At 66.7% G+C, this 50940-nt stretch carries 43 protein-coding genes and 1 pseudogene; 35 read left to right on the forward strand and 9 right to left on the reverse strand.

What is annotated here, in order from left to right:
* Together NA3_RS32950 and NA3_RS32955 are read left to right on the forward strand one after the other, a co-directional pair.
* A partial coding sequence (locus NA3_RS32950) for a type IV secretory system conjugative DNA transfer family protein (protein WP_062968452.1) occupies nucleotides 1-1522 on the forward strand: 1522 nt, incomplete at its 5' end.
* Nucleotides 1519-2370 carry a DUF4913 domain-containing protein gene (locus NA3_RS32955; RefSeq protein ID WP_082976971.1) on the forward strand — a complete coding sequence of 284 codons (852 nt, stop codon included), beginning with the start codon at nucleotides 1519-1521 and terminating at the stop codon, nucleotides 2368-2370. The genes NA3_RS32950 and NA3_RS32955, both read left to right, overlap by 4 nt.
* A gap of 618 nt (nucleotides 2371-2988) precedes the next feature.
* On the opposite strand, the gene NA3_RS32960 is transcribed toward NA3_RS32955, so the two are convergent.
* Nucleotides 2989-3903, reverse strand: a complete 915-nt coding sequence (locus NA3_RS32960) for an aminoglycoside phosphotransferase family protein (protein ID WP_062968456.1) — start codon at nucleotides 3901-3903, stop codon at nucleotides 2989-2991.
* Nucleotides 3900-5306: an NsdA family TPR-like regulatory protein gene (locus tag NA3_RS32965; protein WP_157126617.1), complete on the reverse strand. Its 1407-nt coding sequence runs from the start codon at nucleotides 5304-5306 to the stop codon at nucleotides 3900-3902. Before NA3_RS32965 ends, NA3_RS32960 begins: the two co-directional genes overlap by 4 nt.
* Nucleotides 5307-5723: 417 nt before the next feature.
* Here NA3_RS32965 and NA3_RS32970 point away from each other — a divergent pair, with 417 nt between their 5' ends.
* The 10 genes from NA3_RS32970 (at nucleotide 5724) to NA3_RS33015 (ending at nucleotide 16106) form a co-directional block, all read left to right on the forward strand.
* Nucleotides 5724-6974 carry a nucleotide sugar dehydrogenase gene (locus NA3_RS32970; RefSeq protein ID WP_062968459.1) on the forward strand — a complete coding sequence of 417 codons (1251 nt, stop codon included), beginning with the start codon at nucleotides 5724-5726 and terminating at the stop codon, nucleotides 6972-6974.
* Complete coding sequence (locus tag NA3_RS32975; protein WP_227994935.1) at nucleotides 6971-7942, forward strand: NAD-dependent epimerase/dehydratase family protein; 972 nt, start codon at nucleotides 6971-6973, stop codon at nucleotides 7940-7942. Before NA3_RS32970 ends, NA3_RS32975 begins: the two co-directional genes overlap by 4 nt.
* Nucleotides 7930-8679 (forward strand): polysaccharide deacetylase family protein, encoded by a 750-nt coding sequence (locus NA3_RS32980; RefSeq protein WP_082976970.1) that lies wholly within the window; start codon nucleotides 7930-7932, stop codon nucleotides 8677-8679. The genes NA3_RS32975 and NA3_RS32980 overlap by 13 nt, the downstream gene beginning before the upstream one ends.
* On the forward strand, nucleotides 8676-9902 hold the full coding sequence (locus tag NA3_RS32985) for a glycosyltransferase family protein (RefSeq protein ID WP_062968463.1): 1227 nt from the start codon (nucleotides 8676-8678) through the stop codon (nucleotides 9900-9902). Before NA3_RS32980 ends, NA3_RS32985 begins: the two co-directional genes overlap by 4 nt.
* Nucleotides 9899-11086 (forward strand): N-acetylglucosamine-6-phosphate deacetylase, encoded by a 1188-nt coding sequence (locus NA3_RS32990; RefSeq protein WP_062968465.1) that lies wholly within the window; start codon nucleotides 9899-9901, stop codon nucleotides 11084-11086. Before NA3_RS32985 ends, NA3_RS32990 begins: the two co-directional genes overlap by 4 nt.
* Nucleotides 11083-12180: a Gfo/Idh/MocA family protein gene (locus NA3_RS32995; RefSeq protein ID WP_062968467.1), complete on the forward strand. Its 1098-nt coding sequence runs from the start codon at nucleotides 11083-11085 to the stop codon at nucleotides 12178-12180. The genes NA3_RS32990 and NA3_RS32995 overlap by 4 nt, the downstream gene beginning before the upstream one ends.
* Nucleotides 12177-12929, forward strand: a complete 753-nt coding sequence (locus NA3_RS33000) for a 5-deoxy-glucuronate isomerase (protein WP_062968469.1) — start codon at nucleotides 12177-12179, stop codon at nucleotides 12927-12929. Before NA3_RS32995 ends, NA3_RS33000 begins: the two co-directional genes overlap by 4 nt.
* Before the next feature lie 69 nt (nucleotides 12930-12998).
* On the forward strand, nucleotides 12999-13766 hold the full coding sequence (locus tag NA3_RS33005) for an SDR family oxidoreductase (protein WP_062968470.1): 768 nt from the start codon (nucleotides 12999-13001) through the stop codon (nucleotides 13764-13766).
* A gap of 58 nt (nucleotides 13767-13824) precedes the next feature.
* The gene (locus NA3_RS33010; protein WP_062968472.1) at nucleotides 13825-14949 is read left to right on the forward strand and encodes a glycosyltransferase; all 1125 of its coding nucleotides are present in this window, start codon (nucleotides 13825-13827) and stop codon (nucleotides 14947-14949) included.
* A 113-nt stretch (nucleotides 14950-15062) separates the two neighbouring features.
* Nucleotides 15063-16106 carry a phosphotransferase enzyme family protein gene (locus NA3_RS33015; RefSeq protein WP_062968474.1) on the forward strand — a complete coding sequence of 348 codons (1044 nt, stop codon included), beginning with the start codon at nucleotides 15063-15065 and terminating at the stop codon, nucleotides 16104-16106.
* A gap of 769 nt (nucleotides 16107-16875) precedes the next feature.
* Here NA3_RS33015 and NA3_RS33020 read toward each other — a convergent pair.
* From NA3_RS33020 to NA3_RS33030, 3 genes are all read right to left on the reverse strand, one after another.
* Nucleotides 16876-17283, reverse strand: a complete 408-nt coding sequence (locus NA3_RS33020) for a hypothetical protein (protein WP_062968476.1) — start codon at nucleotides 17281-17283, stop codon at nucleotides 16876-16878.
* 63 nt (nucleotides 17284-17346) lie between these two features.
* Complete coding sequence (locus NA3_RS33025; protein ID WP_062968478.1) at nucleotides 17347-18174, reverse strand: SAM-dependent methyltransferase; 828 nt, start codon at nucleotides 18172-18174, stop codon at nucleotides 17347-17349.
* 22 nt (nucleotides 18175-18196) lie between these two features.
* Nucleotides 18197-19030: a helix-turn-helix domain-containing protein gene (locus tag NA3_RS33030; RefSeq protein WP_231983095.1), complete on the reverse strand. Its 834-nt coding sequence runs from the start codon at nucleotides 19028-19030 to the stop codon at nucleotides 18197-18199.
* Nucleotides 19031-19207: 177 nt separating this feature from the next.
* Here NA3_RS33030 and NA3_RS33035 point away from each other — a divergent pair, with 177 nt between their 5' ends.
* Nucleotides 19208-20305, forward strand: a complete 1098-nt coding sequence (locus NA3_RS33035; RefSeq protein ID WP_156769662.1) for a helix-turn-helix domain-containing protein — start codon at nucleotides 19208-19210, stop codon at nucleotides 20303-20305.
* Here the strand turns inward: NA3_RS33035 and NA3_RS36420 are convergent.
* From NA3_RS36420 to NA3_RS33045, 3 genes are all read right to left on the reverse strand, one after another.
* Complete coding sequence (locus NA3_RS36420; RefSeq protein ID WP_082976734.1) at nucleotides 20237-21070, reverse strand: NUDIX hydrolase; 834 nt, start codon at nucleotides 21068-21070, stop codon at nucleotides 20237-20239. The two genes, NA3_RS33035 and NA3_RS36420, sit on opposite strands and share 69 nt — an antisense overlap.
* Before the next feature lie 702 nt (nucleotides 21071-21772).
* On the reverse strand, nucleotides 21773-22690 hold the full coding sequence (locus tag NA3_RS33040; protein ID WP_063917851.1) for an SUMF1/EgtB/PvdO family nonheme iron enzyme: 918 nt from the start codon (nucleotides 22688-22690) through the stop codon (nucleotides 21773-21775).
* A gap of 66 nt (nucleotides 22691-22756) precedes the next feature.
* Nucleotides 22757-23542 carry an aminotransferase class IV family protein gene (locus NA3_RS33045; protein WP_167355073.1) on the reverse strand — a complete coding sequence of 262 codons (786 nt, stop codon included), beginning with the start codon at nucleotides 23540-23542 and terminating at the stop codon, nucleotides 22757-22759.
* Between the two features lie 433 nt (nucleotides 23543-23975).
* On the opposite strand from NA3_RS33045, the pseudogene NA3_RS38915 reads away from it, so the two are divergent.
* From NA3_RS38915 to NA3_RS33150, 22 genes and pseudogenes are all read left to right on the forward strand, one after another.
* Nucleotides 23976-24167, forward strand: a pseudogene (locus tag NA3_RS38915) (cold-shock protein); the annotation flags it as partial.
* A 213-nt stretch (nucleotides 24168-24380) separates the two neighbouring features.
* Nucleotides 24381-24875 carry a hypothetical protein gene (locus tag NA3_RS37305; RefSeq protein ID WP_156769663.1) on the forward strand — a complete coding sequence of 165 codons (495 nt, stop codon included), beginning with the start codon at nucleotides 24381-24383 and terminating at the stop codon, nucleotides 24873-24875.
* Between the two features lie 4 nt (nucleotides 24876-24879).
* Complete coding sequence (locus NA3_RS33060) at nucleotides 24880-26712, forward strand: SAM-dependent methyltransferase (protein ID WP_156769664.1); 1833 nt, start codon at nucleotides 24880-24882, stop codon at nucleotides 26710-26712.
* Entirely contained in the window at nucleotides 26709-27995 is a 1287-nt protein-coding gene (locus NA3_RS33065) for an NAD(P)-dependent oxidoreductase (protein WP_062968493.1), read from the forward strand. Before NA3_RS33060 ends, NA3_RS33065 begins: the two co-directional genes overlap by 4 nt.
* 8 nt (nucleotides 27996-28003) lie before the next feature.
* Entirely contained in the window at nucleotides 28004-29254 is a 1251-nt protein-coding gene (locus tag NA3_RS33070) for a helix-turn-helix domain-containing protein (RefSeq protein WP_227995434.1), read from the forward strand.
* The gene (locus NA3_RS33075; RefSeq protein ID WP_062968497.1) at nucleotides 29248-30147 is read left to right on the forward strand and encodes a phosphotransferase enzyme family protein; all 900 of its coding nucleotides are present in this window, start codon (nucleotides 29248-29250) and stop codon (nucleotides 30145-30147) included. The genes NA3_RS33070 and NA3_RS33075 overlap by 7 nt, the downstream gene beginning before the upstream one ends.
* Before the next feature lie 335 nt (nucleotides 30148-30482).
* Entirely contained in the window at nucleotides 30483-30620 is a 138-nt protein-coding gene (locus NA3_RS37310) for a hypothetical protein (RefSeq protein ID WP_157126618.1), read from the forward strand.
* Nucleotides 30621-30789: 169 nt separating this feature from the next.
* The gene (locus NA3_RS33080) at nucleotides 30790-31251 is read left to right on the forward strand and encodes a hypothetical protein (RefSeq protein ID WP_156769665.1); all 462 of its coding nucleotides are present in this window, start codon (nucleotides 30790-30792) and stop codon (nucleotides 31249-31251) included.
* A 142-nt stretch (nucleotides 31252-31393) separates the two neighbouring features.
* Entirely contained in the window at nucleotides 31394-32644 is a 1251-nt protein-coding gene (locus NA3_RS33085) for a cytochrome P450 family protein (RefSeq protein ID WP_063917852.1), read from the forward strand.
* Nucleotides 32563-33957 carry a cytochrome P450 family protein gene (locus NA3_RS33090; RefSeq protein ID WP_227994936.1) on the forward strand — a complete coding sequence of 465 codons (1395 nt, stop codon included), beginning with the start codon at nucleotides 32563-32565 and terminating at the stop codon, nucleotides 33955-33957. The genes NA3_RS33085 and NA3_RS33090 overlap by 82 nt, the downstream gene beginning before the upstream one ends.
* Before the next feature lie 10 nt (nucleotides 33958-33967).
* On the forward strand, nucleotides 33968-34348 hold the full coding sequence (locus tag NA3_RS37870; RefSeq protein ID WP_062968504.1) for a hypothetical protein: 381 nt from the start codon (nucleotides 33968-33970) through the stop codon (nucleotides 34346-34348).
* Between the two features lie 143 nt (nucleotides 34349-34491).
* Nucleotides 34492-36375 (forward strand): acyl-CoA dehydrogenase family protein, encoded by a 1884-nt coding sequence (locus NA3_RS33100; RefSeq protein WP_062968506.1) that lies wholly within the window; start codon nucleotides 34492-34494, stop codon nucleotides 36373-36375.
* A 15-nt stretch (nucleotides 36376-36390) separates the two neighbouring features.
* On the forward strand, nucleotides 36391-37395 hold the full coding sequence (locus tag NA3_RS33105; RefSeq protein WP_167355075.1) for a nucleoside hydrolase: 1005 nt from the start codon (nucleotides 36391-36393) through the stop codon (nucleotides 37393-37395).
* A gap of 375 nt (nucleotides 37396-37770) precedes the next feature.
* Nucleotides 37771-38307, forward strand: coding sequence for a DUF8020 domain-containing protein (locus NA3_RS38920; RefSeq protein ID WP_062968510.1), 537 nt, complete (start codon nucleotides 37771-37773; stop codon nucleotides 38305-38307).
* Nucleotides 38308-38398: 91 nt separating this feature from the next.
* Nucleotides 38399-38893, forward strand: coding sequence for a hypothetical protein (locus tag NA3_RS37315; RefSeq protein ID WP_157126619.1), 495 nt, complete (start codon nucleotides 38399-38401; stop codon nucleotides 38891-38893).
* Nucleotides 38886-39767 carry a DUF8176 domain-containing protein gene (locus NA3_RS37320; RefSeq protein ID WP_156769667.1) on the forward strand — a complete coding sequence of 294 codons (882 nt, stop codon included), beginning with the start codon at nucleotides 38886-38888 and terminating at the stop codon, nucleotides 39765-39767. The genes NA3_RS37315 and NA3_RS37320 overlap by 8 nt, the downstream gene beginning before the upstream one ends.
* A gap of 130 nt (nucleotides 39768-39897) precedes the next feature.
* Nucleotides 39898-40221: a DUF6968 family protein gene (locus NA3_RS33125; RefSeq protein WP_062968516.1), complete on the forward strand. Its 324-nt coding sequence runs from the start codon at nucleotides 39898-39900 to the stop codon at nucleotides 40219-40221.
* 87 nt (nucleotides 40222-40308) lie between these two features.
* Nucleotides 40309-40998 (forward strand): AAA family ATPase, encoded by a 690-nt coding sequence (locus tag NA3_RS33130; RefSeq protein WP_062968518.1) that lies wholly within the window; start codon nucleotides 40309-40311, stop codon nucleotides 40996-40998.
* 372 nt (nucleotides 40999-41370) lie between these two features.
* The gene (locus NA3_RS33135; RefSeq protein ID WP_062968520.1) at nucleotides 41371-41907 is read left to right on the forward strand and encodes an NUDIX domain-containing protein; all 537 of its coding nucleotides are present in this window, start codon (nucleotides 41371-41373) and stop codon (nucleotides 41905-41907) included.
* A 233-nt stretch (nucleotides 41908-42140) separates the two neighbouring features.
* Entirely contained in the window at nucleotides 42141-42626 is a 486-nt protein-coding gene (locus NA3_RS33140) for a hypothetical protein (protein ID WP_062968522.1), read from the forward strand.
* Between the two features lie 37 nt (nucleotides 42627-42663).
* Nucleotides 42664-43644 carry a hypothetical protein gene (locus NA3_RS33145; protein ID WP_156769668.1) on the forward strand — a complete coding sequence of 327 codons (981 nt, stop codon included), beginning with the start codon at nucleotides 42664-42666 and terminating at the stop codon, nucleotides 43642-43644.
* A gap of 444 nt (nucleotides 43645-44088) precedes the next feature.
* Nucleotides 44089-45069, forward strand: a complete 981-nt coding sequence (locus NA3_RS33150; protein ID WP_157126620.1) for a hypothetical protein — start codon at nucleotides 44089-44091, stop codon at nucleotides 45067-45069.
* Between the two features lie 235 nt (nucleotides 45070-45304).
* Here NA3_RS33150 and mobF read toward each other — a convergent pair whose 3' ends face one another.
* Nucleotides 45305-50860 (reverse strand): MobF family relaxase, encoded by a 5556-nt coding sequence (gene mobF / locus NA3_RS33155; RefSeq protein WP_062968528.1) that lies wholly within the window; start codon nucleotides 50858-50860, stop codon nucleotides 45305-45307.
* Nucleotides 50861-50940 lie beyond the last annotated feature (80 nt).

Consider the following 50940-nt stretch of genomic DNA (forward strand, 5'->3'; position numbering starts at 1 on the left):
GCGACACATTTCTGCTGCGCGACAGCAGGACAACGCGACCGCTGGCGAGCGGCTGCTCAAAGACGCGCCACCGGAGGTGCGGGCGCTGCCGGGGCCGCCGTTGGGCCGCACCGTCGTCGGGGGAGTGGAGTTGTTCGTGCCGGCCGAGATGGGTGTGTTCATCGCGGCCGGGCAACGCACCGGCAAAACAATGGCATGGGCGATCCCGGCGGTGCTGAGTGCGTGGGGTCCGGTGATGGCGACCTCCAACAAGCCCGACCTCTACCGTCACACCGTGTTCGGTCGTGAACAGCGCGGCCGAGTGTGGCTGTGTGATCTCCAGGCGGTGACCGGGCATCCGGTGTGCGGGTTCTGGGTCGACCTGCTCGCCCGAGTGCGCACATTGGCTGCCGCGCGAAAGCTGGCCTCCTTCTTCGTCTCTGGTGCTTCGGGATCGGCGTCGGAGCGAGCGAACGCTCGCGTCGATTCGTATTTCGATGGTGGCGCTCAAGAACTTTTGGCGTTGTATCTTCTGGCGGCCGCGTGTGTCGAGGGTGATTTGCTCCATGTCGCCGAATGGCTGTCCAGCGACCAGGACCAAACCCCCATTCTGATCCTGCGCCACCACAATCATGACAGGGCGGCCCAGCGCATCCTCGACGCGCAGGGTTTATACGCGCGCCAAAGGGACGGTTTGTACGACATGGCGCGCCGGTTCTTGAATGTGCTCTCCGACGAGGGCTATGCCACCATGATCACCCCACCCGCCCGCAAACATGTCACCGTCTACGAGACCGGCGAATCGATCGTCATCGACACCACCCCCGCGGCGGCAACGCACAACTTGCCCGAATTCAAACCCGCCGAGTTCATCACCAGCAACGACACCCTGTACGGGCTGTCGATGACCGGACCCGACTCCGCCGCAGCCCTCACCGCCGCACTCGTCGGTCAAATCCTCGAATCCGCGCTGGCGTCCGCGCGTGCACGCCCCGACGGCCGCCTCGCCGTGCCGCTGCTGGCGGTGCTCGACGAAGCAGCCAACTGCGCACTCATCGACGCCTTGCCCAACTACTACACCTACGCCGCCGGATGCGGGGTGATCCTGCTGACCATCGTGCAAGTCCTCGAACAAGCCGAAGACCTCTGGGGCACAAACGGATTGACCGTCATCCGCGCCCAATCGATCGAAATATACGGCGGCAACATCGCCACCCCCTCCTACCTGGAGCAGTGGACGCGGCTGGTCGACGACCACGACGTCGCCGACCACTCCCGCTCCACCGGGCCGGGCGGCACCAACCGCAGCACCAGCTGGCGCGCCGAACCCATCCTCAACATCGCCAAACTCGCACGCCTTCCGAAAGACCGAGCCCTGGTCCGTCTCCCCGGCCACGAACCGATCCTGATCGAAAAGCGGTTCTGGTGGGACAACCCCGCTCTCGAACCACTCGTCACCCGCTCCCTCGCCCGCTACACCGACCCAGTCACACCACCGATCCAGCCGGACAACACGGGTGGGGCAGCAGGAGTCGAACTATGACCACACCCGCAATACCTGCAGCTTCACGACAGCGGAAGTCCATGGTTCCTGCGTATCCGGACTTCGTCACCTTCGCCGAGCAATGGCTGTTCCCGTTCGTCACCGTCCGCCTCGCCGAAGCCAACCGCGAACACACCTGGACCTGGTGCAATCAATGGTGGCGCCACCGCGCGGTCAGTGTGCGTGTGGCTTACCTGCACCGAGTCTTCGAAGCCATGCGCGCCGACAAGAACGCCGCCGGCCTGTCGACCTTCATACTCCACCACCTCGACCCCCACTTCCGCGTCATCCTCGACGCCGCGAATGGCCCACTGCACCGCTGCACGCGCACCAAGCATGTTGCCCTGCCGTCGCTTTCCTACGAGCACGTGCCGCCCGGATGGTTCAAAGCCCCAACCAAATCGGACACGAAACCTGGCCATACCAAGCCTTATCGGTTCGGGCATTACGCCGATTTCGTGGAGCAATGGCTGCTGCCGGTCACCGCCGTCCGCATCGCAGCCAACCACCGCGAGGACCAGAACACGTGGTGTCGGCGATGGTGGGACCACCGCAGCGTCGCCGTGCGCTTCGCCGCCCTGCACGCGGTATTCGAAGCCGCTCGCATCGCTGAGGATGGCTCTGCCATGTCGACACTGTTCGTCTCCCACATCGACCCGCACTTCCGTTACATCCTCGACGCCGCCAACGGACCCCTGCACCGCTGCACCCCTGACCGCCACACACCCGAAACCGGACTACCCACAGCAGAGGTGCCCGCCAACTGGTTCGCCGCGCTCGGAAACCCCACCCCAACAGAAGAACTCGGATTTGGGCCGGACTTCCGCCGTCATCGACATGCGGAGTAAGAGCGTGGGTGATATCGACATCCGGAGTCAAAGCGTGGCTGATACTGATGGCGCTCGTCGAAAACAGCCAGAGTCGCTAGCCGAAATTGGCCACCGGGCACGCTACAGACTCGTGTTCAGGTGGTCGTCGGCGGCCCACCGAGGTCGGCTACGGTCCGTGACAAGACCTAGACGCGCGGCGAGCTGGCCCAGGACACCGACCGACGGAACGAGCTGATCTGCCGGTGCTGTCGTTGGATGTCGCGGCATGTGGTCGCCGAGCCGGCCAGGGCGGAGCCATTCTCGTTCGCCTATGGTTCGAAGTGTGACCGAAATCCTCACCCACTCAGCGCCTTTCGCCGCCGCGGCGACTGCGATGCGCGAGCCGTTCCTGTTCCTCTACATCACCGAGAAGTGCCCGTTGCCCTGCGTTCACTAGGCAAGTCATCTGCCGGAATTGACTCTGTCGGCATTCCGGGAAGCCCGATTTGCGGCCTCAGTACCGTCGTTAAGCCGGACGACTTCGGGCCAGGCATGAACGTAGCGGTGCGACCGATATGGCGCGACTAGAGCGTGGTGGATCTCGGTCGTACGGGAACCCGAAACTCGGAGCCCGCCGACACGCGCCTCCTCGCGAACCTAGGTGTATGGCGACCAGCGCGTATCGTCTTTGCGCTGGAAGCTGGTGAAACGGTGGCGCCATTGCTCGTACAGCGACGGATTGGCGGACAGCACTGGCAGAACGCTCGTGACCAGTTGAAACTCTCGTAGGCGCCGCAGAATCGGGAACCCGCTCCACGTGGTCACGTCGATCCCGTAGGTGTCGACGACCTGCTGATGGAAGTTGGTGGTGTAGTCCATCCGAAGATGGCCGACGGCGACGGGGGCAAGGTCCCATTCCCGAGGGCCATATGCTGCGCCGTCGAAGTCGCAGATGACCGCGCCGGTTTGGCTCTTAATCAGGTTGCCGGTGAAAGCGTCGCCGTGAATCGGCCCCAGGGGGAGCGTCGGCTCGATGGATGCGAGGTCCTCGGAGAGCTCCTCGATGGTGTCGAGCAGAAACTGATGGTCGGCTGGGCCGAGGACTTGCTCCTCCCGGACGCGCTGAGTTATCGCCTGCAGAGGGTTCCACAAGGGCAGGGGGTCGGCGGGCGGTGGGAGCCCGTGAAGATGGCGCAGGATCTCGCCGAGGTCGACGCCGTTGGGCGGAGATGCTGGCGCCGCGGCGAGGGTGACGGTGTGCCAGAAGGTGATGGCGTGCTCGCCCATGTGAAGCGGTTGTGGGAGGTCGTCGACGAGCCGTACAGCCGGGGCCTCGTGTCGGGCTAGCCAGCGAGCGACGGTGATGACCTTGCCTACCCGTTGCCGGATGGCGGTCGAGCCAGATATCCGGACGGTGATCGGACTCGTGGCGAGGTTGTACACCGCGTTGTTGGTGAATTTCGCCAGCGCTGCGCCGCTGGCGTCGAGGCCGACTTCCGCGCACGCCGACTCCAAGACCGTGCGGGTCCAGTCCGCTGTTTCGCCGGCCTGTCGCGCGGGCGGAGGCGTCATACCGACTCCTGCAACGTGCGGATGGACCGTGCCAGATCGTGCAGACCCGGTTCCGGGGCGGCGTCGAGGGCGAGGTCGTATAGCGGCTTGAGTCGGTGGATGGTGCGCACGGACCGCACTGTAGATGCCGCAGCGACGGCTTGTCGTCCTGCCTGCAATCCGAGTTCGGTTGCCCCGACACGCAGGTACGCGCATCCCAGGGCTGTGGATTCGAAGCATCGGCTGCGGGTCATCTCGGGCCCGCGCATGCTGATGGCGCGCGTGAGGTGGTCGATGCCTGCCTGTATGTCCGCGTTCGTTGGCGAGGGTTGAGCGGTCAGAGCGACGCCGAACGAGGCGTTGAGGTCGGCCTCGCCGAAGAACTGGATCCAGGCTTGGGCGTTGTCGGGGGTCGAGCGGGTGAATTCGTCCTCGGCGCGGCCGAGGGACCGTTGCATCTGTGCGCGGTCGTCGAGCAGTGCGTAGGCCCAGGCCTCGTTGGCGCACAGCATAGCCACGGTGAGTGGGCAACCGGCGTTCTGCGCCTCCAACTGGCCGAGCTGGAAGAACTTCAGCGCCACTCGATACATCTCGGAATCGGGCTTGTTGCGGTGGCTCGCCTCCCCGCCGCGGTGCAGGTGCAGGCGGCCGGCACGGTAGAGCACGTTGGCCGCCAGGGAGTGGTCGCCGACCTTGTGAGCGATCGTGTGGGCACGTTGGAAGTGTTTGCGGGCCGATCGGTAGAGCCCGAGGTCGAAGCTGGTCCACGCCGCGAGGTTGTGCATATCGGCTAGGGCCGAACGCAGCTGCAGGTGGGTGCGTTCGCTGCCGTCGGAATTGAGTAGTTGCTGTGACCAACGCACCTGGGCTGCGATGGCGTCGCGACAGGCGCCTCCGCCGAACTGATAGTCCAGGGTGCGCATGGCCGCCGTGAGCGAGGTCATGCGGTCGATGTCGGTTTGCCCGATGCTGCCAGGCGCGGGCGCAGGTTCGGCGTCCGCGTCGAGGGGTTGCCACCAGGTGGCGGCGGTGTCGTCGTCGGTGCCCATCGTGACGTTGGCTGCGTGGGACAGCAGTTGTTTGATCTGTTCGCGCTCGGTGGGGTCGGCGGTGCAGGCCGCAGCCGCCTGGTCGAGGCTGTGGGCCAGCGGATCGTCGAACGCCAGGCCCATGTAGCCGCGCGGTATGCCCATCCCGTCGGCAACGCGCACGAGGACGTCCCAGGCTTGGATTCGACGGCCCTTGCGGATCACCTCGTAGACCTCGGACTGGTGCAGCCCAGTCATCCGCGCGATCTGGCGTTGGCCGATTCCCCCGCGCTGCAGCAGGTCGAACACGAGCTTGAGATCGCGAGCGGCCAGCGCCCGCCGCATCTGCGGTGACTCCCAGATCTCCGGCGCGACTTCATTTCGCTGTGGACTCACGCGACAGCTCCATCCCATTCGGTGGCCATCTGTTGTCGACCACATTCCCAGGTCCTCGGCCAGATCACTGGGAAACGGCTGGCGCCAACGAAATTGACTAGCGCTACCAGTCATCGAAGTGACGAGCCGAGCCGACCACCGTCGCTGCTTACCTGCGCCGGGCCAGCAGGTGAATCCTCGATGAACTAGCGAAAGCCACGGCTGGTCAGAACGTTTCGCAGAGCACCCGGTGCGAGCCATGTGCCTGCGGAGACGACACGGCCACCCGCGTCGGGAAGGCGGCAATCCATGGTTCAGATCGTCTCGTGCACCCAACCAGTTACTCACGAAGTCGAGCCCGATCACGGAAGTCCCACTGCGGCCGACCAGGGCCTGATCGGCGGTCGAGGAGCATCCTCACGAGTCGGTGTGCGTCCCATGCAGGTCGCGGTGGTAGGGCAGGGCTACGTGGGGCTCCCGCTGGCCCTGCATGCGGCAGCGGCCGGCCACCATGTCATCGGGTTCGACACCGACCGCGCCAAGGTCGATGGCCTGAAGTCCGGCCGCTCGCCGATCGAGGATGTCGCCGACAACGCACTGCAGTCGGCCCTGAGCGGCGGCAGGTACAGGCCGTCGTCGCGGCCGCGCGATCTGGTCGGGTTCGACATCGCGGTGATCGCCGTGCCCACGCCGCTGGCAGACGGAGAACCTGATCTGGCGTTCATCCGGGCAGCGGGACGGTTGGTGGGTGTCCACCTGCGCGCGGGCGCCCTCGTGGTGCTCGAGTCCACGAGCTACCCGGGCACCACCCAGATCCTGGGCGACGTGCTCGAATCAGCATCGGGGTTGAAGCGCGGCGCCGATTTCGGGCTCGGTTTCAGCCCCGAGCGCATCGACCCGGGCAACCAGCAGTGGACCGTCGCGACGACACCCAAGGTCGTCTCTGGGATCGACACGGTGTCCCTGGCCCGGGTCGCGGAGTTCTACGCCGGCCTGGTCGATCGGGTCGTACTGGTGGACCGGTGCGAAGAAGCCGAGCTGGCCAAACTGTTGGAGAACACCTTCCGGGCGGTCAACATCGCCGTGGTCAACGAGCTGGCCGAGATCGCTCGCCGTGCTGGCGTCGACTTCCGTCGGGCGCTGGCCGCGGCGGCGTCCAAGCCGTTCGGGTTCATGGCGTTCGACCCCGGGCCCGGCGTCGGCGGGCACTGCCTGCCGGTCGACCCGATCTACCTGTCCTGGTGGGCCGAACAGCACGCCGGAGGGCGATCCGCGCTGATCGACCTGGCCGCCCAGATCAACAATAGTCGCCCGGCCCAGGTCGTCGAACGGCTCGCCCTCTCCCTATGCGCGCGCGGCCGTGACCTCGCCGGCGCGCAGATCCTGCTGTTGGGGCTGTCCTACAAACCGGGCAGCGGCGATATCCGTGAGTCTCCCGCTGTCGAGGTCGCCCAGTTGCTCACCGCGCGCGGCGCCCGCGTCGTGGCGTGTGACCCGTTCGTGCCCGCGTCTGCGGCCACGGGGATCGTCCTGATCGAGGACCTGTCTCTCGAGGTGGCCGCCGCCGACGCGGTCGTGGTGCTGACTGATCACGATTGCTTCGACTATGACCGGATCGCCGCCGAGGCCGCGTTCGTCTTTGACTGCCGCGGCCGCGTGGCCGCGAGCTCGACCGTGGAGCAGCTGTGAAGGCGGGCGTGCGGGTCACGGTGACCGGCGGCGCCGGATTCATAGGTTCGAATCTGGTCCACCAGCTCCTGCGGAACCCGGCGATCGGCGCGGTCACCGTCATCGACGATTGCTCGACCGGCACGGTGGAGCGCTTGGCAGCCGACCGATCGGCGATCGACTTCCGTCTCGCCAGCATCCTGGACCCTGACGCGGTCACCGATGCGGTCGCCGGTGCCGATGCGGTCGTCCACCTCGCCGCGCTCGGGTCGGTGCCACGCTCGATCCAACACCCGCTGGCCAGCCACCACGCCAACGCCACGGGCACACTGCAGGTCTTGGAGGCCTGCCGCCGAGCCGACGGCCCGCTGCTGATCGCGGCGTCCTCGTCGTCGGTGTACGGGGCCAACCCTCGGCTGCCACGCGCGGAGGACTCCGTGACGATGCCGGTGAGCCCGTACGCGGTGACCAAGCTGGCGACCGAGGCCTACCTGGGCGCCTACCACGCCAGCTTCGGGCTCCCAGTCCTGCCGCTGCGGTTGTTCAACGTCTTCGGGCCCGGCCAGCGCGCCGGACATCCCTACGCCGCGGTCATTCCGCGGTTCATCACCGCCATGCTGGCCGGAGAACCGATCCAGGTTCACGGTGACGGCACCCAGACCCGGGACTGGACCTTCGTCGACACAGTGTGCCAGGTGATCGGTGCCGCGATCGTCGACCGGGTGACCAGCCCGTGGCCGGTGAATCTAGCCTTCGGCACCCAGCACTCGGTCCTCGAGGTCGCCACCGAGATCGCCGATCTCCTGGGCCGCGAACTCACCGTCGAGCACACCGCGCCGCGTCCCGGCGACGTCGCCCACTCCCACGCCGATCCGGCGCGATTGCGTGCGCTGTTTCCCGCCGTCACCACCTGCGGGTTGCGCGAAGGCCTGGCGCGCACCATCGCCTGGCATCACGAACTGGGCGAGGTGAGTCGATGCACATCCTGATGTATCACCTCGTCGACGACGCGGTCACCGACCCGATGTCGGTGCCCCTGAACCGGTTCCGCGCCCAGATGCAGCTGCTCGCCGAGCACTACACGGTGCTGACCGAGACCGACCTGCACCGGATGATCACCGCCGGCGCGCGCCTGCCATCCCGGTCGGTGCTGCTCACCTTCGACGACGGCTACACCAACACGATCACCACGGTCCTGCCGATCCTCGAGCAGCATGGGCTGCCCGCCGTCATGGCCGTGTGCGGCGGCTACCTCACCCCCGACCGGCCGCTGTCCACACCCCATGTCGTCGATCAGATGGCGGGTCTGGCCGGTGTGCGCCGATGGCTCGCGAGCGGGCGCAGCGTCGCCGCACACGGTTACACCCACCAACGCCTCACCACCGCAACGGATCTCGGCCTCGCGTGGCAGGTCCTGGGGGAACGGGAAACGCTCGCCGATCTGCTCGGTGGCCCACCGGCGACGTTCGTCTACCCCTACGGCGCCTACGACCTGCGCGTGCAGCGTGTGGTGGCGCGCGTCTACCCGCTGGCGATGGCGACCGACGAGCACCACCGGGTCGACATCGGCCATCCGTACAGCCTGCCGCGCATCCAGGTCGACCCGAGCTGGAGCCTGGCCGCGTTCCAGGCCGCGCTCGACAGCGACACCGACCCGGCGACCGCCCAGCACAACGCCCGACGAGTCGACACCGCCGCCGGCCGATCCTCAGGAGTATCCCGATGACCCTCCACCCGCGCACCGTCGCGCTGTACTGGCACAACGGCAGGTCCCTGGGCCACACCTCCGGAGCGGCGAAGGTCGCACAGCACCTGCTGCGCTCGCCGCAGATGTACTCGATCGCCGGGATCACCGGCGCCTACCGCGGCCTGGACCTGCTGCCAGACCAGGTCGACCTCATCAAGATCCCCTCGTTCGCCAACTTCGACGACCCGAGCGGATGGAACCTGCGCCCGCGCCTGGCCATCAGCGAAGCGACCTTGCACCAGGCCCGCGCCGACCTGATCACCACGTTCCTGCGGCACTACCGACCCGATGTCTTGATCAGCGACCACATCCCGCGCGGCACCGACGACGAGCTGGTGCCCGCGCTGGAAGCCCGTTACCCCACCCACGCGGTGCTGAGCCTGCGCGGGGTGTTGTTCGACCGAGACAAGACCATGCGCAAGTACTTCGGTCCCCAGCACCGGGGCCCGTGGGTGCTCGATCATTACTGCCAGTTCAACGTCCATATCCACCCCGAGGTCTTCGACCTCGCCGAGTACTACCGGCTCACCGGTGAAGCCGCACAGCGGCTGCACTACACCGGCTACCTGGCCGAACCGGTCCCTTACACCCGCGACCAGGCCCGCACCCGGCTCGGCATCGCCGCCGAGGAGCGGTTGGTGGTCGCGGCCATGGGCGGAGGCCAGGGCGCGGGCGAGCTGTGGCAAGCGCTCTCGCGGGCACTGACCACCCGCCGTCACGCGTTCGATCGGGCACTGCTGGTCACCGGCCCCTACCTGGAACCGGCGGATCTACGTGCACTGCACCAGTATTGGGCCGACGACAACACGGTCGAGGTCCGCGCCTACGAGCCGGATCTGAAGCCGTGGATGCGGGCCGCGGACCTGTTCATCGGCGCCGCGGGCGCGAACATGCTCGGCGAAGTACTCGCCACGGCCGCCAACACGATCGCGATCCCGCGCCAGATCCGGGAGGTCGAACAGCAGGTCCACTCCCAGCGGCTGCACCAGCTCGGCATCCTGCGCAAAGTCGGTCTCGCCGAGGCGCTGGCGGGGGCGCTCGACACCGAAGTCGCACGCGCCCTGCACGATCCGCTCATCGCCGACGGCACCCGCTACCTGTGGGACGGCGGCTCCTACGACCGTCACCTGCCCGGCACCGAGACCGGGACGCGATGCGCCTGCGTGAGCTCGCTTCGGCACGCGCCCATGGTGCAGGCATGAAGCCGCCCGAGTGCCTGATCGTGCGGTCGACCAACCTGATGCTGGCCGACCCCACGCACGCCGCCCACGGACAGATCGCGATCTGCGAAGGGACCATCGCGGCCGACCCGACCGGGTGCGGCCACCGCCCGCGCGTGCTCGAGGCCGACGACGACCTGGTCGGGCCCGGACTGGTCGACCTGCACCTGCACGGCGCCCGCGGGCACGACTTCACCGAATCCGACCCTGCCGCCTGGCGCCACATCCTCACCGCTCATCTGCGCGCCGGAACGACCACCGCGCTGGCCACCCTGGCCAGCACGACCGCAACGGCCACCGCCGCAGCGCTGGCCACAGCGGCCGATCTGCTCACCGCCGAGAGAGCACCGACCCTGGCCGGTGTGCACCTGGAAGGCCCCTGCCTGGCCACCGCCCAGCGCGGAGCCCACGATCTCGCTCATCTGCGGACTCCTGGCGAGCTGCTCGCCGAGCTGACGCCGCTACCGCCGGTCCTGCAGATGGTGACCCTCGCACCCGAGCTGCCCGGCGCCGACACGCTGATCTCCTACCTCGTCGACCACGATGTGCGGGTCTCGGTCGGTCACAGCCAGGCCACCCCGGCTCAGCTGCAGACCGCCCGGAACCGGGGCGCGACGCACCTCGCGCACCTGTGGAGCGGGCAATCCGCGCTCACACGGCCCGGCGTGCACCGGATCCCCGGTCTGCTCGAGGCGTCGCTGGCCTCCGATGAGTTCACCGCCGAACTCATCGCCGACGGCCACCACCTACCCGCCGAGCTGCTGACCATCGCCCTGCGCTGTCTCGGCCCGGACCGGCTGTGCCTGGTTTCGGACGCGACCGCCGGGATGGGCCTGCGGCCGGGGCATACCTTCCGCACCGGTGCCGCGACCGGCCGGGTGCAAGACGGCTACGCGACCACAACCACGGCGAAAAGCCTGTGCGGCAGCGTCGTCGCGCTGTCGAGCACATTGCCGCGGATGCGGGCGCTGACCGGTGCCTCGGTCGGTGAGGTCATCACGATGGCCACCGCGACACCGGCCAGGGTCCTGGGCCGCTACCCACGGATCGGGACACTGCTGCCGGGTGCCCGCGCGAACCTCACCGTCTGGAGCGCCGGCCTGACCTTGGCCTCGGTGGTGCTCGACGGCCGGCTCGTCCTCGACGAAGCGGACTGCCCGCGGTGAGCGCGCTGATGCGGGTCGTGTTGATCGGCGCCGGAGCTCGCGCCCGAAAGCTGTACTTGCCGTGGATCAACGGGGACTTCGGGCCGCGGGTCGCCGAGGCGGAACTGGTCGCCGTGATCGACCGGGATCGGCATGCGCTCGACCATGACGGTCACCGATTCGCGGGCAGTATCGCCGCGCCCGGCGATGTCGACCGGGTCCTCGGCGACACCGAACCCGACCTGGTGGTCATCTCGACACCGGATGCCGAGCACCGCCACGTCGCCGAGCGAGCCCTCGCCGCACGGTGCGCGGTGCTGGTGGAGAAGCCGTTGGCGACCACCGTCGACGACGCCTTCGCCCTCGTATACGCCGCCCAGCAGGCCCGGACGGCTCTGCTCGTCGCGCACAATCTGCGCTTCACCAACGTCCACACCCAGGTCCACCAGATGCTCGGCGACGGTCTGATCGGCACGGTGGCCGACGCCGAATTCCACTACCGGCTCAACGTTTCCCATTCGGCCAGCTACTTCCAGCGCTGGCACCGCCGTCGCGCAGCCTCGGGTGGCCTCGAGGTTACCAAGGCCTGCCATCACCTCGATCTGATCGCCTGGTGGCTGCACGCGCACCCGTGCACCGTCACCGCGACCCTGCAACACCGGCACTACCAGCCAGGCGGCTCAATGTGGCTGCCCGGTACCGACATCCACGACTCGATCGGCGCCGACGTCGCCTACGACACCGGTGTGCACGCCCGCTACACGCTCACCACCAACGCCGACGACGAGGGCTACACCTGCCACCTGTTCGGCACGACGGGCACCCTCACGATCCACTATGACGCCCACACCGGCCCCCACCTGGTCGACCTGCACCCGCACAACGGCCCCAGCACCCGCTACCAGATCGCGCGCGAGCCAGGCACCCACGCCGGCGCCGACACCGCGATGCTGGCCGCCCTGCCCGTCGCCCTGGCCGATCAGCACAGCACACCCTTTGCCACCGCGACCGACGCGGCGCGGGCGGTCGCCACCGGCGCCACCATGCACCCCGCCAGCCTCGCCCACCGCGCCCTGCCCATTCCAGATCCCACGACGTTCGGAGTATCGAGATGACCACCGCGCTGGCTCGCACACCCAACGGCCTGACACTGACCCGCCATCTGCTCACCGAGGGTGAGCACCTCACCGTCGAGGCCCGCCTCGACCAGGAGACCGCGCTGATCCTGATCGCCGGCCACCTCACCACCCACACCGGCGACGACACCCACACCGCCGAGCGGGCCGACCCCTTCACCGCGCCCGCCACCGGCTGGTACCTCCCCGCCGATACCGCGGCAACGATCACCGCCGGACCAGACGGCGCCGACCTGGTCCAGGTCCATGCCCCACTCGGCGGCAACCGTACCACCGGGCCGGCCGCTTCCCTCGTCACCGCGGTGGCACCGGAGACGCGCGGGCACCGCAGCTGGGAACGCGAGGTCACCACGCTGCTGGCGCCGCCCCGAACTGCCGGATTGCTGCTCGGCGAGACCATCGCCCGCGACGGCCGCTGGTCGACCTACCCGCCGCATCGCCACTCGATCAGCGACCCGCCCCGCGAAACAGCGCTGCAGGAAGCCTTCGCGTTCCGGGTCCGCCCCGCCACCGGCTTCGGTGTGGTGCTCACCTACGACGACACCGTCGCCGACGCATGCTCCACCGTCGTCACCGACACCAGCATCACCACGGTTACCCACGGCTACCACGCCATCGCCGCTGCCGGCGGCCACGACCTCTACTACCTGTGGGCCGCACACGGGGAGACAGATCACCACTTCGCCCTCCACACCGACCCCGACCACGCCTGGCTGCTCGACACCTGAATGAGCGCCCGCGCGAGGTCACCCGAGAACTCCGATCCGATCACATCCGAACCCTGAGGAAGGCACACCATGACCACCACCGAATCGCGCGGCCTGGCCGTCGTCACCGGCGCGAGCGTCGGCATCGGCGCGGCCACCGCACACGCCCTCCACACCGCCGGCTACACCGTGCTGGCGGCATCACGCCGCCTGAGCACCGAGGCTCCCGCCGCCACCGGCATCACCCACCATCACCTCGACGTCACCGACGCCGACTCCGTCGCCGACCTCGCCCGCACCGTCGCCGAGCACCCCCTCTCGCTGACCTTGCTGGTCAACAACGCCGGAATCCCCACGCCCGCAGCCACCATCGCCGACAGCGACGTCGCCGACTGGCACGCCACCTACGACACCAACGTCGTCGGCAGTCTGCGAACCACCCAGGCCCTGCTCCCGCAGCTCATCGACAACCACGGCCACATCGTGTTCCTCGGCTCCACCGTCGGCCGCGTCGCCTACGAACGCGGCGCCGCCTACGCCGCCAGCAAGCACGCCCTCACCGCGATGGTGGGAACCTTGCGCCTGGAACTCAACGGCGAACCCGTCCGGATCACCGAAGTCGCCCCCGGCATGATGCGCGGCGACGAACGCGGCGGCGAATTCATGCGCGCCCGATTCGACCACGACCAAGCCGCCATCGAAGCCGTCTACCACGGCGTCGAGAACCCACTGGTTCCCGCCGACATCGCCGAGATCATCGTCTGGTGCGCCACCCGGCCCCCGCACGTCGACATCGATCTGCTCGAGGTCCGCCCCCTGGCCCAAGCCGCCCAGCACAAGGTCCACCGCACCGCATGATCACCCGGCTGGGCGCGCCCGCGGCGGCGGGCCCAGCCCCTCATCAAGGAGAATCGCGATGTCCACCACCCGGATCGTCCTGATCCTGCGCCACTTCACCGTCGGCGGCCTGGAACGGGTCCTGCTCTCACACACCCGCGCACTGCTCGATGCCGGATACGAGGTCACCGTCTGCGTGCTCGACCCCGGCCGCGACAACGCCCTCGTTGCTGAACTCCCCGCCGCCGCCGAGCTGGTCGTCGCACCACGAAACCGGCTGCGCCGCAATCTGTTCCTCGCCGAACTGGTCCGTGACAAGGTCGTGGTGCTCGAATTCGGCGACGGTCGGCTCTATCCGGCGATCCGGCCCGCCCTACGCCGAGCGCGCACCGTCATCCGGTTCTGCCACTCCGACTACTCCCACCTGCGCAGCCGCGGCAAGAACCTGCTCGACAGAGCCCTTTCCCTCGGCGAAGACCACATCATCGCGGTCGGAGGACGCTCGACCCGGTTCCTCCTCGACGACGTCGGCATCCCGGCCGCCAAGGTCACCACCTTGACCAACGCGACCGAGCCCCGCACCGCCGCTGTCACGCCGCCGAGCGCGGCCTGGGCGCAGGATCCCTACATCGTTGCCGTGCAGAGCCTCTACCCGCACAAGGGCCACGACAGCCTCCTGCGTGCCTTCGCCCACGCGCTCGCCGACACCACGACCCGTGCCCGCCTGGTCATCATCGGCGACGGCGATCAGACCATCGCGCTGCGCCAGCTCGCCGCGACACTCGACATCGGCGATCGCGTAGTCTGGCTCGGTGCGGTCTGGCAGCGCGACCTCGTCGACAGCGTGCTCGCCGGCGCGGCAGGGTTCGTCTCGATGAGCCGCTTCGAAGGTGTGCCCATCTCAGTCCTCGAGGCCCGCCAGCACGGCCTGCCGCTCATCCTGACCGACATTCCCGGCCACCGTGACGGCGCGGGCGGTCGCGGGCCGGCCGAGTTCGTCCCGGTCGACGACATCGTCGCATGCGCCGCCCGCATCCGTGACTTGCTCACCGCCACCGACTCCGCCATGGCGGCCCATCACCCGGATCTCGACACGCTCGCTCTCGAATGGGCCACCTACCGCGACCAGTTTCTGGGCATCCTCGAACAGGCCACCGGAACGAAAATGCCTGTTCAACCGCCTCAAGGTTCCGTATCGTTGTGACTCTGCCGCTACGCGCGCCTGCGCCATCGAAACCTTGAATCGATCCGCGCCCCCAAGCTGTATTCTGCCCCCGCCCGGCCTGACCATGCCGGAGCCCAACCCGTGAGGAAGCCGTGCCACCAACCACGTTCTCCGAGCTCAGCCACAGCGACCAGCTCCATGTTCTCGACGGTTTGACCCGCGCCGCCCTGCCGCTCCACTACGGCATCCCGGCCACCGCCAAGCTCGAGCTCCAGCAGTACGAGGACAACGCCGTCTGGCGGGTCACCCCCGTCGGGAGCGAGACCTCCTACGTCGCGCGCCTGTCCATCCGCGACGGCCGACCCGCCGACCAGCAGCGTAGCGAAATGGCCTGGCTGGAAAGCCTCGCCGCGTCCGGGGGCGTCGCGGTCCCCGGTCCGGTGACCACGTCCAGCGGCGACCACGTCGTACCGGTCGCGGTTCCCGGCCACGACCAGCCCGCCACGCTCGCGCTGCTGCACTGGGTGCCGGGCACCGCCGAGCCGCCGTATCAGCAGCCCGGCGTCGCCGAGCGGATGGGCGCGGCCACCGCACAGTTGCACCGCAACGCCGCCACCATCGACCTTCCTGAATTCGACCGGCCGACATGGGATTACGAAACCATCCTGCTCAAGGGCGCGGCGCTGACCGACCCCGACGCCACCGTCAATCTCGGAGACCACGGCCGGGAGACCTTGCGTGCCGTCGCCGATCGGGTGACCCAGGCGCTCGCCGCCACCGACCCGGCCGAGCACACACGGATCCACGGCGATCTGCACCGCGAAAACATGATCGCGCTGCCGGACGGCGGTGTCGGGGTCATTGACTTCGACGACTGCGGGTGGGGAAGCCCGATTCTGGACATCGCGACCGTGCTGTCCTCGATCCACCGGATCGCCCACACCATTCCAGGCGCCTACGAGCAGTTCGCACAGGATTTCCTCGACGGCTACGCCGCGGTGTTCCCGCTGCCAGATGACCTCGACGATCTGCTCGAGTCCTACCTGGTGCTGAGGGATACCTTCGTGCTCAACTTCGTCAGTGGGGCGCTGGCCAACGCCTCCGTCGCGGAGTGGGGACACGACCGGATCGCCGGAATCATCGCCAACATGGACGCCTACCTGGCTGGCCAGCCCTATCCCGGCAGGATCGGCTGATTGATCGACGGCGACCTCATGGCCACACCTGGGTCCGAGGCGTCCCTCTGCCAGCCGTGGTGGCAGCCAACCAGTTTCGAAGAGACGCCCAGCTTCTTCCGCTCGCCTCACGGGTCGCTGCCGTGCCGCGGGGCAGATAGTCCTGAACAGGCAAGTAGCTCTCGGGTCCGAGGATCGTGTCTGACCACCCTGCTGCGCTGAAGAGTTCGGCGTCGGTCAGGCCTATGGCTTTGTGCAACGCACCGGGATAGACCGCGTCGTCTGCGGTGGCCGACGCCGGCTCGGTCAGCATCCACTCGGCTGTCATGTGTGTAGGTGTCCAGGCCTCAACGCCGGGTGATGGCTCGACCTGCAACAGCCCCCGATCTGCGCGGTGAAATCACCCGAATCTGAGCGCTCGAACATTGAAATATCCCCCCCCGCATCATATTTCGACTCTGCCGCAGTCGAGTATCCCGCATCGGATCGGTAGAGGCGACGTGAAGGCCGCCGCCGCGGGAGCAGAGCCGGAGCCGGGCGGGCCGACGCAGCGAAACTCGAAGCGGCACTATAGGACAACTTTGCCGATGTCGATCAGCGCCGCGCTCCGATGGATTTGCGCGCAGCGGCTGCGGGCGCTGGAATTCGGATTGGGCCAGGAGCTGCAGCAACGCCGATTGCAGAACGTCCCGCTAGATCCGTCGTGCGGATCGGGCGGGACGTTCAGGCTTCTTCGGCCTCGGTAACAGCGTCGTGTCTGAGTACAGGACAACGACGTTGCTGCTTGTTGTTACGCTGCCGTCGGGAACTGCGCGAGATCGAACTCGCCATTTCGGACACCGCTCATAAACGCGTCGAACTCGTCGCAATCGAAGTGGAGAGCGACACCGGTGTTCCGGGAATGAGGCGCATTGTGGGCAGTGAAGGTGTACCGCCCCGCCAGTGACTGCTGAATGCGTATGCATTGCCCATCAGTGCGTCCAGCGCGGAGCGCTTCCTGAAATGCATCGAACTGCTCGTCCGAGACGACCAGCGTCTGATCCGAGGGAAGCGGCGCGCCTCGATCGGTCTCAGGCGTTGCGAGTTTGTCGTCCCAGACTACGGTCCAGCCATTCTTCCGGCCTATCCGCACGCATGAGTTCCCACCCGCGCTGCGCGCTGCTTTGACGCAGTCGCGGGCGGTGAAGATGGGGAGCATTTCGGTTCCTCTCGTTGTAACTCTGTCCAGCCTGTATAGGCTCAATCGTCGCGATTCGGGCGATTATGGTCGTCGTCCGACTGCGGCGAAGTTGCATGGGCGCGCGGGATCGTCCTTGTCTACAGGGCGGTCTGGCTGCCAGTCCGTGGCGTAGGTGACACCTGGAGGGGATATCACGGTGAAGCCGTCGAAGAATCTGGTGAAGGTGGCACGGTCTCGCAGGTGGACCGGATCCGATGTGGCTTGGTAGAGAGCTGCCGCGGCGGCGACTTGTTTCTTGGTGTGTTCGTCGGCGTCTTCGAGGGAGACGTGGGTGGCGGCGAAGTAGCTTCCGCGTGGGAGTCGGTCTCGGATATCGGCGACCAGCCGGTGAGGGTCGCTGGCGTCGGGAACGAAGGGGAGAACGGAGACGATGAGCAGGCCCAGGGGTTCGTCGGTGTTGAGTAGCCGGCGCGATTCCGGGTGGTCGATGATGCTGGCGGGGTCGCTCAAATCACCTTCGACGATCGCCGTCTTTTCCGGGGAGTTCTCTCGCCGCAGAAGCTGATGTGCACGCCCCACTGCATCAAGGTCTTTGTCGACGTAGACCACGCGAGCGTCTGGAGCGATGGCTCGTGCGACTTCGTGTGTGTTGCCGCCTGTCGGTAAGCCTGAGCCGATGTCGAGGAACTGGCGTACGCCTTTTGCGGCCATGAACCTGACGGCTCGGGCGAGAAAGGCACGGTTGTGCAGTGCCCAGGTGTGCAGGAACGGCAGTTCGTCGTACACCTTGTCGGCGAAGATCTGGTCGTTGCGGTAGACCGGCTCACCGGTGAGGTAGTAGTGGTACAGACGCGCCGATGTCGGTGTGCCTGTGTCGACTTCCCTGGCCCGAAAGTCGTACTCGGCCATGGGTTCCCCTTCGTAGATGGTGTTATGAAGTTCGGAGTTGGACGGTTCGTGCGATGTGGTCGATGAACTCTCGCGAGTCCTCGCTGCTGAGTGCCGCGGCACTGAGTCGGGCGAACAAGGCTTCGCGGGCGCCGACCGGCGGTTTGTCGAGGATGTAGCGGATTTCCCCGAGAGCTTCTACGACCGCGAGTTCGAGGTCGCCGGCCGCGCCGGGTGAGGGGACGCGGATGAGCGTGAAGCGATCCTCCATCCCGCCGCCCTCGACGGGGGTGTTGAACGGCATGATCTGGATAAGGATGTTGGGGCGCTGGGACAGGTCGTTCAGGTGATGGAGCTGGTCGATCATTACGTGCCCCTTGGGGTCGCCGTGGCGGCGCCGCAAGCATGATTCGGAGAGCACAGCGTGGAACTCCGGGGCCTCGGCCTTCACGAGGTTTCGCTGACGCTCGAGCCGTGCCTGCACCCAGTCTTCAACGGTGACGCCGGTGTGGGTGTCCGACATGTTCGCGTGTAGTGCTCGGACGTAGGACTCGCTTTGCAGCAGGCCCGGGATGATCTCGGATTCTGTGATCCGAAGCCGGTTTGCCTGTTCTTCGAGGTCCACGAGGAGTCGAAGCTCCTCCCAGTAGACCCGGCGATGTCCGGTCGTCCAGAAGCCACGTCGATATTTGTCTCGCCGCAGCTCGAGCAGGCTCTGGATGTAGTGCTCGTCGGAGAATCCCAGCTGCTTCGCCAGCAGCTGGAGGTCACCGGCCGAGATGCGACCTGTACCCGCGATCAGGCTGTTGATACGAGATTGGCCGACCTCGATGATCTGTCCCGCCTCGGCTTGGCTCTTGCCGGAGGCGCGAATCATGTAGTTGATCTCGCGTCCGAGTAGAAGTCCCCGGGCGGTCCGCGTTGCCATGGCTACTACCGTAGCCGCAGTTTCGATATCCCCGATTCGGTTCCCGAATTCTGATTATCAGCTTATGGTTATCGGAACAGCGACACCGCCGCCCACGCGGCAACGAGGGCGGACTCGAGGGAGGTGGTGACGATCGACGGCAAGGAGATCAGGGCAGCACGGGCCCGGCGTGGCTGGTCTCAAGCCCAGTTGATCGCCGCCCTGCGCGCCCACGCGAACCAGCAGGGAATCGCTCTCATGTCGTCCCATAGCCTCCGAATCGCGTTGTCGCGCTGGGAAAATGGCCGGCACACGCCGGATACTCTGTATGCCCGCTTGCTGCGGCAAGTGTTCGGCATGCCAAGCGCTACCGTCGACCTCACCCGTGGCGACACTCTGTTCGAGGTCCTGCTGAACCACACCAACAGCCTGCGCATGCTCGATCGACGCTTCGGCGCTCCTGCGGCCCGTCTCCAAACGGCTGCGCACGTCACCGCACTGGATGCGATGTGGCACAGCAGCAAAGGAGCGGATCGATCGGTGATCGCTCGTGCACACGCAGATGCTGCGGCACTGGCTGCGTGGCAGGATTTCGACGTGGGCGACACGGCTGCGGCTGCCGCGCACTACAAAGAAGCTCGCACCGCTGCATTGCGCGCAGAGGATCCAATCCTGTTGGCCCACACGATAGGTGAGGAAGCGGTGATGCTCGCCGAAACGGGACAGGCCGAAAAAGGGCAGGCCGCCGCGGCGCTGGCACAGGTTTCTCAGGCGGAACGCATACCTGGACTGCCTCCGCTGCTCCGCTCGTGGCTGTCGGCCACCGGTGCACAGGTGGCGACCTATTGCCCAGGCCATGCTTCGACAGCGCGGGAGGCACTGGCGACTGCGGAAGCCCTACTGCCGTCCAACGGTTCTTATGACGACGACGAAATGCCGTTCATCGCCCACAACGAAACACATCTATCTCGCTGGGCTGGTCATATTCTGGCTCGGCTCGGTGATCCTGCCGCTGCAACGCTCACTCGCGACTCCATGCAGGTGATTCCCGAGGACTTCGTCAGGGCACGATGTGCCCAGCAGCTTGATCTTGCCCAGGCAGCAATCAACGCCGGCCGACGAGAAGAGGCGGTGTCGCTGCTCTCGGCCACAGCCGACCATATCGGTGACCTGGGGTCAGGACGTCTCCGCCGCCGGCACGACTCGCTCCAGCACCGAACCCGAAAGCTCCTGGCCGCCAGCTAAATTTGCTGCTGCTGCCAGCATCCCGACCGCCGTGCCCGTTCCGAGAAGTTGCCCGGTCGCCAATAACTCGGCGGTTCTACCTAACGGTACCCATACGAGCTGCCCCGCCTCCTCCGCGTCTGCCGGCGCTGCAACTTGTCGTGGCCCGTATCCGAGGAAAATGTAATGTGGTGTCTGTACCAGCCCGGGCATCGGCTCGAGTTCCGCGACGAGGGTCAGTCGCTCGACGGTGAACCCAGTCTCTTCCAGTAGCTCTCGACGCGCACACGATTCGTGTTCCTCACCCGAATCCACGATGCCGCCCGGCGACTCGTAGCCGATCGTATCGACGATCCACCGGTGGCGTTGTAGCAGCAGAGCTCGGCCCTGATCGTCGATGGCGGTGACGATCGCGACAGGATTCAGGCGCACCGCGTGGTGATGCCGATCGACGCCATCAGGCGTCGTGATGTGGTGGCGTTCCACCGACAACCATGGTCGGCCGTCATATACCAGCTTTCCGGAGTGAACCGTGGTGCGCGGGGGGCGATCAGTCATTGCCTCACGGTACCGGCGGGTCGATAGTTTGCTGAACGGCGAATTCGTTTGCTGGTTGCTACGGGTTGCTACGTTCCCAACGCGCAGCATTACCGCCACGCTGGACTTATGTCCTGGTTGAGAAGCAAGCCGGTAGCACGAGGCGCCGCGCTTCGACGGCGCGAGCAACGCAACAGGATTGTCATCGGCCGCGTGGTCGTCTCCGAAATCAACCACGAACCCAGCCATTCAGCAGCATCGGGCGGCGCGGTTCGTGATGAACCTGCACTGAGCCCAGCAGCGGCGCGGGAAGCCGTGAACCAACAGGGGGATGTACCGCCGGAGCTGTGGACACGAGCTGCTGCCCTGTTGTCGGCGGATCTCGACGATGTCTAGCCAGTGTGCCGCTGGAGGCGAGCGGATCCGGGGGCTGAACGGCGTAAAGCAGACGGAGGCCCCCGACAGGCGCACAGTCACTCGCCGCTGGGTGGCGTTGACCGATGCTGCCGGTTTCGAGGTGGTCGCGATCCGGAGGCCGGCATGACCATCGTGCGGGCATACGGGATCGTGCGCAGCGACTTGTCCGGGGATGACACCGAGCTGGATGCCGCGCGGGTTCGAGACCTATCGGGGCGGCATGGATTCGATCTGTGCGCAGTGCGAATTGAGCACGGTGATGTCGATTTCGGGTTGTTGCTGACGACCTTGGCGCCTTCGCAAATCATGGCGCTGATCGTGCCGACGGTCGCGCATTTGACTGGGTGGCTGGATGCGGTGCGGCAGGACGCAAGTGTGTGGATCGTGAGGCCGGCGGGTTGCTGGCCGCGGCTGGACGCGCCGGGGCACGGTCGCGGAGTTCGTTCGAGCGGGGTCGGCATGAGTGCCCTGGTGCGGCGGGGGCAGCCGCTGGAGGATCCGCGGACTGATGGCCAGAAACAGCGGTCGACCGGTTCAGAGTTTGAGCCCGATTGCAGCGCAACGGAATCCGGTGTCGTCGTCGCGCATGAGGTGATGGGCGTCGTTGAATGCCGCTGGTTTGGCGGCTTCGAGGAGGCTGCTGAAGGACGAGCCTTTGAGTTCGAAGCGCCCGGGGCGGGATTCGGTCGACAGCCATTCCCAGACGTTGCCGCAGAGGTCGAACACGCCGTAGGGGCTGACCGAGGACTTGTAGCAGTCGACTGGGGTGGTGGCGCCGGGTTGGTCGAAGACTTTGCAGTTGGTTTTGGCGGGGGTGACCTGGTTGCCCCACGGCCAGGTGGCGCCGGAGGAGCCGCGGGCGGCTTTCTCCCACTGCTGCGCGGAGGGCAGTTGTTTGTGGGCCCAGCGGGCGTAGGCGGTGGCGTCGTCGTGGGTCACCCACACGACGGGGTGATCGGCGAGGTCGGCGGGCGGCCGGCCGTTGTCCCAGTGCCGTGGCGCCGCGTGTCCGGTGGCGGTGACGAACACCGTGTAGTCGGCGTTGGTGACCGGGTAGGTGTCGATGTGGAATCCGGCAAGCCAGACCGGCTGGTCCATGGGGCCGGACAGGTAGACGCCTTCGGGGATCCAGGTCATGGAGCGGCCGTCGACGGGGTGGCGGATGCGGTCGGGCTGGATCAGCTGGTCGGTGTCGGGGGAGTCGCCTATCGCGTCGGCGGGCACTTGGGCAAGGAATCGCGTCAGCTCGTCGGGTTTGAGCCGGGACAGCGAGGTGTCGAGAGCAGCCTGATTGGCCGGCCGCGGCGTGATGGCGGCTCGCTTGGCTTCCCAATAGGAGACCTGCCGTTCGGTGACGCCGAGGTGGGCGGCGAATTCGTTCAACGACATTCGCCGGGCGTCGCGCAGCGCGGCAACTTCAGCTCCCGTCCACGGCCGAACCAGGCTTTTCATCGACTGCGGCGCCCTTTCTCGTTCTGGTGGCGTCCGAGCCTACTGGGAGCCGGGGGCGGCGTTGTGTTAGAGCCGTTGCGGCGGAATGGATTTGTAAGCTTCCTGGAGGACCGTCACCGCTTCGTGCTCGGGCCATTTCGTGTCGTCGATGCAGGACACGGCGCGTACGCCGGTCGCGGCGTTGGTGGCGACGACGGCGGCGTAGTCGCTGAGCTGGGCGAGGGTGATGCGCTCGTTCACCACGTCTTCGTCGAGAACCTGGTTGAGCAGCCGCATGGTGGTGCCGGGGAGGACTTCGGCGCGCGGCCAGATGAGACGTCCTTCGCCGGTGATGAATCCGATGTTGCTGGTGGCGATTTCGCTGATCGTGCCGTTACCGGCGGTGAACACGACGTCATCGAATCCCTGGCGCTGCGCGACTCCGCGTTGGTGAAGGGCACCGAACAGACCAATGTGCTTGACCCGCGGCAGATCTCGCGCGTACACGACCGATTGCAGCCGCAGCGGGGCCGCCGGCCCGGCCGGTGCGTGGCGCATCGAGACCAGCACGTGCGGCTCCGCGGGGGCGCCGGGCTTGGACAGCTCAATGGCCGGATCGTAGATGGTCACTCGGACGACTACCGGCCCGTCGGCGTCGCGGATGGCGTGCCGCACGTGGGCCCGGACACGATCGGGATCGAGCTCGGCGTTGAAAACGGTACGGCTGTCGCGGACCAGCCGATCGAGATGCATTTCGAGTCCACGAACCGCGCCGCCTTCCTCGACCCGCATCGAGGTGAAGTGGCCGAGTCCGACCAGCGCCAGCGGCGCCAGAGCCTCGACGGTGACCGGCACGCCGTTGAGTTCCATCATGGGCCTAGTGTCCCACCGGCTAACCGGTGCGCAGCAAGCACCGGGGCGCGAAATTCGGTGAAGATTCAGTGCAGTTCAGTGGTAATGCAGTTCCGGCTCACCCCGGTTGCGCCAATGCTGAAGTGCATGGAAATCGCGGAGCGTAATGCCCGGGAGGCGATATGACCACCCGCGCGCTCGTCAGTGATGACGTCCTCCCGGATTGGCACGAGCTGTGGGCAGCGGTGCGCGGCGTTCGCGGACCGGGCACACATCCGGTGACGACCCTCGCTTCCGGCTTGGCACGAACGCACCGGCTCGCGAACGGGAGAGTCGGTTTTCTGCTCGTGGCCCGTGCGGACGGCGCCATCGACACGCGCCGCGTCGGAGCAGGCGGGATGCCCATGCCACATCCCATCCATCTTTCAAGAGACAGATTTTCGTGAGGTGAAAAATGCCGTTTGGCACCGTGAAGTGGTTCAGCGACGAGCGCGGTTACGGATTCATTGCGGCAGAGGACGGTTCATCGGATCTGTTCGTCCACTTCCAGGGCATCGCCGGCAGCGGGCACCGGTGTCTGCAGGCAGGACAACGGGTCTCCTACACCGTCGCCGAGAACCCCAAAGGTCCGACTGCAATCGATGTGGCCGTCGCAGAGGGACATGCCATCGTCCCAGAATGCGGGCCCAAACGCGCGGCAGATGCCGTCGATCGAACGGATCATCCGACACCCGGGAGATGACATTAGCCGCACCTGGAGCGCCGCCACATTCTCGTAACGGTCACCTCCGGCCACTGCGGGATTGACGTCCCAATATCTCTGTGCCCCAACCACTTTCATACAATCCATGGAGGTCTAATGTCGACAGCCGTCTCGCTGCCGCAACTCGCAATCGGCGAAGAGGTTCCTGCCTCGCCGCGCCGGGCCCTGTATTCAGCCGGTGCTCCAGCCGATTCCTTCGCTGACAGCCAGCGCTATTACGAGAATCTGTACGGTCCGACACGTTACGACGCAAATACCCGCGCCCTGACGGTGCGTGCCCACGCCTTCCGTGCGTTGATGGTGACACGCGACCTTGCGGACGTTGCATCCGAAGCACTGCACGGGCAGACGTTGCCGATCTTCGCTGTGCGCCACGGGATTCGGGTTCTCATGACCGCGCCGCCGACTGCGGCTGACGACATCGTCCGCTTCTTCCCCCGTGGTGTCACAATCGTGGGCCGCGGAGCGGAGCTGGCATTACCGACTCCGGGAAACCCAACTAGGTGGTGGTTGGCCGCCTTTCCTGAGGGCGCGGAGTTGCCGCCCTATCGCGAGGTCGTCGAGGCGGTGCTGGGGGCGTGCAGTGGATGAGGCCATGCGCGAGTTCCCGGACGCTGACCAGTTGTTCGGCTCGGACGGCAGCTGCGTGAGCGAAACCATCAGTTGGAATCCGGCTGTCGTTGACGCGCTGCGCGGCCTCGCCGGCGACGTCACGCCGTTACAGGTGATCGATCTAGCTTCCGCGGCGCTGCCGACCACGGTCGGCACTCGGATCGTGCTCGGCTACGAGCACAGCCAACGCGCGTCGACGCGCTTCCGCGCCGCCCTGTGGCATCTGCGCGCTCGGCATGCGGCAGGCAAGGTTCCCCCGGCAGGAATCGTCGTGTCCGCTGCGACGGAAGAGTCTGCGCAGGCGTGGGTACTTGCTGCCGCTACCACCAGAACCCCGGCGACACTGCTTGTTCCCCCTGCTCTCGAAGCCGCGGTAGCAGACCTGCACCGCGACGGGATAACGCTTGAGGTAGTCGACGGCGGCGATCTCGCCGACCGCCGCGACGCCCTCACTGCGTCGGGACAGGTGCTGGTCGCAAATCCCCATGACCTGCTCTGCGCTGCGGGAGCGGGGTCGTGGCTGCACGACCTCGACAGTGCGATGCCGGACATAGGGACGGTGGTCATCACCGCGAACGATGCCGCGCTGCTGCTGGGCACCCTGGTCACCGCACACCGGCACCACATCAAAACTGTTCTCGTCACGCGTCGCGGTGCTGCGGTCCCCAGCGCGGTGCAACAGGCCTTGGCCGACGGCAAGCAGTTTCCTGGATTGGCTGGCGACGGCCGTCGTATCCAGCTGGAGGCAGTCACTGTCGGCGATGCCCAGATCGAGACCGCACGGGCCGTGCTTCTTCGCCGCGGCCTGGCCGCTGGCGCCGAGGCGGCGATGGCCCTGGCGGCATTGACCTCCACGAGCGACGGACCGTTGTCGGGCTACCGCCCCGAACGACACGAAAAGGTCGCAGTACTGCTGAGATGGTCGGCCGACGAACGCCGCCCGACCAGGACCGACGATCAGACAGGGACGACGGGGATGTGTGCACAACACGGGCACGGACAGCGCAGTTCGATCACCGTGGTCGACGATACCGTCGCCCGCAGCGCGGGAATTCACAGCTACCTGGTCGACTCCGGAAAAGACTGCTACCCCAAAGACATCGAGATCGGAAGACGCCTGAGTAGCGACTGCCCGTCGGTTCAGTACTCGGCGCGCGCCGCCCGAGCGTTTCTCGAGCGGGCAGTTCACCATCTCGCCGATGTGCATGGGATCGCGCAGTTCGTCGAGTTGGGGTCGGGCTATCCGTTCGCGCTGAACGTGCATGAGGTCGCCCGCGCTCAGCAGCCGACCGCACGTACCCTCTACGTCGACAGCGATCCGGTGATTGCCGCGCACGGACGGGCGCTGCTGGCCAATATCGACGGCGCGTTCTTCGCCCACGCCGACGTGACCGACACAGACGCCTTGGCGCGCGAGATCGCCGCCACGATGGACACGGCTGAGCCGATTGCGCTGTGTCTCGGGTTCGTCGCCGAGTTCGTCGCTGATCCGCACATGGTGGTCGAGGCGGTGTCGGCGGCGCTGCCGGGGCCGATTTACTGGATCCTCAGCCACGTCACTACCGATGTACGCCGCCGTGAGGAGGTCGACCGGGCGGTGGAGATATACCGCACGGGCGGCATCGAATTCCACCCACGCACAAAGGAAACGATCGCCGAGATCGTTGCCCCATGTGAATTGCTCAGCCCCGGCCTGGTCGCGGCGACGAGCTGGTGGCCGGAGACGGCAAGCACCGACCGGATCCCGACGCTGCCGAGCGCCAATTCGGATACACACGAAGACCTCTGCTTGGCTGCGGTCGGGAGAGTCCGATGACCTGCCTACACGTCCCACTGACGGACCGCAGCGGCGGTGAACAGTCGGTCGCGGGGGAGGACCGCCACAACGTCGTCGCCGCAGCCGCGTCGAGCAACACGGTGTTGGTGGTCGAGGACGGCCGGCTACCCGCGAGATGGCCGTACTTGGCTGAGCGGCTGCGTGAAGCGCTGGCAGTCCGCGGCATCGCGGTGCGGTGGGAAAGCATTCCCGCTGGCGCGCATCTGCGCGACCTTCCGTCTATAGCGGAGGTGGTTGCGCTGGTGGTGCTGGGAGTCGAGCCCGAACCGGCCGATATCGATGCTTTGCCGAAGCTGGCGGTGGTCGCCGGCGTCGGCGGTGTCGGGACCGCGGCCGCGCAACGAGCGGGCCGCTCGATCGCCTGCGTCGACGGCGGCCGCGGTCACTGCGACTCGATCGCGGAGATGGCGATCGGGTTGATGTTGTCGGCGCTTCGGCAGATCCCCAGCTGGCACCTCAAGATGGCATACGCGGGCTCGGTGGTGGGGCCACTTCCTCAGTGGCAGTTCGCCGATCACCCCGGATTCGTCAACGGCACGATCGGCGGCAAACAGATCGTGGTGGTCGGCCTGGACGGTGCCGGCGCCCGCATCGCCGAGCTCTGCGACTCCTTCCACGCATCGGTCGCGGTGTTCCATCCCGACGCCGCGGACGTCGATTTCACCGCCTCCGGGGTCGAGCGAGTGGATCTGGATCAGATCGTCTGCCACGCAGAGATTCTCGTCGTGCCTGCGAGCTCACCGCAGCATTGGATACCCGCTCGAGTGGTCGACCAGCTCAACCACGGGACACTGGTCGTGACCCTGGCCGGCGCCGGAATCGATATGCCCGCGCTGCGTGCGCGCGTCCTGCACGACGAGCTGGCCTGGGCTACCGACATCGACCCAACCGATCCGGTCCCCGCCGGTGATCCGATCCTGGGCCGCCCCAACGTCATACACACCCCCGGGATCGCCGGGCGCACCCGCGACGCCAACCGCAGCGTCGCGGACGTGCTGGCGGAGAACGTCTTTCGCGCTGTCAACGGCGCCCCTCCGTGGTTGTGGGACTGCCCACCGCTACCCGACGCTGCCGATCGGGAGGCCACTGTGCAGCAGGTTTCGCATGACGTCGCAGACGATGACAGCGGAGAAGCGAGGACCGACTCTGACAGCCGTGGCGGCGATGACACTGGGATACCAGTGCCGGGGCCGCGTCCGCAGGATCGAGGTCGCGCCGCTGTTGGCGGATCGTATTGCGGTTCGGGTTCCGGGGAGAGCTGAGCGCCTTGATGGTAGGGGGCGGCGACACCGCGGAAGCGGTCGGCGGGGTACGTACATTCCGTTCCGAGGCATATCGTCTGCGGCGGCGTCGAGGGATGACGGTGGCCGAGCTGGCGGCGCGCGCGAACTTCGACAAGTCCTATCTCGGGCGAGTGTTGGGTGGAAAGCGTCCACCCACTCAGCAGGTCGTCGAACGTCTGGACGCTGCACTGCAGGCTGATGGGGTGTTGCTCGCGCTCGCCGCCGCGGATTCTCTGCGCGATCGTCTCGATACCGCGGCAGGCGAGTCCGCTGCCATGTCGCGTCTGGTCCGCAACGATCCGGTGGATGGGTCGACCATCAGCGAGCTGTCTGCCAAGGTGGCGTCGATCGCTCAGAATTATGTGTCCGAGCCGCCGTTGCCGCTGCTGCACGAACTCCTTGTCGTGCGGGATCAGATCCAGCACATGCTGGAGCTGGGCCCTCGCCCTGCCACACTGCGCGATCTGTGCTTGCTGGGTGGAGTCACCGTGCAGCTGCTCGGCGAGGTCACCGACGATATTTCGGGCAGCACCGCCGCGGCGCTGAAACATCTCCGGGCTGCACAGCATTTGGCCGAAGACGCCGGGCACCCGGGGTTACAGGCGTGGATCGCGGGAACCCGTGCCTTGGTCCTCGAATGGTCCCCGCGACCACATCAGGCGCTCGAGATTCTGGAGGCGGCTGTCGGGCGAACCCCACCGGGCGACCACGGGGTGCGGTTGCACGCCTTGCAGGCCCGGTGCGCCGCGCGGGTCGGTGACGCCCGCCTTGCCCGCGCGGCTGCCAGCCGCGCGGAGGAGGCAGCCGACCGGGTCGCCAGCGACGAGGTCAGCGCATTCGGTGGTGTCATGACCTTCCCCCGCGCCAAGGCCGCCTACTACCTGGGCCGCGCCTTTTGCCGACTCGGCGATCACCCGCAGACCGAACGCTGGGCGACAGAAGCCATCGCCTCCTACAGTGGCGGCCCCGCACAGCAACGGTCCTATGGAGACGAATCCCTGGCGCGAGTCGACCTGTGTATCTCGCGGCTCGGCGTCGGCGAACTGGAGGGCGCCGCGGAAATCATTGCCCCTGTGCTGGAACTTTCGGCCGAACAGCGCATTGCACCCATCATGGAAGGCATGCGATCGATCACCGCCACCTTGCAGGCGCACCGCCACAGCGACGCGCCGGCCGCGAAGGACCTCGCTGCAGCCATCACTGCCTACACCGCCCGCCCGGCCCTGGCCCTGTGGTGACCGCGCCGCTGCCGGACTACGACATCCTCGCCGCCGCGTGCGCGCAGGCGAACCTCAATTACACGGATGCGCAGCTGATCCGGGCGCACTCCAACTCGGTCTACCTGCTGCCCGGTGAACGGGCCGTGGTGCGCATCGGCCGGCAAGACCACGGCCTGCGAGCTCGCGCGTCCCTGACCCTCACACGATGGCTGTCCGAGCGCGGTGTACCGGTCACCGAACCTATGCTCGACCACGCGATCGATGTCGATGCTTGCACGATCACCGTGTGGCGTTACTACCCGCAGGACACCCGGCCGGCGCCGCCCATGCGCGCGCTCGGCGCCATCCTGGCCCAGTTGCACGCCTTGCCCCGCCCGCCGATCGAGCTGCCCGCCTACCCGCCTCTCGCGCGGTTCACAGCCGTCCTCGCCGAACCTGCGGTGCAACGGGTGCTGAAAGACGACGACCTCGAATTTCTGCAGCAGCAAGCGCGCTCGGTCCTCGACCGCTATCAGCATCTCGATTCTCGCCTGGGAGTCGGCTTCATCCACGGCGACTCCTACACCGGAAACTGCGTGTGGGACGGCGATCTCGTGCGGCTCGGCGATTGGGACGAGGCCTGCATCGGTCCCCGAGAACTGGACCTCGTCACCGCATGCCACGACAGCCGATTCGGCGTTTCCGACGATGAGCTCGCCGAATTCCTCCGCGCCTACGGCACTGTCGCAGTGCCCGAATTCCGTTCTGGCGCTGCGGCCTCGACCCTATTCGCCATGCGAGACCTCCACACGCTCGCCGGCTACATTCGCCGCGCCGCCCGCGGGGACACCCCTGCCGCACGTGAACTCGAACATCGCCTGCGCACTCTGCGCCATCCCGAAACGCCGGCCGAACCCTGGCACGCGCTGTAGCCGAAGGGACGTGCCGAAAAACCAGGTCAAACCCCCGCACGTGTAGTCGGGAGGAAACGACATCGCAAAGCCAGTGATGTCCGAGCTGGATCCGGCCTACCCGCCCGCCTGAAACCGGACCCGGCCGTTGCTCCTATTTCGTCGGCCCCGGGGGCCCGGGCGGGTGGGCTCGACCGCGCCTGACCCAGAGGCAACGAAACTCTGCCCGGCGCAACAGGTTTGCACATCCGTGTTGTCAGCGCTTGTCGAGCGAGCGACCAAGGACCCGACCTCGCCGTGCTGTCGCTGGCTTATCTCGATGCGCGGGCGCGCACTATACCAACGTCGGCCCCACCGTGAAGGCTGAATTTAGTGGTCAGAAGTCAGCATTTCAACTGACCACCGCGAGCTATTGCGCCGACACCGCGCAGATGCCGAAAATGGTTCTCGTAGAGGGCATTTCCCAGATCATCGGGCACTTCCACTTCCTGTGACCGGCCCGCGCAGCATCGATCGACACCCATCGATTCGATCGATGAACCATGCGCGGGGATGCCTTGTGTCCATTTGACAGGAGGGATACGCAATGACCAGACTGCCGCACCTTCCGCCGACTACGGAAACCTATGCCGCGCAACTGCTTTGCATCGTGCGAGGAATGCGATGAGATGCGGGGGCGCTGGTTCGCTCGATCCATGGCCCGACGCGGCGGCCATGATGGGTGCGGTGCGTGCGGCACTGCGCGGAGATATCGGCGCGTGCGAGCATCCGGTGTTGAGCAAGGTGCGTGAGCTGGCGAAGATGTATCGCGACCACGGGGAAGCCGCGCGGCGATGTGACGCCCCGCCGGCCGTGCTCGGATACAACTCCGCTGTCGCCGGGCTGTCCCAGGTCGACACTGCGGCACAAGGCTTCATATCCGCGTTCGACGCGCTGGCCTGCCAGACGCTGCCTGTCGGCCAGACGCAACCGGGCCTTCTCGCCGCGCGAGTCGTGTACTGGGCGGTGAACGCCACCACCCACACCTGCCACGACGTCGTCGCGGCCTGCAATGCCTACGACGACTGGCGCGCGCGCCACATCCCGGCAGCCGAATCTCACCGATCCACGACACTCTGCAGCTGACCGCAGCCCGCGATCCGCCACACGCACTGCGACGCAACCAAAGCCGTCGATGCAGCCGAGCCGCATCCGACCTTGCCCTGACGAGCTCGCGACTGGTTACGCGCGCCTTTCACTGGCCCCACCACTGACGTCTGGAGTTTTCGTGTCCCTGCCCTCGTCCGCTCGTCCCGCCGCGTGCCCGATCAGCCACGGACCGCCCGGGCGGGACGTGTCGTTTTCGCCGATCAGCGGCCCGGAGTTCGCCGTCGACCCGCACGCTGTGTATCGGGAGATGAGGCATCGGCACGGCGACCTCGTGCCGGTCGACGTGGGTGCGCCGGCGACGCTGGTCACCAGCTTCCAGCTCGCGGTGGATATCCTCCATCAGGACGACCGCTATCCGGCGGATCCGCAGGCCTGGTCGGAGCATGCAGACGCTGGATCTCGGGCGCTCGTGGTCCTAGGGCCACGAGCGGACGCACTGCATACCTCGGGCGACACGCGGCTGCGGTTGCGGAAGGCGATAGTCGACAGCCTCACAGAGATCGACACCTACGCTGTCGAGGCGTCGGTCGCCGAGGCGGCAGTTCGCCTGATCAATCAGTTCTGCCAGGCCGGCGAGGCCGATCTCGTCGCGCAATTCGCACGGCCTCTCGTCGCCGAGACGATGCACCGCGTGCTCGGGTTCGCGCCGGACACTGCCCGGATCGTGCTCGATGCCCTGATCGCGGTGCAGACGGCCGATCCACCGGTCCTCGAACGGGGCCGGGCGCTGCTGCGCGAGGTGGGCCTCGACACCGCCAAGACGAAACGGCGGTGTCCTGGCGCCGATGTGGCGTCGTGGCTGACGGCGCATTCAGCGGGGCTGACCGACGAGGAGATCGCCGACCAGTTGGTGCTGTTGTCGACATACCTGGCTCCCACGTGGGCCTTGATCGGCAACGCCATTCTGTTGTCGATGACCGACGACCGTTTCGGCGGCGAGGTGCTCGGCGGAGCGCTGTCGGCGCAGGAAGCAATCGACGAGGTCCTGCATGCACATCCGCCGGTGTCGATCGCGGCGCCGCGGTTCCCGCGGCAGATGCAAGTCCTCGACCAGGTCGGCACGCTGCACGAAAACCAGCCGCTGCTGGTCGGTCTCGCGGCGTGCCATGCCGACCCCGCGGTGGTCAGCGATAACCGCAAGGGCAACCGCGCACACCTGGCCTTCGGTGCCGGCGCCCACGCGTGCCCGGCCGCGTCGACGGCCACCTTGATCGCTCGGACGGGGCTGGACCAGCTGTGGGACGCCCTTCCCGAACTGCAACTCACCACACCCGCGCACCAGCTCGAGTGGGTGAACGACCCGTTCGCCCGCGCTTTGACGCAGCTGCCTGCGCGCTTCCCACCCGCGCGGCCGTTCCGGCTTCCGTAGGAGAGACCTTGACCATGCAGCACCCATCCGCGGCACTTGCCGGCGCGCCGCCGACGCCGATCGAAGAGGTCGGGCCCCGAATCAGCTTGTTCTCAACGGAATTCGCGAACAATCCGCATGCGATCTACCAGCACATGCGCGACAACTATGGCGGCAGTTCGCTGATCCCGGTCCTGCTGGCGCCCGAGGTGCCCGCGACCCTGGTGATCGGCTGGCACACCGCCCGCAAAATCCTCGTCGACGACGAGCATTTCCCCGCAGACCCCCGTGCCTGGCAGGACAGTATGCCAGCGGGATGCCCGATCAGACCGATGACCCAGTGGCGTCCCAACGTGCTGCACGCGGACGGTGCCGTTCACACGCGCTTGCGTGCCGCGATCAACGACAGCCTCGCAGGCATCGATCACCACCGTCTGCGCGACCAGGTCGTGCGGACCGCGGAAGCGTTGATCGAACGATTCTGCGGTGAGGGCCGGGCAGACGTCCTCACCGATTACGCGAACCCGCTGGTGTTCTCCGTACTCAACGCGCTGATCGGCTGCACGGCCGAGGCCGGCAGCCAGGTCGCGGACGCCATGGCGCGCATGTTCAACTCCACCACCGGCACCGAGACCGTCGAAGAGGACCTGGCTCACGCCCTGGGGCGGGTTGTCGCCAGCAAACGCATCCGCTCCGGAAACGACATCACCACGCGACTTCTCCGATTCCCCACCGAGCCCGGCGAACACACTCGGCTGTCCGACAACGAAGCCATCCATCAGCTGGTGCTGCTCTTCGGCGCGGCTATTGAACCGACAGTCAATTTGCTGGCCAACACAGTGTTGCGCATGGTCACCGATGACCGGTTTCTTTCCAGCGCAAAGAGTTCCAGCGCAACGATCCCCGACGCGTTGGACGCGGAGTTGATCTGCAACCCGCCGATGGCCAACTTCGGCACCACCTATCCCAGGCGGCCGTGCGTCGTCGATCAACCCAACGGCCAGCGCATCTGGCTGCCGGCCAATCAGCCTGTCGTGATCAGCATCGCCGCCTGCAACAACGACCCACGGGTGAACAAGGGCGATCTGCGGGCGGCCGATTGGCACCTGGGATGGCTCACCGGCCGCCACGCCTGCCCTGCTGGGGCACGAGACGCGGCCAAGCTCATCGCCGGAACAGGGATCGAAATGCTGCTCGACGCGGTGCCCGACCTCGTACCGACCAACCCGCACCCCGTATGGCGCCCCGGCCCCTTTCACCGGGCCCTGGCCGAATTCCCAGTCACATTCACCAAAACCACCCCTCTGCCCGCCCGCCTGCCCGCCGACAAATAAGGAGGCCACCATGCCCGCCGTGCCAGGCCTGACGGCCTCCCTCGACCCCGACGGCATCGGGATGACACCCGAAGAGGTCAACCTCTACCTCGCGACGATCGAGCTGACCAGCGCACAAGCGCGGACGCTGTGCGACATCATCCCGCCGACCGACCAGATGGACTCTCGGTGGTGGTACGAGGCACCCACCCAGCTCGCCGACGCCATCCGCGCCCGGGCTGAGGAACCGCACCACGCCGAGCGATGGGGAGCCGACCACGCCGAGTTGGCCGCGCTGTGCGAAAACCTCCCTCCCGCACACGCAGTCGCCCTTGTCGACGCCATAGTCCGCGCCCGAACCGCCCACGCCGACCTCGACGAGGCGCTGCGAGAAGTCCGCCTCCTCACCTGACAAGCGCCGGCCGAGCCTTCGGCAACCGCCCACCCGCCCACGCCCGACCCCACGCCAAAAGCCGTATCGCTCAGAGGAATTCGGCGACGCCATCGGCCACCCGTACCGAAGCTGTCGCACCGCACCACCGCAAAGGAAACGTCATGACGACCATCGATCCCGCAGTCACCGCCGACGAACCGTCCGATACAGCCGCCTCGGGCACACCCCTGGCGGCTGCCGCCTTGAACGTGGCATTGTTCGGTGCCGATCAGACGCGCCGTGCGATGGTGCGCGAGGCCGCGGCCGCGGTCGGCCACGTCCCCGAGCCAGGCATGACCTATATGCAGAAAGCGGAGCGCGGGCCGGGACAGCTGCAATCGGTGATGTCCGCGATCGGTGGATCCGCTGTCGCGATCGCTGCCGACCCCGAGCTGCGGGGTGTGCTCAGCGAGGAGATCGCGGTACTTGCCCCGCAGGGGCTGACGCCGTTGACTGGTCATCTGGACCTCGCGATCGGCGCGATCACCACGCTCGGCAACGGATCGCTCTACCAGCAGCAGATACTCGCCGACCTCGATCGCGGCGCGGCCCTCGGCTTGGCCGGCATCACCGAGGTCGGGGGCACCAACGGCGCCAACTGCCGCACCCTCGCGATCTACGATCCCGCCACCGAGGGCCTGTGGCTGCGCACCGTGGATATCCGCGCGTGCAAATTCAAACCCAACGGCAAATACCCAGGCCTGCCCACGGTCATGGTGGTCACCGCCCGTCTGATCGTCGACGGCCGCGACGAAGGGGTCCTGCCGATCCTGCTCCGCCTGCACGACGGCACCAACTTCACTCCGGGAGTCGACGCGCAGTTGCTGCCGGAAGGGATCTCGACCCTGCCCCACTACGCGTTCCGTTTCCGCGACTGCTGGGTTCCGAAAGATGCTCTGCTGGGCGGTGATTGGGCGCGCTTCACCCTTGACGGACAGTTCGAATGCCGCGTGCCGGAGCGCGAAAGGTTCCACCGGGCGACCGCGAAACTGCAAGACGGCCGGCTGGATCTGGGCCGGGCCTCGCTGGCCGCGGCCCGGGCCGCAGTGGCGGGGCTGCACACCTTCGCCGGGCAGCGAGGCGGGCACCAGTTCCATCCGCAGCAGCCTGGCCGCCGGATGGCCGACCGCGACCCGGTGCGAACCGATCTGGTTACCGCCGTCACCGACCTCTACACGGCGACGATCCTCGTCCGCTACCTCGGGGACATGCGCGCAGACGCCCAGGGGAGTGATCCCGAGATGACGGTGTGGGCGATGCTGGCGAAAGTCTCGTTCACCACCCTCGCTCACCAGCACCTGCTGATGTGCCGGCTCAACACCGGTGCCCACGGCGCGACGATCGTCAGCCGCCTCGCCGAATGGCACGACAACACCTTGGCCGCGATGATCGCCGAAGGCGTCATCCAGGCCATGCAGGTCAAAGCCGGTCATTCGCTGCTGCGGACCGGTCAGCTGGACCTGCCGGGCACCCCGGCCCAGCTTCCCGAACTCGTCCAGGCACTCGCCGAGCGTGAGCGAGTGATCGCCGAAGCTATCAGCCTCGGCGACACCATGACCGCGGGACCTGTCCTGGGCCCCGACTCGGCCGCCATCGAGCTCACCGAGGCGGCCATCGAACGAGCGCTGGCCACCGCGCCACTGATCGCGGCCGCTGAAACCACTGACTCCGACACCCGGAATGTGCTCGCCACGATCGCTGCCGCCTACGCCGGCGGACGCGTCTACGCGCGACACGGATGGTTCAGCGCCCACCAGCATCGACTACACACAGCTGTCCCGGCCGCTGGCGCGCTCGCCCTCGAGCTGGCCGAGAATCGGCACGTCCTCGCGCAGCGGCTGCCGGATCTGGTGGACGCCTTCGCCGTTCCCGACCTTCCAGGATCCCCACTGTCGGGCTCGGACTACACCACCCCCTTGCGCGCGCTCACCGGATGGGCCGACGACAGCTTCATCCCCGCCGGCGCCCCGCTGCCGGAAAGCCGGCCGGCCCAAGCGACCGACTGACACCAGGAGATCCCGTTGATTCACAGTTTCTCGCCGGCGTCGACGACGCGCCGTCGGCTGCCCGTGTGCATCTGCACCGACGCCGGCTACGACCCCGACGATCTGCTGGCGCTGGTGATCGCCGCTATCGCGTTGCCTCTGCGGCTCGTCGTGACCAGCGATGAGTTCGGCGGCGGGCAGCGGGCACGTTTGGTGCGGTATCTGCTCAATCGCTGTGGGCGGACCAGTGTCGTGGTCGTCGCGGGCCAAGAAATCGAGGGTGCTGAAGCCCGATGGGTGTGTGACGGGCTGGTGCCCGCCGATTTCCCGCCGCCGTCTCTGCCGATCACCGGCTCGATCATCGACGCTGTCAGAGCGGTGCTGGGTGACAGCGGCCGTGCGGCCTGGATAGGGCAGGGCCCCCTGACTAACCTGGCCCACTTGTACAGGGCCGCACCGGAACTGGCGCAGCGGCTGGTTATCACGCTGATGGGCGGCGGGCTGGCCGAGCGCTACCGCGATTCGTCCCGCGCCAGTCACAACCCTCGACTGGACCCGGCGAGCGCACGGGCGATCTGGTCGGCACCCGACCTGATCATGTCGCTGGTGACTTCGGATGTCACCTTCACTCCCGAGGCGGAGATTACCCGCGTCAGCGAGGTGTACCAGCTGCTCGCGGCTGACAACGCGCCGCCGTGGGCGCGACTGGTGGCCGCTGGATACGACCGATGGTTCGCTAAATGGACAGGATCGAAAGCAGCCGACCCACTGGCGCTCACCGTCGCAGCCGGGCTGCCGTGCGTTCAGTTTGATTGGGCACGGGTCGCCATCGAGCACGATGCGCGAATGCGGCTGGCCCCCAAGGGCATCAAGTTGCGGATGTCCACCGGCGCGAACTACCAGAGTTTCCATGCCTGGGTGACGAGGATCGTGCGGCACGCCCTGGACTTCGGGATCGGCCTTGAGCCCTCGTTGAGCGGCCGCGTCTCGAGCACAACCGGCCCGACGATGGCCGCAGCCCCCTTGCTGGCCCGGTCATGACACGACCAGTCAAGCAAACCACCCGAACGACCGCAGGAGCCAGCGGATGCAACCTCGAGGCCGGGGCCGCGCTCAGCAACAAATTCTGCAGTTGATGACAGACGGCAATCCCCGCAGCTGCGGGCAAATCAACACCGAGCCACAGCTGCAGCGGATCCGCAGCGTGCGGAGCGCGGTATGTGGTCTGCGCGAGCAGAAGTGGCTGTGCGACATCGGCGAACGCGATCACCACGGCGGACACCTGTGGCTCATCACCATTGCCGGCCAAGCAGCCGCCCCCGGACACGCAAATCCTCGGCACCAGAAACCTCGCCGACCTAACCGGCCACACGTCGGTGAACTCATCGCCGCACGAAATCACAAGTAGGAGAACAGATGAAGAACAACACAGTCACCGCAGCGATACTCGCCTCCGCCGCCATCGCCGCAGCCCCGGGCACCGCACACGCCGCACCGGTCCCCGCCCATACCGCATCGACCGATTTGACCGATCACGGCGTCGGCTACACCGTCACCGGCGCGGACGGCCATAGCGCGGTCGTGCGCGCGACCAACAGCCGCTTCGCTGCGCGCCCCGATGCACGTTCGGTTGCGGTGATCGATGCCGCGGACGCCACCGTCACCACCATCCCTCTCGGCTTGCGCACCACCGAATCCGGTCTGGTTCCTGCGCCGGCCTCGATCAGTGATGACAGGCGGACACTGACCCTCGCACCGGCGTCGGCCGCGGCGCACCCGGTCGACGACGCCTCTGACACCATCGCCCGCAAACAGCACAACGCCGGCGTCGGCGCACTAATCGGCGGCGGCATCGGCGCCGTGCTCGGGTTCTTCCTCGGCGGCGTCGGCGCACTGGTCACGGTCCCGATCGGCGCCGGCATCGGTGCGCTCATCGGATATGCCACCCCGTGAAAGCGGAGACGGACCCGCGGTGGCCACGTCACCATTAGTTGATCTCCAGCCCCTTCCGACCGAACTCACCAGATAGAAGGATGCACACGCCATGGGACTGGCTGACGAATTGGGCTTGGACGATACGACACCCATCCAGCGATACCAACAGCAGCTCAGGGAGCCGGACGCCCTCCCGGCCGCACAGGCAGCAGAAGCTAAGCGCAACCTGCTGCTCCCCGCAGCACACGTCGGGGACAGCCAACACATCAGAAAGGCTCACATCGGATATCTGAAGGCGATCGGAGACCCGCAATGGCGCCAGCGCCTCGACGATCTCACCCGCTATGACTCTCCGCCGATACACGGCCGACTACGACATCGCCTCATGGGGCCGTGGCGCGAGCCGATCACACCACTTGCGCAGTACCTCAACGCAGTGAAGCTGCAACGAGAGCGAACGGAAATCGACAGCCAACCAGCTCCGCAACCACGGCGCTCCGCCACCGGAACCCTCCGATGGGGAACAGATTTGCAGCGCCTACCGCCGATTCCGCGAACTGGTCGAACGCGAAGCCGGACGGTCAGACTGAATCAGCATGCCTGACAACCCCTTCGACACCGGTCTGCCGATGGTGCCCACACCGCGGCGCACACCACCACAACGACGCATCCGCCGCCCGCAGCCGCAACCGGCCACGGATCCCAGCTGTCCCGAGGGCAACCGCGAAGGCAGCTGGAATCAGTGGCTCGACGGACAGCCGCCCAGCGCACCGCAGTACCGACCCAGCGTAGTGATCCAGCGCAACTCACTGTGGAGCAAGGACACCGACGACGGACCAGCCACGCCGCGCATCGTCGACCGGACCGGGAGCAACCCCGGGCAAGGACTGCGCCGACGACCGAAAAGACAGCGAGACAGCCGCCTCGCTGGTCGACTCGCCGGCATGGCAATCATCGTCGCTGTGACGGCCGTCGTCGTGGTCGTGATCCTGACCACGATCCATGCAGGTCACCGGCACACACGCATGTCCACTCCGCCAGCCAGCTCGACACCGGCGGCCCCAGGCGTGGACCCGCACGCCACCGAGGGATGCAGGCAGTCCGCCGCCGGTTTGTCGGTGTCGGGCACCGGATCAGGCGACACCCGCACCGGGCCCGGCGTGGTTCTGGCGTTCAACCGGGCCTATTACGTCGCTCGGTCCGGCATCGACGCGGCGGCGTTTCTCGCGCCCGATGCTGAGGGAGTCGATCGCGATGGCAGCCGGTACCCGCTGACGACCGACTTCGTCCAGGCCGGGATCAACAAGACCCCGGCCGACACCCGGTACTGCGTGAGTATTGAGCCCGACTCGGCCGACCGCTGGCAGGTGGAGATCACCGAGCAGGTCGGCTACGAAATCACCGCCATCACACACGAACTCGTCACAACCACCACCCAAGACGGCCGGACCCTGATCTGCATGATCGTCCAGCCGTAGCCAACAGCCGAGAAGGAAATGCAATGCAGCACAGCAGGATACGCAAACCGCTCTCCGCGCCAATACAGGACCGCTTCGACCGGGTGCGCGGACTGTCCGGTGGGAGCCGGTCTGCTCCGGGTGCCGGGTCATGCGGCGGATCGACCAACAGCATCGGTGGACCGGGAGCAGCGATGAGTGGGTGGGACATCAGGTGATCGCACGGCGTGAGCTGCTCCGCAACAACAGCCCGGTCATCGTCTCGATCGGTCTGCCCTACGAACAGGGCCGGCACTGGCACGCTCCCTTCCGTATCGACGGCGCAGCCGACGAGCCTGTCCTTCATGCAGCGAGCGGACGGGACTCGGTGGAAGCCATCCAATCCGCAGTGAAAATGATTGGGGCTACGGTGAATTCGTGGAACTCCGACGGAGCAATCACATGGCATGACGAACATGACCTGGGCTTCCTGTGAAGCACCGGGGTGAACGATTGTGGCCAACCCGTTCACCACCCTGCACGGTCGCCGGACTCCGCGATCGGGTTCGGTGCCCGGATTCTCGTGGTCGACGACCTACCGGTGAACTGCCGGGCGCGCAGTGTCGGCATGCGGGTCGCACGTTTCAGCGCGGGGTCGTCGTTGTCGTCCATCGTCTGTGAACACCCGATCCAGGGGGAAATCTTGTTTGTTTGGCTGAACGGCGGTTTCGGCGCCGGTAAGACATCTATCGCGAAAGAGCTGGTTGCGGCCGATCCGCAGCACTGGCGGCTGTTCGATCCGGAGTTCGTTGGATTCATGCTGAGGGCACAGTTCCCCGATGTGGAGGTCGACGACTTTCAGGACCTGCCGTCGTGGCGGCGGTTGGTCCCGTTCGTCGCAGACGATATCGCCACCGAGACCGGGCAGAACCTGGTGATCGTGCAGACGGTACTGAACCATAGGTACTGGACCGAGATCGCCAACGGCATCGCGGAACTGGAGTATTCGCTGCGTCACGTGCTGGTCGATGTCAGCCCGAAAACGCTACGGCAGCGCATCAGCGAAGACGAGGTGTTGTACCGGGCGGCCAGTTGGCGGCTACAACAGGTACCCACCTACATCAACGCCCGCAGCGATTGGCTCGCGGATACGGCCGATCTCGTGATCGACGCCAATTCTCTAAGCCCGCGGCGTGCCGCTGGTGAGATCATTGAAGCCATCGAGCGGTGGACTGAAGGCGACACCCCGGAAGTCTGGGAGCACCGTCCGTAGTGGCCGACGGTTACTGCAGGTTGCCTGCTTGTGTTGTAACGGCAAATTCAGCGGCGCTTATGGTCGGTGCAGGACAGCGCAGAAGGGTCACGGCCTTGTCGGGCCCCTGAAAGTCTGTACCCCGCCGGTTAAATCGCGGGCATTGGCAGCGTCTTGCGTGGAACACGGTTCAAGACAGGGAATATCCGCTCGCGCAGCTGCAGGTGCGGAGCGGGTATCCCTCGTATCGAACCGCAACCTCAAGCCAGATTATGCCGATCCCCGCCATGATCTTAAACCAATCCAGCTCCCGATTCACCACGATCACATGACGCGTCCCGACCCCGGCAGTGACGCGACGCGCGTAGCAGGATCAACCAGGAAGGTGGTGTTATGAGTGCCGTGGAGCGACCCCTGTACGAACGCGACCCCGCCGCCTATGCCGCGCATATCGCCGAAGGAAACGCCACCCTCCCGCGCAAACTCGTCAGCGCCGACGTACTGCTACTCGACCAGCATGGCCAGATCCTGCTCGTCGACCCCTACTACAAACCCGGATGGGACCTCCCCGGAGGCAACATCCAAGCCAACGAACCCCCCGACCTCGGAGCACAACGCGAACTCCGCGAAGAACTCGGCCTCGACCTCCCCACCAACCAACTGCACCTGCTGTGCGTGGACTGGGTATCACCACACAGCAAATGGGACGACTGGCTCGCATTCATCTTCGGCGGCATCGAGCTCTCCGACGCACAAATCTCCATCATCCGCATCGGCGACAACGAACTAACCGCATACGAATTCTGCCCGCCGGCCCAAGCCCAGCACCGGCTCAGGCCCGGGCTATGGAAACGGGTCGAGGCTGCCCTCCATGCTCGACAAACCGGCCGAGTCGCATACCTCCACGACGGCCTCCGATCCTCACCATGAGTAACCGCCCCGATTAGGGCGCCCGTAAAATCCATTCCCATGTCCCAGCGCCCTCCGGGTGGCCACCCTCGGCGCCTGCGGCACGGGCCCGGCCGACGAGCTGGGTATGCGTTTCATGGGCTGACGCTGGTAGCTTCGTCCTTCTGACGCGAGGTGTCCTCGCTGAGTGTGGCTGCGAATGAACCTCAGAGCCACCGATATGAGCGGTCACGACATTTGCAGGGGAAGCAGTGATGACTGACGACCAGAGCCAGCTGGGCTTCGAGATCGAGTTCGACGGCCAGACGCAGGCGTGGCTGGAGTGGAGCGACCCAGACCGCATGGAATCGGCGATCCGTGCGTTTCTGACTGAGACCGTCGCGGGTATCGCGGACTACTCGGATCCTTGGTGGCAGGCACCGCTGTCGACTCGCATCATCGAAGAAGCTCGAGTGCTCTTCGCGAGCTGGGAAGGCTTCATCGCGCCTGAAAACCACTCCAAGGCAGACCAATTCATTCGGTTCGTGGGCGAATGCATTCGTCATCAACATCCTGGGATGGTGTGGACCACGAGCAAGCTCACCTACAACCCGCTGTATGCGGACGACGGTTTCCGTCCTGCGGTGCATTTCGTGGACGGGCATCGTGAAGAGCCGGTGAGCATGGTCGAGACGTTGTTTCGGATCGAGAGCGCCGAGCACCTGGACTACGCCATTCGCGTAGCAGGCACACCGGCCTAACGGTTCGCACAGCGCCGGGGGAACGCTGTGATGTCGCATGAGTGACCGGCCAGACAGGTACGACGCGCTTCGCAACGGGATGCCGGCGTACGAGCGAGGCCGCTATTTCGAGATCGGGCGGGCGTATCTCGAGAAGGAGACCCGCGAGGCTGGATGGCGACAGCAGGTTCCGCTCGGCAGTGAAGGGCGGATCCTTGATTCGGCCCAGGTCAATCCCCGCACCGGCAAGGTCGACAAGAGCCGCGAAAGGAAATCGGGTCGCGTTGAGGGCCGTGAGGCGGTCCGGCAGATCGAGAAGGAAATCGACGCGCTGCGAGAAGGCAACCTCGTCAGTAGCCGCTGGGAGACAGTGGAAGGCGAGACGATCTCGCGTGAGGTCCAGACCATGCTGAACCTGGCCGCGCGCGAGTTCCCTGACAGGTTCGAACATCGCGTCGTCTCGCGTGAGGACGCGCGGCTGGCGATCCTGGAAGGCCAACGCATCGCGCGGGCACGGCAGCTGGAATTGCCCGGGTTGTCTCGCGACCGGTTGAAGCAGCGCCAACAAGAACGGGAGGCCCGGCAACGATCGCAACGGGAAGCTGATCGTGTTCGGAAGTCGCGGGAGCAGCATGCTCGCACGCGAGGTGAGCGGCTGGCGAAGATGTACGGGCGATTTCGTGACGGCGCCGAGCGAGGATTCGACGCGATCGCACAAGCTCACCATCGCGCCGGCCGGCTGACCTACACCCTTGAACGATTCCGCGACATGACCGAGCGGGCACGCGCCGAGGCTGAACGGCGCATAGCAGCCGAGCGTGAAGCCCGGCGCCTGCGTGAGCAGCGCGAAGCGAGGGAACGCTTTCTGGAACGGCTGCCCGATGATGTCGCCGACAAGCTGCGGCGTTCGTTTCCGGCGCCAGGTGACGACTCGCGGTACCGCGGTATCGAACCGCACAGGGGTTCGACCCGTGCGGGCCGGGAAGCTCGCGCGCGGGCTCTGGAAAGAGAACGAGGACGAGAAGGACGCTCCCGCTGAACGAATGGAGATCCGAGCCGAGCGTGGGTCTGTCGCATCCGGAATGCATGCTGGATGCCAGCGCTACGGACCGAAGACGGTGTGGGTCCGGGCCGCAGGTGGTGCTCGGCCCGGCCGAGTGTAGCGATGATGTACTGTCTGCGAAACGCGTCGATGGCTTGATGTGTAGGTGCGGGACTGGCCCGCTCGAAGTGGGAAGCCGATCGGGGCGACCAGCACAGCGACCGCGGCGTCGCGGCGAGTCGCGACGAAGTTGGCTCCTGTGCGGGGCGGGGAGGATAGGCTGTAGGTGGAGTGTCAGGACGCGCACGCGCTCCTCGTTCTAGCCTGAGTTGCCTCGCCCACGCCGGTTTTGGTGACGTTGAGGGCCAAGGTCCTTCCCGGGGCCCGCGTTTCCTTATCCGTGGTCGCATGCTTGCTTCGTCGCACGGCAGGGTGGCGTGGGTGCCCGAGCCGGGAATGGACGAGGACATGCCGAAAAACACCAGTTCACGGCGACGACGCCGGGCTCGCCGGATCGCGGCGCAAGACAACGTGAAATATTCCGAAGCTCTCCGCCGCGGCGATGAGCTGGCTGCGCAGGTACGCGAGCAGGTGCGAAGGAACGCGCGGTTACGTCCGACGAAGGTCACCATCGGTGGAATCGAAAAGTATTGGCGTCGTGATGATGCCGAACAGCTCGGTCCGACCGGCATGGAGGATCCGTCCCGCGTGGATATCGTTGCCGCGGCGGATGCGCTGATGCCGAAGGTCGTTGCGCTTCAGTCCGCCAGACTGAACCCGACGACCGTGGTCGTGCCCTACTGGCAGCGAGACACAGTGAGCCAGAACGACGTCTACGAGGATTTCCGCACGACGCTCCACCAGGTGCTCAACGACCTCAAACGTGTTCGTGAGGACGCCGAACTCCACTGTGTCGACTGGAGAACCGTTGCCGCCGCCTACTACGGGGTGGACGCGAAGCTGAAAGAGCTGGATCGAATCACCGGCGGACCGCTGCACGACCGGCTCGAATCTGCGATGCAATCGGCGGGTGTGTTGTCGATGACGGCCGAAGCAGTCCACAGCCGGGGATGCCTGCTCAGCGCCGACCGTTCCCGCCGCCTGAGCTGGGGATACTCACCGTGCAGTGGCGGTGACATCCGGGTACGTGTGCGGATCTTCGACGACGAGACCACCGTCACCGTGCCCGGTTGCGCGCGCCACGCCGCCGAGGAAATCGTCTGCTTCGACTACGAAGTCGAAGACGGCTACATCAGTGTCGAGATTATGGGCGGCACTGATGACGACCTCGATGTGATCTACGATCTCGCCGAGGAGGTCCGCCGCGAGCGCGAAGAACGCCAGCGGGAATACGCGAAAGACAAATTCGCGGTCAGAACGGTGCCCGAGCCGCCGTGGCATCGCGGCCAGGACTACTGGTGATCCTCTCGGCTCACAGGCGCTGCGAGCCGTTGTCGATCTGGTGGCAGGCGGAGGACCGGGCGATCCAAACCTGCTTGTGTCAGCTGGTCCTCACTCGTGCACGTGGGCAGCCGGACCAGCGCAGTTCACGGCTGACCGCACAAGCGGCAATCCACTGGGCGGTGCGGCCTTCCTGCTCACTCTGATTCGAGCTGCCAGCGGTGCTGGGGTCGGGTAGCGGTATGGTCGGTTGTTGCTAGAGCTCAGGGCTGTCGGTTTCGGCAGCTGTGCTGGTGTCCGGGCCAGTGTGTTCGAGGGCAGACCAGTGTTCGATTCCGTCTTCGCGCTGGGCGCGCTGTGCGTGTTCGGTGGTGGTTTGTTCGGGTGTGAGGTGGGCGCGGCGTGTGTGTTCGGCGTGTAGTTCGGTGAGTTCTTCTTCCAGCCAGCCGGTATCGACCGGGTCGGCGGTGTTCGTGGTGCCGGGTGCTGGGCCGTAGATGGTGGCCTCGTCGTCGGCGAGTTGAGTGCGGAGTTCGAGGGTGCCGATGGCTTGGACGAGTTCGGTATCGGTGAGCATGTGAGTCGGGTTGGATGGATCGAACCCGCTGTCGCTGCCGAGGTCTTGCGATGAATTGTTCTGGCTGGCGGGGGTTTCGGCTGTCAGGAGTGCGTCTGCGAAGGCTTCGATAGTCGCGCGGTCGGCTGGGTTGCGGGTGTGGCGCCAGTCTTTTCGCAGGAGTGCCAGCGCTGCGGCGGGTGGCTGTCGGTCGGTGATGAAGGTGCAGCGGGCGGTGATGTGATCGGCGGGGTTGTGGTGGGGGATGCCGGGTTGGTTGTCGTCTCGGCAGGTGTTGCAGAGTCCGTCGTCGCAGTGGTGTTGGTGGGTGTCGGTGCGGGCGCGTTCGAGTCCGCAGGCGAGGCACGGGAGTTCGTGGTGGTCGGGAACTGCGTAGCGGTCGTAGTCGACGGTGTGGCCGGTGCCGGCGAGGAAGCTGGTGGTGTCGGAGCGTTCTGGTGCCTGTTTGCCGGGCCGGTGGCGCGTGGTGCCAGTTCCTTCGGGGACGGGTAGGTGGGCGGGGTCGGCGTCGAGGTCGGCGAAGGATTGGGTGTAGGTGTCGAACGCGTCGCGGCCGAGGTCGTGGAGGGCTGGACGCCGCCGTGTGGGATCCACGTATTCGCGGTGATCGCGCGCGGCGGTGCGCGGCTCGCGGGCAGGCCGGGTGTTGTCGGGTGGTTGGTGGAGGCGGGGGTCGGTGGCAGGGATTGCGGCGAGGATCAATTCGCGATGTTCGGGGTAGCGGTCGGCGGCCCATCGGAGCCGCGCGACCGCGACCGGGTAGGCGCGGGTGGTCAGGGTGGTGATGACGCGTTGGAGGATGTCGCGTTCAGTGGTGTCGAGGTGGGCGGTGAGGCGGGCGAAGGCATGTCGGGCATCGTCGATCCTGCCGGAGGCTACGAGGTCGCCGATCGCGTGAACGATATTGGTGGGCAACGGACCGACACTGTCGGCGTGGTTTGGGGTGGTGTCGTGGGGCTCGGGTGGTGGTTGTGTCATGGCGGTCGTGGTTCCGGTTGCGAGGTGGGGGTCTTCGGGGTCGGTGGTGGGGTGGGTGAGTATTTCGATGCGCCAGGCCAGTGCGGTGGCGAGGTGGTTGGCGCGGGGGAGGGTTGTCGCGTCGTCCGTGGCGGTGAGGAGAAGTTCGTGGGCGGTGGCGAGGAGGTCGTGGGGTGTCCAGTCGGGGGGTGCGGTGTCGATGGCGGCGACCAGGCGTGGCCAGGCGGGATCGGCGATGACGTGGTCGGCGACGTCGTGGCCGAGGATGTCGTGCAGGTGCGGTGTCCAGTCGGGGCGTAGCGGCTGTCCGGGGTGGGTGGTGAGCGCGGAGGGGTCGAGGCGCAGGCGTGACCAGAGGGCGGCGGCGGGCATGTCGTCGGGCAGCGGACGGGTGGCGGTGGCGTTGGTGAGCAGGGTGTCGATGTCGAGTCCGGCCGCGGCGGCGGTGTCGAGATAGTTGGCGAGGACGGGCCACCAGGGGTCGCTGGTGATGCGGGTGTCGAGGCGTTTGACCAGTGGCTCCCAGGTATGGGTGGCGGTGTGCAGGTCCCCCAGCGCATCGGTCACCCGGGCGTTCAGCCGTGTTTGGTGGTCGCGTTCGCGGGCGGGAAAACGGTCGGGGCCGGTGGGGCGCAGGTCGGTGTCGGGGACGTGGTTGGCGGCCCGCCACACCGCCAGCTCGGCGATCAGCTCGCGATTGCCGAGTAGGGGCCGTGCCCAGACCGGTGCGCCGGCGGCGGTCCAGGTTCGGGCGTCGATGGTGATCTGGGTGGTCAGGTCGGCGACGATGCGTCGACGTGCGTGTAGCTGGCCGGCAAGTTCCGGGTCGGACAACCGGTGTGGCAGGCCGAGCAGCCAGGGCAGGGGTCCGGTTCCGGTGGAGTGTGCGCCGCTGGTGTCGAGGCGCCAGTCCAACACGGCGGCAGGGTCTTTCGCGGTGTCGAGTTCGCGTTCATCGATGGCCTCGCGCAGCGCGGTGACGGGGTCGTGGCCGGCGAGGGCGAGGATGGCCAGGTGCTGGCGCAGGGTGGGGTAGGCGGGTGCGTCGGTGAGTCCGGGCAGCAGGGTTTCGGCCTCGTGGTCGAGCCGGGTGAGGGCGTCGGCGCCGAGGGTGTGTTCGGTGGCGACGCCGATGGCGTCGAGGTAGATGTCGACAGCGCGGCCGAGCCGGCGGTAGGGGTCGAGGGCGTCGCGCAGGGCGGTGTGGGCGCTGGTGTGGGTGGCCTCGCAGGCCAGGATGTGTTGCAGGACTTCGACGGCGGTGCGGGGCAGGATGGCGGGTTCGGTCCAGAAAGAGGCTTCGCTGCCGTCGATGGTGGTGGGGACGTAGAGGTGGTTGGCGTGGATTCCGCGGGTGATCGCGACGTAGAGCTGGTTGCGTGATTCGCTGCCCGTGAGCACGGTATGGCAGGCGTCGGCGGTGGTGCCTTGGGCGGAATCGATCGTCATCGCGTACCCGAGACGCACATGCAGGCCGACGTATTCGGGCGGAAGCACCGTGGCGTCGCCGGGCCGGCCGCCGGGGCGCAGATGGGTGACGGTGAGGCTGCCGTCGGCGTGGACGGTGTCGACGCGCCAGCGGTAGCCGTTGCGCACCCAGTCGCGTTCACCCAGGGCCAGGCGGCGGTTGTTGCGGCGGGTGCAGACGACATCACCGGCGGACGCGGACAACCCGTCGCCCAATACCGTCGTAGCGGAGGCTATTTCGGTGGTGCGGGCGAGGCGGTCGGTTCGGGCGCGGTGGTTGAGGTCGGTGACGATGTCGTGGGTCGGGGCGAGCATGATCGCGTCGCGGTTGGCGTGTTTGTCGGCGAACCAGGCGCCGTAGGCTTTGTCGGCGATGGTGGCGGCGCTGCCGGAATGGATGCGCTGGTGGTCGAGGTAGAAGCCGAGTCCTGATGGGTCGCCGTCGCGCAGTGCGAGTCCGGCGGTGGCTTCGGCGGTGTCGGCGAAGCGCACCACGTGCGTCAACGTGATCGTATCGGGGGCGTGGGTGCCGTCTATCCCGGCGCCGCCGGCGTCGATCGAGGGCAGTTGTTTGTCGTCGCCGACGCACCGGACGGTGGCCCCCTGGGCGGTGAGGAATTCGAACAGCCGCAGCCGTTTTCGATCCGACAGCTTGACATGTTCATCGACGATCACCAGCGTGAGTTCGCCGATTTGGTGGACCCACATCGGTACGGCGGCGGGGAAATCGTCGGCCGATGGCGCGGTTTCGGGGTCATTGCGTGGTCGGTGTCGATCAAGGATGTGCAGGAGTCGGTCGACGGTTTCGACGCGGGCGCCGGTGGCTTCGGCGAGGATCGCGGCGGGCGCGGCCTCGGGGGCCAGGCCGAGCACTGTTCCGCCGGAGGCGTGCCAGGCGTCGACGAGGACGCGCATGGCGGTGGTTTTCCCGGTGCCCGCCGGGGCGGACGCGACCGCGATGCGCGCCGCGGATGTGGCGAAGTGGGTGACCATGGCGGCCTGGCCGGCGTTGAGTTTCTTGCCTTCGTGGGCGGGATCGGTGTTGTATGCCGCGATCGCGGCGGTCACGAAACTCTCATCGATGGTGCGGGCTCCGGGCTGGACCGATAGCACCGTGAGGCGGTATTCGATGTCGAGTTGGTGGGCGGAGGTGTAGGTCTGGGTGCCGGAGCGGGTGTAGACGCTGGCGCCGTCGCGGCGCTGGAACGGCGCAGGCACGGTGGCGAGGTCGGGTTCGGCAGCGATATCGGGATCGGTGCGGGCGAGTGAATTGCGGGGTGAGAGTGCTTGGGCGACAACGGCGTCGGTGATGTCCGCCCAGGTGTCGCGGTCGGTGAGGGCGCGGATGCGGCGTTCGGTTTCGGCGCGGATGTGGTGGTGCTGCCACACCGACCGCTGCCCCGACACCACCTCCACCACCTCGCGCGCGATATCCGCGACGCGATCCTCGCTCAGCATCGGTGAGGGAGGCGAGGCGCGGTTGATGCTGGTGGCCACGACTCGGTCGAGGATGGTGTGGCCGCCGAGCACGGTGGAGGCTTGGGTGCGCCAGTCGCGGCGTTGCTCGGCCCACGACCGCGACAGGTGTTTGGCTGGACGGGTCTGCAAGGTCGCGACCTGGGAGAGATTCCACATCTCGGCCGGGGTGGGCTCGCGCCCGAGTTGCTGGTGGAACTCGACGGTCAGCTCTCCCAGTCGTGTGCGGATGGCGGTGTCGCGTCGTGACCAGTACCGGATCAGTACCGCGGGGATGCCGGCGATTTCGCGGATGGGGCGTTTGTTCGGGTTGGTGCCGGCGCGTTCGGCGAACTCGACGCGGAGGTCGGCGCGTAGGTGGTGTTCGAGGCGGGTGTTGTAGATCTCGCTGATCGTCACGTTCAGCCGGTAGATTCGCGCCGCGTCCAGGGTCCGCCAGCGCCCGTCGGCACCGCGGACGCGGTTGGCGATGACGACATGGGTGTGCAAATCCGGGTCCCCGCATCGGGATTCGCGGTGAACGAACCGGGCGGCGATGATGCCGTCGACATCGAGTTGACGTACCCCGTTGCGGCCTGCCCGGGTGAAGATCCCATGCTGTTGCAGCCAACGCAGGGCGTCGTCCACGGCGGCGTCGTGCGCTGCGGCGATGCGCCCGGAGACCTCGAGGGGTGCGATGGCCCACAGCGCGGAGACGCTTTTGACCGGAGAGAAAGTGAGGTCGAACCCGGCGACCGCCGCTGATTTCGGGCGCGACATCTTGGCGACGAACCCGGACAACTCGCGATCATCCAATGGCGGTCGCTCGTACTGTTCGGTGAACATTTCTGCGGCGACGTCGGTACGTATCCGTGCGCGAACCTCGTCGGGAATCGCCGCGCGGGCGTCGACTCCGGCAGCGATATTGTGTTCAGCGAACGCCTTGCCGCAGCGTTTGCGGAACTCGTTGTCACCGGAATAGGTGCGATACGGATTACCCAACCGTGTCGCGCGCTCCGCGATTTCGGTCGCGGCTTTGAGGCTGGTTCCTTTCGCAGTCTCGGAAGCGATGACGCGTGCGGTGATCGCGTCGGTGTCGGGATGGCGGCCGTGGCCGAACAACGCCCGCATCTGCGCTTCGGTCACCTCCTCACCGGGCGAGAGCCCCAGGGTGGCAAGCCCGTTGCCCCACCATAGGCCGGGTTGCTCACCGTGGACGGAGTAATAGTCGGATAGGGTTCCGGGGCCGCGGTCGGTGGCATCGGCCGCAGCGACCTGACGAAGGTAATACCGGTAGCTATCGCCCGCGAGAATTTTATGGAGCGTCGCGGTCATCTATTCATCACATGCCCATGGCGCCCAGTGTTTCCAGGTTTGGAAGGGAGGTAGTTTGTATCAAATCGCGTCATTTCCCC

The organism is Nocardia africana NBRC 100379 (assembly GCF_001612635.1).
Classification (GTDB): domain Bacteria; phylum Actinomycetota; class Actinomycetes; order Mycobacteriales; family Mycobacteriaceae; genus Nocardia; species Nocardia africana.

Excerpts from the sequence above, each read along its gene's own strand:
- NA3_RS32955 (WP_082976971.1), top strand. The coding sequence starts at position 1,519 with ATGACCACACCCGCAATACCTGCAGCTTCACGACAGCGGAAGTCCATG.
- NA3_RS32960 (WP_062968456.1), bottom strand. The coding sequence starts at position 3,903 with ATGACGCCTCCGCCCGCGCGACAGGCCGGCGAAACAGCGGACTGGACC.
- NA3_RS32970 (WP_062968459.1), top strand. The coding sequence starts at position 5,724 with ATGCAGGTCGCGGTGGTAGGGCAGGGCTACGTGGGGCTCCCGCTGGCC.
- NA3_RS32980 (WP_082976970.1), top strand. The coding sequence starts at position 7,930 with ATGCACATCCTGATGTATCACCTCGTCGACGACGCGGTCACCGACCCG.
- NA3_RS32985 (WP_062968463.1), top strand. The coding sequence starts at position 8,676 with ATGACCCTCCACCCGCGCACCGTCGCGCTGTACTGGCACAACGGCAGG.
- NA3_RS32990 (WP_062968465.1), top strand. The coding sequence starts at position 9,899 with ATGAAGCCGCCCGAGTGCCTGATCGTGCGGTCGACCAACCTGATGCTG.
- NA3_RS33000 (WP_062968469.1), top strand. The coding sequence starts at position 12,177 with ATGACCACCGCGCTGGCTCGCACACCCAACGGCCTGACACTGACCCGC.
- NA3_RS33005 (WP_062968470.1), top strand. The coding sequence starts at position 12,999 with ATGACCACCACCGAATCGCGCGGCCTGGCCGTCGTCACCGGCGCGAGC.
- NA3_RS33010 (WP_062968472.1), top strand. The coding sequence starts at position 13,825 with ATGTCCACCACCCGGATCGTCCTGATCCTGCGCCACTTCACCGTCGGC.
- NA3_RS33020 (WP_062968476.1), bottom strand. The coding sequence starts at position 17,283 with ATGCTCCCCATCTTCACCGCCCGCGACTGCGTCAAAGCAGCGCGCAGC.
- NA3_RS33025 (WP_062968478.1), bottom strand. The coding sequence starts at position 18,174 with ATGGCCGAGTACGACTTTCGGGCCAGGGAAGTCGACACAGGCACACCG.
- NA3_RS33030 (WP_231983095.1), bottom strand. The coding sequence starts at position 19,030 with ATGATTCGCGCCTCCGGCAAGAGCCAAGCCGAGGCGGGACAGATCATC.
- NA3_RS36420 (WP_082976734.1), bottom strand. The coding sequence starts at position 21,070 with ATGGCTGGGTTCGTGGTTGATTTCGGAGACGACCACGCGGCCGATGAC.
- NA3_RS33040 (WP_063917851.1), bottom strand. The coding sequence starts at position 22,690 with ATGAAAAGCCTGGTTCGGCCGTGGACGGGAGCTGAAGTTGCCGCGCTG.
- NA3_RS33045 (WP_167355073.1), bottom strand. The coding sequence starts at position 23,542 with ATGATGGAACTCAACGGCGTGCCGGTCACCGTCGAGGCTCTGGCGCCG.
- NA3_RS37305 (WP_156769663.1), top strand. The coding sequence starts at position 24,381 with ATGTCGACAGCCGTCTCGCTGCCGCAACTCGCAATCGGCGAAGAGGTT.
- NA3_RS33060 (WP_156769664.1), top strand. The coding sequence starts at position 24,880 with ATGCGCGAGTTCCCGGACGCTGACCAGTTGTTCGGCTCGGACGGCAGC.
- NA3_RS33065 (WP_062968493.1), top strand. The coding sequence starts at position 26,709 with ATGACCTGCCTACACGTCCCACTGACGGACCGCAGCGGCGGTGAACAG.
- NA3_RS33070 (WP_227995434.1), top strand. The coding sequence starts at position 28,004 with ATGGTAGGGGGCGGCGACACCGCGGAAGCGGTCGGCGGGGTACGTACA.
- NA3_RS33080 (WP_156769665.1), top strand. The coding sequence starts at position 30,790 with ATGAGATGCGGGGGCGCTGGTTCGCTCGATCCATGGCCCGACGCGGCG.
- NA3_RS37870 (WP_062968504.1), top strand. The coding sequence starts at position 33,968 with ATGCCCGCCGTGCCAGGCCTGACGGCCTCCCTCGACCCCGACGGCATC.
- NA3_RS33100 (WP_062968506.1), top strand. The coding sequence starts at position 34,492 with ATGACGACCATCGATCCCGCAGTCACCGCCGACGAACCGTCCGATACA.
- NA3_RS38920 (WP_062968510.1), top strand. The coding sequence starts at position 37,771 with ATGAAGAACAACACAGTCACCGCAGCGATACTCGCCTCCGCCGCCATC.
- NA3_RS37315 (WP_157126619.1), top strand. The coding sequence starts at position 38,399 with ATGGGACTGGCTGACGAATTGGGCTTGGACGATACGACACCCATCCAG.
- NA3_RS37320 (WP_156769667.1), top strand. The coding sequence starts at position 38,886 with ATGCCTGACAACCCCTTCGACACCGGTCTGCCGATGGTGCCCACACCG.
- NA3_RS33125 (WP_062968516.1), top strand. The coding sequence starts at position 39,898 with ATGCGGCGGATCGACCAACAGCATCGGTGGACCGGGAGCAGCGATGAG.
- NA3_RS33135 (WP_062968520.1), top strand. The coding sequence starts at position 41,371 with ATGAGTGCCGTGGAGCGACCCCTGTACGAACGCGACCCCGCCGCCTAT.
- NA3_RS33140 (WP_062968522.1), top strand. The coding sequence starts at position 42,141 with ATGACTGACGACCAGAGCCAGCTGGGCTTCGAGATCGAGTTCGACGGC.
- NA3_RS33145 (WP_156769668.1), top strand. The coding sequence starts at position 42,664 with ATGAGTGACCGGCCAGACAGGTACGACGCGCTTCGCAACGGGATGCCG.
- mobF (WP_062968528.1), bottom strand. The coding sequence starts at position 50,860 with ATGACCGCGACGCTCCATAAAATTCTCGCGGGCGATAGCTACCGGTAT.